Source organism: Brassicibacter mesophilus, assembly GCF_050433385.1.
Lineage (GTDB): Bacteria > Bacillota > Clostridia > Tissierellales > Proteiniboraceae > Brassicibacter > Brassicibacter mesophilus.
Window position 1 is genome coordinate 1 of record NZ_JBNPXI010000030.1, and the last position, 47,363, is coordinate 47,363.

The following is a 47,363-nucleotide window of genomic DNA, read 5'->3' on the forward strand; positions in this document are numbered from 1 at the left end:
TGAACAATGTGAAAGCCAGCGTCTTTAGGCGCTGGCCGGTAACAGCCCCTTATAGGGGCAGAGCAAACCACCCGTTAGACGGGTGGTGCTGATTTAGTCATGATTTTTCACTAATATTCCATTCAAAATATAAGATGGGAGGTCTAAAAATGAATATACATGAATATCAGGCAAAAGAATTACTGAGAGGTTATAAAATACCAGTACCTAGAGGTGAAGTGATCCATAAGGCAGAAGATGCTGAAAGGGCTGCTTGGGAAATTGAAAGTAATGTAGCAGTAGTAAAAGCTCAAATTCATGCAGGAGCCATCATCTCAGGAGGTAAAGGAACAGCTGTGGAAAAGGTAGAAACGATGAAAAACTGCGGAATACACATAGCAGAGAATCCAGCGGTTATTGGTGAAGTTTTAGTTAAAGTATTAAAAAATAACAATCTTTGGAGGAGTGAATATGAGGATTAATATTAAAAGATTCATACTTATTAATCTTGGTATAACAATTATGGCATTAGGATTATATTATTTTTTAATTCCTGCAAAATTAGCTGTAGGGGGAGTAACAGGACTTGCTATGGTCATAAATAAAGTAGTTCCCAGCATTCCAATAGGAGTATTGATGATGATATCAAATATTATTCTTTTTACCTTAGCCTTTCTAATAATAGGAAAAGATTTTGGAGCATATACAATATATTCGAGCTTTTTATTATCAGGGGTAATATATATACTAGAAATCATAAGTCCTATGAATAAACCAATAATAGATGATCTAATGATAAACTTAATCTATGGTATTATCATACAAGGAATTGGTATGGCGATAATTTTCTACCAAAATTCCTCTACTGGTGGTACTGATATTGTAGCAAAGATAATAAATAAGTTTTTTCATTTAGAGATTGGTAAAGCATTACTCATATCTGATTTTATTATAACAGTATTAGCAGGACTAATTTTTGGTGTTAAACTCGGATTATATGCATTATTAGGAGTTGCTATTAATGCTTATGTAGTTGACAATGTGATAGCAGGGTTTAATACTAAAATGAATATTGTAATTATCAGCAACAAAAGTAAAGAGATAAATAATTATATAATTGATGAAATAAAAAGAGGAACTACCTTATATTTTGCTGATGGAGGGTTTTCGAAAAATAAGAAAACTATAATAAGTACTATTGTTGAAAGAAAACAGTATATTAGAATAAAAAATTATGTTCAACACATTGATCCAAATGCGTTTATATCTGTAGGATTTGTTCATGAAGTATTAGGAGAAGGGTTTAGCTTTAATTCTTGAAATCCTAGGTACAAAACTATAGAGGTAAATGAGTTTGTTAAGAAGAACAAGTCTATCTCGTTTTTTTATAAGAAAATTAGAGAATGACAAAAAAATATTAAGAGAAATGATTACAGGAGATGCATTGATGCATAATCCATCAACTAAAAATTCATTTTACAAATTGAAAATTCAGGAGCTAGATACTAGAAATGTAAGTCTGACTGTGTGAAAGTAAAGAAGACAGGACTAATTATCCTGTTTTTTTTGATACTTGATATAAAAGCTTGTTTTATAGTAAGATGGAACTTTATTAAGATTTATACGTCTGAATTAATGATATACTAACAATACCACTATTTTATGATAGGAGATGATTAAAATAACTAACAAAAAAGTGATTCTTGCTACGATTTTAGCATTATCAATTGCCATACAAGTAGGTTGTAGTAACATAAATAATGAAAAGGGTAATGCAAATGGAGGCTTGTCAAACTCAGGGACAGTAGTGACTGAAGAAAACAAACAACAAAACGATGAAAAAACAGTTATAGATGATTTTTATGTTCTAATCAATAATAATGATGCGATGACTAGAGTTATTAAGTTTATAGATAACAATATTTCCCTTGTTTCAGAAGAGAATGCGTCAATTATGGTTGATAAACTAATGGAGTTGCAAAAAAATTATCTTTCTAATCTAGAAGAGAAATTCTATGTAAATGACATTCAGCAAAGGTTTTTAGACGAAAATAAGTCTGTATCTGATCTAAATCAAATCAATAGTATAAACGATACTGAACTTAAAAAGCTATTATCAGAAGTAAGAGAAAATGGATTTAAAGTTGAAGCAGCAGAGGGAGAATATTTTCCTATTATTGACTATGAGTTTTATATGAAATACAGTAGCTTTGTAACATCTGATAACAAGGGATACATAGAGATAATGGCTGATGAATCATCACAAATTCCTGCTAAGGATGCTGGACTAGTAATTGGCTGGGACGAAGTATTAGATAGAGCATTAAACCAGGAAAAATTTATAAATGAATATCCAGATTCAGATAAATTTAATGATATAAAAACACTTCATAAGCGTTATGTTTATTTTTTATTCTATGGTACTGACAATACACCGCTTTTCAGCTATGATACGAAAACATTTGTTACTGATGCTAGAGAGGCATATACAAAGGCTATAAGTAATAATATTGAAAGTGAATTACTGAAATCTTTAAAAGGATTTCTTGAGACTTTAGAAAATAGTGAATACAAATTAACTAAAAATGTAGAGAAATATAGAAATAATGTATTTAAAAATTTGACAAAATAGTATAGTAACAAAATATAAAACGGCAAATTGTCGTTTTATTTATTTATAAACTTTTACCACATTATTATGTAAAAAATAGAACCTTTTAAATTAGCTAGATATGATATCATATAGATACAGAGACAACCAAATTATAAAAAATTGCCACATTATATTATATGCAGAGGTGTAGCATATGGATTATATACCTGACGCACGTTGTTGGGAAATAGTAAATGTTTTATTAAATGCGGGTAGTCCTCTTACAATTGATAAAATATCAAAAGAACTAAATGTATCAAACAAGACAATCCGAAACGATTTAAAGAATATTGAAGAGTATTTTGATACAAAAGCCCTTGGCAGGATTGTAAAAAAGCCGGGTGTTGGAATATGGATTGAGACAGATGTTAAAGGAAAACGTTTAATTGAGAAGATGATTGATAAAAGTGTTATGTATATCCAGCCTTTTTCTACCGAGCAACGAAGATTGTACATTATAAAGAGACTTCTTAGAGCTAACAAACGTATTACAATGCAACAACTGGCTGAAGAACTTTATGTAAGTAGAATAACTATATATAAAGATTTAGAGGAGGCTGAAGATTGGCTACTGAAATATGGACTAAAGCTAAATAGAAAACAGAAAAGTGGGATAGAAGTAACTGGAGATGAAAAGGAATGGAGAAAGGCCTTAGCAGATTTATTAGTAATACTTAAGCATGCTGAAAACACACATTTGTTTAAGACTGATAAAGTAAAAGGATTAAGTAATACAAGATTAAGCTCACAAAACTATATACAGTTAAAAGAATTGATTCCGGATATTGACATACAAAAGATTGAAGATACGCTTGTAGAAGTAGAAAAAAAGTTAGAAATAGTATTTACAGATGAATCATTTAACAGCTTAGTATCACACATAGCAATTAGCTTAAAGAGAATATTTCAAAATAAAGCTATACAATTCAAAGAAGAGCTAACACAGGTAGTTAAACAAAATGAGCAATATAATGCAGCAAAATATATATGCTCTAGGCTAGAAAAAGAATTTAGGATAACAATACCTGAATCTGAAATCTATTATATATCTATTCATATTATGGGAGCTAAGAAACAATATAACTATGATAAGGATATAATGCACGATGTACTGCAAAATATTGATCCAAATATTGTGAGTTTATCTAAAGAGATTATATCTTTAACTGGAAGCATCTTATCTGTAGACTTTAGCAATGATAAAAAGCTATTTACTGGACTTCTATTGCATTTGCAGCCAGCTGTAAACAGACTAAGGTTTGGGCTTAGTTTAAGAAACCCATTACTTGGAGACATAAAAAGTAATTACCCTAGTGTTTTTGGGGCCGCTTGGGCTACGAGTGTTCTGTTTGAAAAATACTTAGGAGTTAAGGTTAATGAAGAGGAAATAGGGTATATAGCTATACACATAGGTGCAGCTTTGGAACGCATAGATGCTAATATTAGAGCAATTATCATATGTGGAAGTGGTATAGGAACCTCTCAGCTAGCTGCTATAAGGCTAAAGAAAGCAATGAATGACCTTGAAATAATTGATATTATATCAGCCAAGGATATAGAAAAGATAAGTGAAAAAAGCTTTGACATTGTTATTACTACAATTCCATTTGAATTCAATAATAAGCCAACAATTCAAGTCAATCCACTTATAATGGACAGAGATATAGATGAGCTTAAAAGGTTCATCAATAATATAAAAAATACACGAAAATTTTATTAAAATTAAGGAGGCAATAAAATGTATAAAACAGATGTTATTTTAAAGAATGAGACAGGATTACATGCGAGACCTGCAAGTCAGTTTGTATCTATTTCATCAAAGTACAGTTCAAATATTGTAGTTTTTAAAGATGGTAAAGAGTACAATGCAAAAAGCATTATGGGTATTTTAAGTATGGGAGCTGGCAAAGGATCAAAATTGACTATACAAGCTGAAGGAAAGGATGAAAAAGAAGCCGTAGAAGCTTTAAAGGAATTAGTTGATAGTAACTTTGGTGAATAGGAGGTTTTTTATGATGAAAGGCATAGGTGTTTCACCAGGAATTGCAATAGGGAAAGTGCTTATTAAAAATGAATCTACAATTGAAGTGGTAAAAAAAAGTATATCTGATGCCAAAAATGAACTTAAAAGATTGACAGATGCAAAAAACAAAGGCAAAGATCAAATAGACGAGCTCTATACACATACATTAGAGAATATCGGCCAAAACGAAGCGCAGATATTTGAAGCACATAAAATGATACTTGATGATCCAGAATTTTTTGGACAGATTGAAGATAAAATTCAGAGTGAACTTGTTAATGCTGAATGGGCATTAAAAGAGATAACTGATATGTTTGTTAATATATTTGAGAATATGGATAATGAATATATGAAGGAACGTGCAGCTGATGTAAGGGACGTGTCGAATCGAATCTTAAGGATACTATTAGGGATCGAATTGACTGACTTTTCAGTACTAGATGAAGATGTTATTATTGTAGCTGAAGACTTAACACCTTCTGATACAGCGCAAATGGATAAAAACAGAGTTATAGGGTTTATCACAGAAATAGGAGGAAAAACAGCCCATTCTGCTATAATGGCTAGAACACTAGAAATACCTGCCATTGTTGGTGTGGAAGGAATAACTGATAAAGTATCTAGCGGAGAATTAGTAGTTTTTGATGGAGAAGCAGGTGAATTAATTCTTAATCCTGACGATAAAACTGTTAGTGAATTTCAGGTAAAGAAGAAGAAATATGAAGATTTTAAAAATAGTTTGAATGAATTAATAGGGTCTAAGAGTATTACAAAAGATGGTCATCTAGTAGAGCTAGTAGCTAATATAGGAACACCAAAGGATGTAGACGGCATTATAAAAAATGATGGTGAAGGTGTAGGGCTGTATAGAACAGAGTTTTTATATATGGACAGAGATAAACTTCCAACTGAAGAAGAGCAGTTTGAAGCTTATAAAGAGGTTGCAGTAAGATTATCTGGCAAACCTATTGTTATAAGAACTTTGGATATTGGCGGAGATAAAGAATTGCCTTATCTTGAGCTTCCTAAAGAGATGAATCCTTTTTTAGGGTATAGAGCTATTAGATTGTGCTTAGATAGAACTGATATATTTAAGACACAGCTAAGAGCATTATTAAAAGCCAGTGCATTTGGGAATATAAAAATAATGTTTCCTATGATATCAAGTATTGAAGAACTAAGACATGCGAAGAAAATGCTTGAAGAAGTAAAGGAAGAATTAAGAAAAGAAGCTGTAAGTTTTAATGAAGCTATTGAAGTAGGAATAATGATAGAGATTCCATCTGCAGCAATAATGTCAGACCTTTTCGCTAAAGAAGTAGACTTTTTCAGCATTGGTACAAATGACTTGATACAATACACTACTGCAGTAGATAGAGGAAATAGAAAGATATCACATTTATACAATCAATTCCATCCAGCATTACTCAGATTGATAAAAACTGTTATTGATAATGGACACAAAGAAGGAATATGGGTAGGAATGTGTGGTGAAGTTGCTGGTGATCCAAAGCTTATCCCAGTACTTTTAGGCATGGGTCTAGATGAATTCAGCATGAGTTCAATATCTATTTTAAAGGCAAGGTGGATAATTAAAAATACATCAAAAGAAGAAATGGCAAGAAAAGTAGAACACATTATAAATTTGCCTACTGCAGAAGATGTGGAGCGATACATCGAAGAAAATATTGTTAACTAACAAAAGAATTATAAAAGATTACCCCCTTAAAAACTATCGAAGACCTAGTTGCCTCGATAGTTTTTTTAGCTTTTTGGAACAATTATGTAAAAAGTACTTGACTTTTTTCGACTACAAATGTAGACTATAAATACAAACTACGAATGTAGTCGAAAAGGAGGTGAAAATGATATGAAGAAGTCAATTCAAATATCAGATGCTGAATGGGAGATTATGGAGGTTTTGTGGAATGAAAGTCCTCAGGCATCAAAAGATATCATTACCAGGATTCAGAAATACAATGATTGGAAGCCTACTACAATTAAAACACTTATTTCTAGACTAGTGGATAAAAACATACTAGACTATGAAAAAAAAGGGAAACTTTATTATTACTACCCAACACTAGAAAAAGAAGAGTGCATGAAGATTAAGAATAAGAATTATTTGAAAAAATTCTATAATGGTGGGCTAAAGGCAATGCTTGCTAGTTTCCTTGATATGGAAGAATTATCAAATGAGGATATCGATGAAATTAAAGCAATCTTAGAACAAAAGAAAGATTAAAGGGGAAGTTTTCATGTTATATGCATGTGTGAGATTATTCTATAGCGTGCTTGATATTTCAATAAAATCAAGCTTTTTAATCTTAGCAATTCTAATAGTAAGAAAAGTATTTGGGGAAAAAATAGGAGCTAAAAATCAGTATTACCTTTGGATTTTGTTGATAATCAGGCTAGTTATGCCTAATGTACCTAATAGCAGCTTTAGTTTTTTTAATATGTTTGCTAAGCCTAAAGTTAGCTCTATTCTAAAAAAGCATTACTATATTTATGACCAAAAAGATATTGTTGATTGGTTGAGTACATCTAGTAATCTAATGAGTTCTAATACTCAGCTTTTCTCGTTAGAATATATTATACCTATTGTATGGGTTTTAGGCATAGTGGCATTAACTACATATATGATATTATCGAATATTCGATTTAAGAATGCTGTTTATAGCTGTAAAATAGAAGCAGGTGAAGAAATTAATATGATGCTTAGGGAATATAAGAAGAAATTTAACATAACTAAAGCATTAGAAATTTACAAAAGTACTATTATCAATTCACCGTGCTTATACGGATTGTTTAGACCTTCTATTTTTATACCAGAAGATATAGAAGAAAGAATCGATAAAGATGAAATGAAATTTATTATTTCTCATGAATTGGCTCATTTTAAAAGAAAAGATATTCTACTTTATCTAGTAATATATATGTTACAGATTATATATTGGTTTAACCCAGTGATTTTATATGGGCTGTCCAGAATGAGAAACGACTGCGAAGCTGCTTGCGATGCTAAGGTACTTTCACTATTTGAAAGAGATGAAAGAAAAGAATATGGTTTAAGTATAATTCATTTTTTAGAAAAAAGTAAAAAAAGTCTAGATGTTGTACTTACAACAGAGTTCGTAAATACTAAACATCACTTAAAAGGGAGGATAAAAATGATAAAATCATTTAAAAAGAATTCATATAAAGTGTCTTTTATAACTGTATTAGTACTTGTGTTGATTGGAGGGCTATTTCTAACCAATGCTAATTCTGAATCTTATAAAAGCGAGGAAGCTCCAGAAGAAAGTATTGAACAAACATCTTTGAATATAAATGATGAGAATGCAGCTGAAGAGAAGATATCTTATGAAAAAATGGTATGGCCAGTTCCAAGCTCAAATAAAATTACTGCTCCTTTTGGAAAAAGAATACACCCTATAAAGAAAATAGAAAAAATGCATACAGGGATTGATATTCCTGCTGAGTTAGGTGAATCTATAATTGCCTCTGCAGATGGAAAAATTATTTTCTCAGGAGAAGAAGGAGGATATGGTAAAACAATAATTATTGACCACGGAAATGGTTTTGCTACAATGTACGCCCACTGCTCTGAGCTGCTTATGCAAAAGGATGAGGAGGTATCTTCAGGTACACAAATCGCAAAGATAGGCAAAACTGGTTTGAGCACAGCAACTCATCTTCACTTTGAAGTAAGAAAAGATGGAGAAGTCGTTAATCCACTAGATTATGTAAACAATAAACAATAGCTTAGCTTATCAAAGAAATACATTTTTTAATTAAGCTCAACATGGCTGTGAAAAGAAAGACCTAATGCCATATGTAAAAAGTTTACTAATAGAAAGCAAGCATTAAGATTATTTTGTAAATATTGATTCTCGAAGTGAAACAATTTATTAAGGGTCCAGAATTATTCTGGACCCTTCTATTCACTTTTTGCCACATTAATAGTGAAACGATTTCCTGTTTCGATTTCTAGATTATCCTTGAATAAATACAGTGTTAATGGTATATATATTACAACAAACGCAAACGATAGATATTCACATTTGATACTATAATGTGGCAAGGAAGTGAATAGCATGTTAGATGAAAGAAAGGTAAGGATTATTCAATATTTATTGGAGCAAGACGATTTTATTACAATTAAAGAAATGGCAATAAAATTTGATGTAAGCTTAAGAACGATAAGGTATGATCTAGACTCATTAGATAATTGGCTTACTGAAAATGGCTTCAAGCAACTGGTTAGGCTTCCAAGAAAAGGAGTATTTATTGAATCAAACTTAGAAAAAAGAGCTTTGATTAAGGATAAGATTGTTAACAATGACTTCTATTCATATGTTCTTTCACCAGAAGAAAGAAGAGAGCTTGTTTTACTAAATATACTTAAAGGAAATGGACCTGTAAATCTTATAGAGCTTGCAGAAAAAACATATGTAAGCAAAACAACAATTGCAAATGATCTAGATGATATTAGTAACTGGTTAAAAAAATACCATATTAAGCTTATACGTAAAAAAGGATATGGAGTATATGTTGAAGGAGCTGAAGAAAACAAAAGAAATGCGATTAGTTCTTTGCTAAAGGAGCTTGCAAGTCCAGATATGGAAAGATACAGTAATCAATCTATTGAAAAATACATTGATTCTTTGAAAGCATGGCTTCCAAACATTGATCTGTATTTTATTAAGAGTGAGATAGAACGTGCTCAGCAAAAACTGAACATAAGATTCAGTTATGAGGGATTCGTAAGCTTATTATCTCATCTTGCATTAGCTATTGAGAGAGTTTCCCTAGGAAAAGATATATTGATAAGCAAGAAACAATTGCATGAGCTTATGTCTAAAGAGGAATTTGCCATAGCTAAGAGCATAAGCGAGAATATTTCGAAATTCTTCAATATAAAAGTTCCTTTAGATGAAACTGGATACATTACTTTACATTTGATTGGAGCGAAGCTAAGTGATGTAGGTGATCAAGATAAATATTTTAGAAAAAACAGTGAACTCTTATTAACAATTGACAAAATGATAGAAAGCGTAGAGAGAGATTTAAGTATAGTCTTGATGAATCATATATCTCTTAAAAAGGATTTATATATTCATCTCATGCCGACTATTCATAGGCTAAAGTATAACAAGCCTCTACAGAATCCGCTCTTACATGAGATAATTTCTAAATACAAAGATATATTTGATGCTTGTAGTAAAGCTAAAGGATATTTAGAAAAGAAATTTGGAATTCAAGTAAATGATCATGAAGTTGCTTATATAGCCATGCATTTTGGCGCAGCTGTTGAAGCACAAAAACCAACAATAAGTAAAAATACAAATATTTTATTAGTATGTGCAAGTGGGATAGGTACATCAAGATTATTAAGAGCAAAGCTATTATCATACTTTAGATCATTCAATATTATAGATACAGTATCATATCAAGATGTGGATAGTTTTACGGATTCTAATGAGATAGATTTAATTGTATCAACTATACCAATAAAGAAAACAAAAGTTCCGGTTGTTACTGTTTCTCCTTTGCTGGATAAAAGAGATATAGATATACTATCAAGTTATTTAATGTTCAATGGAAACTACAATAATATTAAGTATGATAAAGCAAGTTTTATTATGGATGTTATGGACGTAATATCTAAGCATTGCAGAATAGAAAACTTTGATGAGCTTCAGACTGACATAACATCACTTTTTAATAATATTAATAGGTTGTATAGCTCGCAAAGTTCATGGTCGTCAAAAAATATACTACACGAAGAAAATATACAGGTTGGAGTTGAATGTCATACTTGGGAAGATGCTATATTTAAAGCTGCGAAACCACTACTTGAAAATGGTTTTATTGATGAGAAATATATAGACTGTATTTTTGAAAAAATTAAGCTGTATGGACCGTATATGGTTATAGCTCCTGGTATAGCAATGCCTCATGCAGGAGTAGAAGATGGTGTATACAAAACTTCACTATCTATCATGACCTTAAAAAAACCAGTTAAGTTTAATCATAAGAAAAATGATCCAGTGCATATGGTGATTTTTTTAGCAGCTACTGACAATTACACCCATATTGAAACACTTACACATCTTTTGACCATATTGTCTGTAAAAGAAAATATAGAAAAAATAAAAGCTTCATCAGATCCAAATGAGATATATGAAATACTTAAATTACAGGAGGAATAATTATGATAAATGAATTTGTAAGACCTGAGACAATAGCAGTTAATGTTAAAGCTGACTGCTGGAAGGATGCAGTAAGGAAAGCAGGAGATTTATTACTTTCTTCAGATACCATAGAAGAAAGATATATAGATGCAATGATTGAAAAGGTTAAAGATTTAGGACCTTATATAGTAATAGCACCTCAAATTGCTATGCCTCACGCGAGACCAGAGGATGGTGTTAAGCGTACTTCCATAGCAATAATGACACTAGAAAATGGGGTTAATTTTGGGCATGAAAAAAACGATCCTGTAAAACTACTGATAGCATTAGCAGCAGTTGACAATAAAGCACATATTGAAGCACTAGCTAAACTAATGGAAGTTCTAGGAGACCAAAAGAAGCTAGATAATATATTAGACAGTAAGTCCAGTAAAGAGTTATATGGATATTTACTTTAAATGAGAGGAGGGGAAAATATGTTGAAGATATTTACTGTATGTGGAGCAGGAGTAGGAAGCAGTATGATGTTAAAGGTTTTTACTCAGCAAATATTAGCAAAGGAAAATATAGAAGCAAAGGTTGATGCTACTGATATTGGATCGTTAGATCCAAATGGAGCAGATATAATTGTTACAACTTCTGATTTCGCAAATGTTATAAGAAACACAACAGCTGTAATAATAAAAATAGACAATCTTACAGACAGAGAATATTTAAAGGAACAATTATTAAAAGCTGTAAAAAGCATAAACAAATAAAAAGCTAGATAGGAGGTTACCATATGAAAGACATTATAATGTACCTTATATCAAATGTACTAAGTGAAGCAGCATTTTTAATTGGTATTGTTGCTTTATTAGGTCTAGTAGTACAAAAGAAGAAATTCAGTGATGTTGTAGCAGGTACAGTTAAAACTATGGTTGGATTTTTGCTTATATCTACTGGAGCTCAAAGCATGGGTATGACTTTACTTCCTATACAGCCTATGTTACAACATGTATTTGGCATGGAAGCTCAAGTCGCTGATATTGGCGGAGCTATAGGAGCAAGTATGGCCGCTTTTGGTGCATCTGCTACATTAATATTCGCACTAGGCTTTTTAGTCAACGTTTTACTTGCAAGATTTACTAGATTTAAATATATACATCTTTCAGCTCATGTTTCATTCTTTTACGCAGGACTTATAGCTGCACTTCTAACAGTAGGAACAAATTTATCACCTGTATGGATAACTGTGATTGGCTCAATATTATTAGGGGCATATTTAACATTTACATGTGCTTATATTGCACCACTTATGAAGAATGTTCCTGGTGGGGAAGGATTTACTCTAGGACATTCAAGCTCAATAGGATGTTTAATATCTGCAAAGGTTGGTAAAATAGTTGGTAATAAGGATAAAAGCTTAGAAGATGTCAAGCTTCCTAAATATTTAGGTTTCTTAAGAGAAACAACTATTGCATTAAGTGTTATCATGACAATTATATTCTTAATTGTTTCATTAATTGCAGGGCCTAAATTTGTTATGGAAAACGTTAGTGGAGGAAAGGACATAGTAATATTTTCAATACTCAATGGTTTAACGTTTGGTGTATGGATAACAGTAATTATCACTGGAGTTCGTATGATGCTTTCTGAAATTGTACCAGCTTTTCACGGTATTTCAGATAAGATAGTTCCAAATGCAATACCTGGATTAGATATACCATTATTATTTCCAAACCATCCTACTTCCGTTATAGTAGGATTTCTAACAAGTCTTATTGCAAGTTTAATTGGTATGTGGGTATTAGGATTAGTAAAGTATCCTATTATAGTATTCCCAGCTTTAATACCAACTTTCTTTACTGGTGCAGTTACAGCAATATTTGGTAACTCTACAGGTGGGAGAAGAGGAGCTATTGCAGGCTCATTTATCAATGGATTAATTCTGATATTTGGCCAGGCTTTCTTGATTCCTTATATAGGAGGATATGAATCAGTTATGAGGGTACTTTGTGAAACAGACTATGCTTTCTTTGGACCTATAATTGGTTGGATATTGGGGTTAATAGGATAATGACTAATATAGAAAGAGTTTTTAAAAATAATAAAAAATGTATTACCCTCTATTTAACACTTGGCTATCCAAATAAGGAAGAATTTTTTAAGCATGTCGATATTCTTGTTGAAGAAGGAGTGGATATTCTAGAAATAGGGATACCAGTAGAAAATCCCTGTCTAGATGGGAAAACTATTGCTGACACTCATTCTAAGGTTATAGAAAATGGTTTTACTGAAGGAATACTAGTAATGTATTTATTGGAAATACGTAACAAATATCCTGACCTTCCTATTGCTGTAATGTCATATAAAGAAGGCATAGACAAGTATAGTTTACTTGATAAAAACAATCTTTATGATGTCATGCTATGTCCAGATCAGTTTATAACAACTGAAAACGATAATGTAAGCTTAATCCAAATATATAATGAAGAGATGTCTGAACAAACAATCAGAGAAAGATTAGAAAACAATAAAGGATTTGCTTATGTAATGTCAGGGGTTGGTACAACTGGAGGAAAAGGTGAATTGCCAGATGCGTATACTAATACAATTGAAAGAATAAAGAGTATAACTGATATACCTATACAAGTAGGATTTGGAATATACAGTCCTGACCAAGTTAAGACAGTACTTCATAATGGAGCAGATGGAGCAATAATTGGAAGTGAAATTATCAGAATTATAAACAATAATTGTGAAGATGAATTAAGAGAATATGTTGGATCGATAGCAAAAGCTAGAGGGTAACCTCTAGCTTTTGTTGTTTATATGATTTGAATATGACTAAAGTTATATATTAGAACTCTAATCTCCTATTTTTATGACTAAAATAATTACTTTTGAGATATGGAAAATAAATGAAATAAAGATATAATTTAATTAATACTAGTATTAATTTTCAAATATATTTACGGAAGGAGTAAAACATGTCAAATAAGAAAGCTATTTTAAAGGTAGAGAATTTAACTAAATCATATGCTATAAGAAAACAGGAGTCTATTGTAGCGGTAGATAATATATCTTTTAAAGTAGAAAAAGGAGAAATATTAGGCATATTGGGACCAAATGGCGCTGGAAAGACCACAACTATTAAGATGATTTGCAGCCTGGTAAGGCCCGACAAAGGAAATGTTTTGATTGATGGTATAGATAATTTTGCTTATCGCAATAAAGCTTTAAATAAAATTAGTGCTGTTTTAGAAGGAAATCGTAATATCTACTGGAGGTTAACTGTAAGAGAAAATATAGAGTTTTTTGCTGCACTTAAGGGAAGTGATTCTAGAAAATTTAATCGCGAAATAGATTACTATATTAATCTATTTGATTTAAAAGATAAAGAAAATGAAGTCGCTAAAAATTTATCTAGAGGAATGCAGCAAAAGCTAGCAATAGCTGTAGCTATGGTTAGTCAAAGTGAAGTAGTTATTTTAGATGAACCTACATTGGGGTTGGATGTAAATGCTTCTTATGAAATCCGAAAATTGCTTAAGAAACTAGCTAAGGAGGATGGAAGAACAATAATACTGACAACTCATGATATGAATGTAGTACAAGATATATGTGAGAGGGTTATTATAATAAATAGGGGTAAAATCATAGCTAACGACAAGGTTAAAAATTTAATGAAGATATTTGAGGTTAAGGCATATGATTTTCAAATAAATGGATTACTAAAAAACTATCAAAAAGAACAGCTAACTCAAATTCCACACTTACAAATACAAGAGGAAGCTATGGAGACAAGGATTACACTGAAATTAAATGATTGTCATATTTTCTATAAAGTTATTGATATCTTAAAGAGTGAAGATTGTGTTATTAATTCAATTAATAGCAAGGAACTCAATTTTGAAAAGGTATTTATGGAAATTGTTGAAAGGAGTGTAAATATTGAAGAGAAAAATACTGCTATGTAAAGCTTCTTTTAAAAAAGAAATTATATTCTTTAAAAGATATTTATTTAATTCATTAGGCCGATTTCTTACTTTATATTTGTACTTTTTATTGATGTTTGCAGGATATAAAGGGCTAACAGGAAGTTCAGCAAAATACGGCGGAGTACTAGAAGGATTAGTTGTTGGATATACTTTATGGATATTGACTACAAGTGTTTATGAGGAAGTAGCCTATACTATACTTACGGAAGCCAGAGAAGGTACATTAGAACAGTTATACATGTCCATTCATGGTTTTGGATGGGTTATGGGAATGAAAATGTTAGCAAAAATAATCATAGAAATATTTTTTGTATCAGTAGTATTATTTGTTTTAATGCTTACAACAAATAAGTACCTAAACTTAGATGTAACATCTCTTGCCATTATAATATTCTTCACTTTATTAAGTGTTCTTGGCATAGGTTTTATATTTGGGGGGCTTGCATTAATTTTTAAGCAAATAAGCAGTTATTTGCAAATTGTCACCTTTGGTTTTATCGGACTTATTGCTGCTCCAGTTAGTCAAATACCGAATATTGAATATTTACCAACCACTTGGGGCAGCAGCTTGATTTACGATGTTATGGTTAGTGGAAAATCAATTATGGAATTTACTTTTAATGAAGTTGGATTATTAGCGGCTGTAGGTTTTGTGTATTTGTTTTTAGGATATGGAATTTATAAACTTTGTGAAAGGATAGCAATGAATAAAGGACTGTTAGGGCACTATTAAAAAAGCACAAATACCGATGGATTACTTGAAAATGTATTTTATAGGTTTATTTTTTTTGGTACAATAAGGTAAAGGCCACAGAGAGGAAGATAATATGAGTAAACTTGATAGATTTAGCTTTGTTCTAAGAAAAATTGTATTGTTTGTAATATTTACAAATATTATTTTCCGCTATAAAGATGTACCTAAATTCATGGCAGTATACTTGACTATATTCATCTGCCTAATAGTGAATGATAATTTACGGCTCAGAAGTTTTTTAGGTGATACAGAGGAAAGGTATATAATTTCTTTAACTATTTCAACTATTGGTAGTATAGTATTATGTTATTTAGCTCATGGTTATGCTCAGGTGTATATTACTATAATTATGTATGAACTAGTAGTATTTACGGATTATAAAGTAAGTAAACTTTTAATAAAATTACAAATTACTGCCCTATTTTGGTATATAATGAGAGATGTTTTCAATGAAAGTATCTTAGAGATTTTCAATATTTCATTTTGGCAAGAAAATGGTGTGGATTTGTCTATGATTTTAATCTCTTTTTCATTTTATATTCTTCTGTTGTACTTTATTAAATTTCAAACGACGGAAAAACGAAAATTCCAAAGTATTAACAACGAGCTTAATGAATCCTATAAAAAGCTTCAGGAATATTCAGCAGAGATAGAAAAATTAATTGTATCCAAAGAAAGGAATAGGGTTGCTCAAGAAATACATGACTCTATAGGTCATTCATTAACTGCATTAATAATGCATTTAGATTTAGTAGAAAAAATGCTAGATAAAGATATTCAGAAATCTAGAGAGATAATAATTAGGACTCAAGACTTGGCAAGAAACAGTATGAAGGAAGTAAGAAAGGCGGTATATGCATTGAAGGAAGAGCCTATATCCAATGGATTGATGAGTTCTTTAAATGAACTTAAATGTAACTTAATTATAAGCGAAGGCATTGAAATATATTATGATATTGAGGATAATATTGAAACTCTATCTCCTGGGTTAAAAGATGTATTATTCAAGACAATTAAAGAGAGCTTTACTAATGGTATCAAGCATGGTAAGGCGACTGAATTCAAAGTTAAAATATTCTGTCTAGAAAACTCTTTAATACTAGAGATAAAAGATAATGGAAAAGGCTGCAGTAAAATAAATGAAGGCAATGGACTACAAGGAATAAAGAACAGGGTAAATGTTCTTAATGGAGAAGTTGAATATTTAAGCAAGGAAGAAGAAGGATTTATAATAATTGTGACAATCCCAATAAAGGAGCAGGAATATGAAAAAGATAAAGTTAATGCTTGTTGATGATCAATCCTTAATCAGAGAAGGCTTAAGTATGTTATTGAGCTTTTGTGATGATATTGAGATGATAGGAGAAGCATGCAATGGTAAAGAAGCGATTGAGCTTTCAGATAGATTATCACCTGATGTTGTGCTTATGGATATTAGGATGCCTGTAATGAATGGAGTTGAAGCAACTAAGATAATCAAAGAGAAGCATCCTAATATTAAAATAATAATATTAACTACATTCAATGAAGATGAGTACGTTTTTGAGGGACTTAAAAATGGGGCTGATGGGTATATTTTAAAAGATATTAAATCTGAGGAAATGATTAAAGGTATAAAAACAGTATATAGCGGAAATGTTCTTTTGCAGCCAGAAGTTGCAACTAGATTAGTAAAAGTATTTAATAATACAGATTTTCAGCATAGAAATGGAATTGAAAAAGCTATTGAGATAAAGGGTGCGTTTGAAAAACTGACACCAAGAGAAACAGAGATAGCACTGCTGGTGGGCAAAGGCAAAAATAATAAAGAGATCAGTAAAGAGCTGTACATAACTGAGGGAACTGTTAAGAATCATCTATCCAAAATACTCGAAAAACTAGAGCTAGATAATAGAACCCAATTAGCCTTATATGTTAATAAAAGTAATATATGAAAATGGTTGTGAAGAGAACTAAAATGATCGTAAAAATTATATAAAAAATTGGAAAAGTATTATTTGAAACATGTAAAGTATTTGATATACTTTTATATGCATCAGAGCTGTCAGTTTAATTAAGGAGTGTGTTCAATTGCAGAAAAATTGTTTTGTTTCATGGAGCGGAGGAAAGGATTCATGTCTTGCATTATATAAAGCTTTGGAGCAGGGATATAATCCTAAAAAGCTGTTTACCATGTTCAGCATGGAAAATGGAATAAGCTCAGCACATAGATTGAACGAAGTTATTATTAATGCACAGGCTAATGCAATTGGAATCGAGCATGTATTAGGAAGAGCATTATTTGATGACTATGAAGAAGTATTTATTTCAAATCTTAAAGCGTTTAAAGAACAAGGCATAGACTATGGGGTTTTTGGAGATATCGACTTGGAAGAACATAGAGAATGGGAGAATAAAGTATGCCAAAGAGCTTCTATTATTTCAGTTTTACCACTATGGCAGAGTAATAGAAGGGATATTGTAAAAGAGTTTTTAGAGCTAGGCTTTAAGGCAAAAATAGTAGTAGTTAATACTGCTATGCTTGATGCCAAGTTTTTAGGACATGATTTAAGCTATTCATTGATGAGAGAAATTGAAGAATACGGTGCAGATGTGTGTGGTGAGAATGGCGAGTACCATACAGTAGTATATGATGGTCCAATTTTTAAACATTCCATTGATTTGATATGTGGTAGAGACATAATACCCATTGGAGAAAAATGGGCTCAAATTGAGGTGGAAATCAAAATATAAGGATAAAATTGCTAAAGGACACTAACATATTTGTTGCCTTTAATATAATACCTCCAAAGATAATCTTTTGCTTCTTCAGCGTAATCTATTCCTATTCGTTTAGATTCGACTATTTCAAACTTTTCTTCTTTACCATAGCATATATAAAGCTTATCTCCTGTCAAATCTTCGCCATTCATTTCTCGTGTAATCTCAAACGCCTGGCATAGTTTTCCAGGACCATTAGTTAGACCTATAACTTGCTTATTTTTCAACTGGTTAAGTGGTATATCAAATCTATTTAATGCCATTTTTCCAAGACCCTCGACAGGTTCTAGTGCTCTTACAAGAACTGCTTGGGCTATTTCCTTTTCAGCTGCTACTACGTTAAAACAGTTATACATGCCATATATTATATAAACATAAGCATGCCCTTCTTCTCCATACATTACTTCTGTTCTAGGGGTTCTTCTGCCGTTGTAAGTATGAGCTGCTTTATCTTTAAACCCCATATATGCTTCTGTTTCAACTATTTTTGCAACTAATTTTTCTGTATTAGTATCATATACTAAATATTTCCCTAGCAAATCTTTTGCTAAATCTATTGAATTCTTTTTATAAAAACCTCTTTTTAATTTTTCCACATAGAATTTCCTTCCTACTATTATATTTTAACTTGAAATATTTGACTTGCGAAGTACAGTATTAGTTTATATAGCTATTATAACATTTTAGTATTTAAAATATTAATGAACATAAATATGTTAGGTGATATAATGAAAAATAAATACAAATAAAATAGAAAATACGTCTATACATTAATAACAAAAGGAGGTTTTTCATGATCAAGCTTGAAGGAATCGAAAGGATGAATGACAAACAAAAACTTGAGTATTTGCTTCTTACTCTTGAAGGACAATTAAGCTCAGAAAGAGATGTGTTAGCAAATCTTTCAAATGCCTCTGCTTTAATATATGCTATTATAGATAGACTTAACTGGGCAGGCTTTTATTTTATGAGAGGAGAAGAATTAGTGCTCGGTCCTTTCCAAGGACGTCCTGCATGTAACAGAATAAAGATTGGTTCTGGAGTCTGTGGTACTGCTGCAAGTACGAGGAAAACTCAAGTAATTCTAAATGTACATGATTTTCCAGGACATATAGCTTGCGACACAGCATCAAATTCTGAACTTGTAGTACCTATTGTGAAGGATAATAAACTAATAGGGGTACTGGATCTAGATAGTCCAGAGCTAGAGAGATTCACTGAGTTTGAAGCTAAATATTTTGAAAGATTCGTCGAAAAGTTGAACAAATATTTGAATTGGAATGAAGTATAAAATATATCTCAATAAAACTTAAGTTAATCTATGTGATATGATAATATAAATATATAGAAAATATTATAATTGGAGTTGAGATCATGAAGTACATACTAAAAGGGAAAGAAATTTTTTTGGAGAACAAAATAATAAATAATGGACGAGTTGTTATAAATAATGGTGTTATTGAACAAATAATTGAGGAAGATATTAGTATATACGAAGATGAAATAGACTTAAGTATGTATAAAATACTCCCGGGATTTATCGATATTCATGTTCATGGTGGAAATGGCTATGATACAATGGATGGAAAGTATGAATCTATTAATGAAATTTCAAAGTACGTTAGTAAAAATGGAGTAACTGGATTCTTACCTACAACAGTTACAGCGAAATGGGAAAAGATAATAAATGCAATAAAGGCTGTAGACGATGCCATGAAAACTGGTGTTGAAGGTGCTGAAATTCTTGGATCATATATTGAAGGGCCATTTATATCAAAAGACCAAAAAGGGGCTCATCCAGAGGAGTATATTTTACCAATAGATATTTATAAAGCTAAAGAAATAGTGGAAGCTGCTCCTGCAGCAGTGAAGGTTGTTGCTATCGCGCCTGAAAAGGAAAATGCAATAGAGCTGATTAAAATGCTAAAATCACATAATATAAAAGTATCAATTGGACATTCTAATGCATCATATGAGGAGACAATTCTTGCTATAGAAAATGGTGCAGATATTGCAATACACACATTTAATGCTATGAAAGGCTTACATCATAGAGAACCTGGTACAGTAGGAGCTGTGCTTAGCAATGATAAAATATATAGTGAACTTATTTCTGATACAATCCATGTACATCCAGCGGTAATGAAAATACTTGTAAAATGCAAAGGCTTAGATAAGGTATGTTTAATAACTGACTGCATGATGGCTGGTGGACTAGATGATGGACAGTATCAATTAGGTGAGTTAGCGGTTACAGTTAAAGATTCTATAGCTAGAATAGATAGTGGATCGCTAGCAGGAAGTACTTTAAGATTAATAGATGCTATAAAAAACATGATAAATAAAGTGGAAATAAGTCCTGTAGATGCAGTGAACATGGCTTCAATTGTTCCTGCCAGCATTCTTGGTATGGACAATACAGTTGGAAGTATACAAGAAGGTAAGAAAGCAAATTTTGCAATAATTGATGATGAATATAACGTTGTTATGACTATAGTAAATGGCAAAATCGTATATAATAGCTTTGAATAGCAAAGCCCCATATGAGGCTTTAGTCCTTATTTTCAGTATCATTCTTTTTGTTCTCATTGTCACCTTCTAGTAATCCTATTTCTAAATCCATATAATTTATCTTATTAAAGAGTATTTTTGTTTTCTCAATGCGTTTTTTTTATTATCAACAGCCCTGAAAACAATATATGATGTTATAGTAATGCCTAATAAAAAATAAAGAATTAGAGAACCATTTTGTATCAAGGTCAATCCCTCCTTATATTAAGGATTGACAAATTGATTTCACTTAATACATATGAGGAAGGTGATTTTATGTCTAAAGAAATGGAAGTAAAGGTGCTCAATATAGATAAAAATGAAATAGAAAATAAACTGCAGCAGATTGGAGCAAATTTGATAAAAAAAGAATATCAGATAAATACAATTTTTGATAGTAATGATAGGAAGATTAAAAAAAATAAAGAGGGATATCTGCGAATACGAGAAAGTAGAAATCTATTAACTGATGACATAGTATATATTTTTACTTTAAAGAAAAACATGTCTAAAGAATGTGTAAGGGAAAATGTTGAAATTGAAACAGAAATTCAGGATAAAGAAGCTCTTAAATCTATTTTAGAGCATCTTGATTTATATGTAGTTCATCAAGGAGAAAAAGAGAGAACTACGTATATGTATGATAATATACGATTCGACATAGATACATGGGATAAAGATACATATCCATATCCTTATTTAGAAATAGAGGTTGAGAGGAAAGAAGATATAGAGAGAGCAATAGATTTGCTAAATTTGAACAAATCGGATGTTACGACTAAATCCTTAGGGCAGATCAGAATGGAATTAAATCTTGGTGACCTATAGAATATTAAAATTAAAGAGGTGATCTATTAATATGGGCAGATATTCAAAGAACATGAAAATGCTTACACCTGAAGAAAATAGTAAACTGGGAGAATATAAAGTTTGCGTTATAGGCTGTGGAGGATTAGGTGGATATATCGTTGAAATGCTTGCAAGACTAGGAATAGGGTTTATAACTGCTGTAGATGGTGACGTTTTTGAAGAAACTAATCTTAACAGACAATTATTATCTAATATGATCACATTAGGAAAAAACAAGGCTGAAGCAGCAAAACAGCGGGTAGAAGTTGTAAATCCATTAGTTCATATAAGAAGCATTAATGAAAGAATATCTGAGAGCAACGCCCATAGTATTTTAGAAGGACATGATGTTATTGTTGATGCAGTAGATAATATTCATACCCGCTTTCTTATCCAGAGAGAGGCTGAAAAGCTAAATACCCCATTTATTCATGGAGCAATTGCTGGCTGGTATGGACAAGTATCAACAATTCTTCCAGGAGATAATACACTAGAACATATATATCCATCAAAGGATATCAAAGGAATGGAGCAAGAATTGGGAAATCCTTCATTCACTCCTGCACTTGTTGCATCTATACAAGTAAGTGAGGTACTCAAAGTTCTTATAAATAGAGGAGAGCTGCTTAGAGGCAAAGTTTTATTAATCAATACATTTGACCAATCTTATGAGTTAATAGAAATGAATATTTGATTTATTACATGACAATCACCAATAGAGCAGTCCTGCATAAAATATAATAAAAGATTTTGCTGATTAAAACATATAGAGGTGGTTGTTTGTATGGATAATAAAATACTTAATAGCATTCAGGGAATTGCTCCATTTATCATACCTATATTTTTATTATCATTAAGTAAAAAAGGCTTTAAGCTAGATATTAACTTAGACGAAAATTATGAGAATAAGGCTAAGATGATAGAGAACATAAGACCTTACTTCACAGAAGATGATCAAAAAATATTAGGGAAGGTACAGGACATTTTTGATATCCTAAGTAGATTTAATCGAATAATGAAGAGTGATTATGAAAGTGAAGTATCTAGCGTAGGAAGCGCAATGTCATTGATAGATAAGAAGGAAAGAATACTTACTCAGATGGCTGAATGCATGAATGGCAACAATAGACAGTTAGCAGAAAGTGTTGTAAAAACTAAACAAAATATTTTTGAAACTAAAGCAAATATAGAAAATTATTCAAAAAGTGTTTCTTCTCAGAATATAGACGGATTAACTTCAATGATTAAATTAGCAAACTGTATAGAGCCAATCATGAGAGAAAGTGACAAGAAAAAAGTGAGGAAAATAGAAAAAATCGTACAGATAATAAATACACCAGATGAATATATATAGCAATTCGAGTGTCATGATCCATCCTTATAAGGGTGGATTAATTATTTTGTAAAAATATTAATAAAACTTAACATTTTACTTGTAATTGTCAAAGGAATACAAATGAATTTATAGAATATTTATAATTAAATATTAATTTAAGGAGGATACAGGATGAAGGATGCCAGATTACAGAAGTTAGCTCATTTACTCATAAACTATTCTTTAGGTATTAAGAAAGGGGAGTATCTACAATTAGAGGGAAACCTTATTACAGAACCATTACTTAAGGAACTATACAGAGAAGCTATTAAAGTTGGAGCATACCCTGAGATTACTCCATTTATGGATGATGCAACCGAAATACTTCTTAAAGAAGGAAATGATGATCAAATTAAGTTCATATCTCCATTGGTTAGAACAATGGTAGAGAAATATGATGCTTCAATGTATCTATTTGGTGGAACTAATACAAAATCCAGAGCTAATATAGATTCTAAAAAGATTGCTGAAAGAAGAAGAGCGCAGAGGGAAATTATTGATATATCAAACAAACGTGAAGAAGCTGGAGAGTTCAGATGGTGTCTAACACAATTCCCTACGCATTCAGATGCTCAAGAAGGTAATATGTCATTAGACGAATACGAGGACTTTGTTTTTGATGCAGGATTAATAGACAAAGAAGATCCTATTGCAGAATGGAAAAAGATATCTGAAAATCAACAAAAGGTTGTTGATTATTTAGATACAAAAAAAGAACTTCATATTATATCTAAGGATACAGATTTAAAGATGAGTATAGAAGGTAGAAAATGGATTAACTGTGATGGGAAAGTGAACTTCCCTGATGGAGAGGTATTCACTGGGCCTGTAGAGGATTCAGTTGAAGGTCATATTAGATTCAGTTTCCCTGGTATATACTCAGGGAAAGAAATTGAAGATATAAGGCTGACATTTGAAAAAGGAAAAGTTGTTAAAGCAGAAGCTGAAAAAGGTGAAGAGTTGCTTCATGCACTATTAGATACAGATGAAGGTGCAAGAAGACTTGGTGAAATTGCTATCGGAACAAACTATGGAATTCAGAAGTTTACAAAGAATATGTTGTTTGATGAAAAAATTGGAGGTACAGTACATGCGGCAATAGGTATGTCTATACCTGGTACAAATGCAAATAATGCTTCTTCAATTCATTGGGATATGTTATGCGACATGAGAGAATGTGGGAAAATATATGCTGATGGAGAGCTATTCTATGAAAATGGACAATTTTTATTTGATGTGGTTGAAAAAAAATAATATGCTAAACATATGTATATACACAAAAAGGATTTCGTTGAAATCCTTTTTGCTTTAATAAGGTTTTTAAAGGATATTTGACTAAATTATAGAAATAAGAAAGCAGTATAGAACAAGGAGGATTTAAAAATGCTTAGTAAATCAATTATTTCTGATGTAATATTTGCAGCATTATCTACAGGAGGAGACTTTGCAGAGGTTTTTATAGAAGATAGATACAACACAGGATTATTATTAGTTGGTGGAAAAATCGAAAGTGGAATTTCGGGCAGAGATTATGGTGTTGGTATAAGAATTTTTAATGGAACAAACAGTATATATGCATATACAAACGATTCATCAAAGGATAACCTTATTAAAATTGCAAAAGAGGCAGCAATGGCTATTGTAGGAAGTAATAAAGATTTAGTATTGAACTTTGATAAAGTTGATATTAGAAATAATCATAAGATTGAAATAATGCCAAGCAGCGTTGATAAATCAAAAAAAGTATCTCTTATGAAGCAAGCATATTTAGCTGCAAAGAATTATGATGATGTGATAAGTCAAGTTTCAGTAAGATATCTAGATCAGGAGCAGAATGTATTGATTGCAAATTCAGAAGGCTTATTTGTAGAAGATAAAAGAGTAAGAACAAGAATGGCTATTTCCGCAGTAGCATCTAGAAACGGTGAAATGCAGACAGGGTTTTATGGGCCAGGTGCATCTATGGGATTTGAATTCTATGATAAAATCGATATCAAAGAGTATGCAAAGGAAGCTGCAAGAATTGCAAAAACAATGGTGTATGCAGATATGTGCCCAAGTGGGAAAATGCCGGTAGTCATAGATAATAAATTTGGAGGAGTTATTTTTCATGAGGCTTGTGGACATGGGTTAGAAGCTACTTCTGTAGCAAAAAGCACTTCGGTTTTTGCAGGCAAACTAGGTGAGCAGGTTGCTTCAGATGTAGTTACAGCTATTGATGATGGAACTATTCCAAATGCATGGGGTTCTCAAAATATTGATGATGAAGGCACTAAAACAAAGAAAAATGTATTAATAGAAAATGGTATTCTAAAAGGATATATGGTTGACAAGTTAAACGGAATTAAGATGGGGGTTGAAGCTTCTGGCTCTGGTAGAAGGCAGTCATACAAATATGCTCCAACATCGAGAATGACTAATACCTATATTGCAAATGGCTCTTCTACAAGAGAAGAGATTATTTCAAATACTGAATATGGACTTTATGCAAAATATATGGGTGGTGGCTCAGTAAATCCAGCAACAGGTGATTTTAACTTTGCTGTGATGGAAGGGTATATTATCAAAAACGGTAAGTTAGTTAAACCAGTAAGAGGTGCTACACTAATTGGTAATGGATTAGATATTCTTAAAAGAATTGATATGGTAGGAAATAATCTTGATTTTGGACAAGGTATGTGCGGTTCAATAAGTGGCTCAATACCGACTGATGTTGGACAGCCAACTATCAGAGTTCAGTCTATTACAGTTGGTGGAAGAAAGGATGATGAATAATGAATAAAAGAGAACTAATAGCTATATTGTTTGAAAAAGGGAAAATAGCTGGATTAAGCGATATGGAGGTTTATATTCAAGGAGGCAAAGAATTTGACATCAAGATTTTTAAAGGTGAAATAGACAAGTATAGTATTTCTAGTGAAGAAGGACTTTCTTTTAGAGGTGTATATAACGGAAAAATGGGATATTCATATACTGAAAAAATAGATGAAACTTCAGTTGATATGCTTATACAAGATGCTATAGATAATGCAAGAGCAATAGACAGTGAAGATGAAGAAGAAATTCTCGAAGGCTCTAAAGAATACAAACATATTGAAGTCTTTAATCAGAGCTTAGAAAGCATATCGCCTAGTGAAAAAATAGAATTCACAAAACTATTAGAGCAGGAAGCATTAAAATTGGATAAAAGGGTTGTTGCTGTATATGACTGTTTGTATGGTGAACAGAGCAGCTATAGAATGCTAGTTAATACAAAAGGACTAGACCTCAAAAGCAAGTCAAATATGGCACATGCATATATTTCAGTCATGCTAAAGGATGGAGAGGACGTAAAGACAGCTGATAAATACATTATAGGCAATGACTTTTCAATGTTTGATGCTAAGGTTTTGGCACAAGAAGCTGTTAAAGAAGCTATATCAATGCTAGGAGCAGATTCAATAGAGTCAGAAGAATATCCAGTGATACTGAGAAATAATGTTGCTGCAGATATCATGGAAGCTTTTATACCAGTTTTTATAGCAGAAAATGTTCAGAAAGATATTTCACTTCTCAAAGGAAAATTAGGTGAAAAGATTGCGAACAGCTTAATAACTATAGTGGATGACCCATTTATGGAGAATGGAGTAGCTTCATGTGGTTTTGATGGAGAAGGAGTTTCAACTATATATAAGAAAATAGTAGATAAAGGCGTTTTAAAAACCTTCCTTCATAATTCTAAGACTGCAAAAAAAGATGGAATTGAATCTACAGGGAATGCTCATAAGGGTTCGTATAAGTCCCCAATATCTATATCTCCAAGTAATATGTATATAGAAAATGGAACTACAAGCTATGAAGAGATTGTAAAAAGTACTGAAAAAGGCCTGTTAATAATAGATGTTCAAGGGCTTCATTCGGGGTTAAATACTATATCAGGTGACTTCTCACTTTCTGCTTATGGTTATTTAATAGAAAACGGGGAGATAGAAAGGCCAGTTAATCAAATAACTATAGCAGGGAATTTTTATGAAATGATAAATGATATTGAAGCAGTTGGAAATGATCTTAAATTTACTCTTCCAGGCTTCGGATATATCGGTTCTCCGACGCTAAAGATAAAAAAACTATCAATATCAGGAAAATAATAATAAAATGAGGGCTATCATAATTATGATAGCCCTCATTTTATAGCTTTTTACTCAACTTTTTCTCTTTCTCTGAACAGTAATGTAATAGAGTATAACCCTGCTAATCCAACTAAGCCATACACTATTTTACTAAGTAGAGCTGACTGCCCACCAAACAGTGATGCAACAAGGTCAAATTGGAATAATGCAATAAGCCCCCAGTTTAGCGCACCGATAATAACTAGTACCAATGCTAATCTATCCATTAAATCACTCCTTAAGTATATAATAATATCTACAATTGTATTATTGCTATATTTTTTACATTCTATACCTTTTCACACTTAAAAATAAGTAAAAATTTCCTTAATATACAATTTTCTCAGATTACACTCCAATTGGTATTTATATACTTAAAAATGTAACACATTTTCTTATTATGAATAAGATATATTATCAAGCTTACATAAAGTATAAGCTATTCAAATTACTTAGAAAGGGAGGATATTATGTCACAAGAAATTGACAATAACATTCCAGTACAATCTGACGTATGTGATTATGGCATTAATGAAAGCTTACTATTTTTCTTTTTATTACTCGTAATCTTATTCTGCAATTGTGGATGGTTTGATGAAGGAAATGAAAGCTTATTATTTTTCTTCTTATTGTTAGTGATTTTGTTTAATAAATGCTATTATTAGAGTTTTCGGACATAAGTTTTCTCAAAAAAAGTAGGATTATTTTTATCCTACTTTTTTGCTGCATATATTATTTCTAACATTCCAATAATACTATTATCAAAAACAAAGGAGTAGATTTAAATGGAATACATACCTAAAAGGGTATTTTTTGAAAAAAAAGCTTTGGATTATCAACTTGGTGAAGATATGTATAAACTGTTTCAGGACATGAATGTTGAAATAGGTATTCTTAAAAACAACCGAGTATCAAATATCCCTTCTAGAACACCATTACAAGCTTACGTAGAAGGTAAAAATACATTAGTTGTAAGAGTGAGAAAAAAACAAGAGTTTCAAACCTGTAAGCCATCTGCTCATTATCAATTGCCTATATTTTCAGGCTGCGCGGGAAAATGTCAATATTGTTATCTAAATACTAGGTTTGGCAAAAAACCTTACATAACTGCATATGCAAATATAGATGAAATATTAAATCAAGCACAGGAGTATATAAACGAAAGAAAACCCGAAACAACCATTTTTGAAGCTGCAGCAACATCTGATCCTATACCAGTAGAAAAATATACTGGCAGCTTAGCTAGAACTATAGAATTTATCGGTAAACAAGATTATGCAAAGCTGCGATTTGTAACTAAATTTTCACAAATAGATAGTTTATTAAATCTAAAGCATAATAATAATACTGCAATAAGATTTAGTATCAATTCGCAAAGTATAATAAAAGAATATGAGCATGGAGTTTCAAGTTTATCAGATAGGATAAAGGCATCGAAGAAGATAATTAAGGCTGGATATAAGTTGGGATTTATTATTGGACCTGTAATACTATACGATAACTGGCAAAATGAATATAAAGATTTGTTGAAAGAGCTTAAAAGAGAATTAGCACAGGAAAGTGATAAGAATATTTCTTTTGAAATAATTTCTCACAGATTTACAAGTACAGCAAAAAATAAGATTCTTGAGCTATTTCCGGACACAACTCTGCCAATGAGTGAAAAAGATAGAGTATTTAAATATGGACAATTTGGTTATGGGAAGTATGTATATAACAAAAATGCATTAAATAGCATCAAAGAGCTTTTTAAACAAGAAATAGTGAAAATGTTTAAAAACAGTGATATTAACTATATTATTTGAGAATTTTATGTATACTTAATCACAAAAATAAAAAAATATTCAAAAAAACATTGACACTTCATTTGCAACAAGCTATAATCATACATATAAATTAATAAATATGAATGAAAAATAAATCTAAATATTAATCTTATGATTGGGAGAGTAATTATGGCAATTGTTTAAGCGAGCTGGAGAATGGTGAGAGTCCAGTATCATAGCCATAGTGAAGAGAGCCCATGAAGAGGTTTCCTGAAAGTATCTGAAAGAGTATGCACAATGTTAGTAGGGAAACACGGTTTCTACCGTTATAGAATTGAGTGAAAATGAAATATTATACATTTCGTTTTAACTAGAGTGGTAACGCGGATAATAAATTCGTCTCTTAATTATTTTGTAAGAGACGTTTTTTTATGCAGTAATTTTAACTAATTATTAAGAGGTGATGGAAATAAACAATGCTCACAGATTACTAAAAAACAAAAAATAAAAAGGGGATGAGTGTTTTGAAAAAAGTATTCGTATATTTAATGGTTTTAATTATGGCATTTACATTAGTGGCTTGTGGACAAGTTAATTTGAGCTCAGGCAATTCTGAGGCTAAGTCTTCAGCTTCATCGGGGATGCAAAAGATAAAAGATTCAGGAAAGCTTGTAATAGGAACAAGTGCTGCATATCCACCATATGAATTTCACAAAGAAGTAAATGGTAAAGATACTATAGTAGGATTTGACATTGACATAGCTAAGGAAATAGCAAAAGATTTAGGCGTTGAACTTGAAATCAAAGATATGGAATTCAAAGGATTATTAGCCGCATTAGAGGCAGGTAAAATAGATATAGTTATAGCAGGTATGACTCCAACAGAAGAGAGAAAGCAGAGTGTTGATTTCTCAAAGGTATATTATGTTGCTACTCAAGGGGTAGTTGTTCAGACTGATAAAGCTGATTTATTTAAAACTGCAGATGATTTAAAAGATAAAGTTGTTGGTGTGCAAAAAGGAACGACTCAAGAAGAAATAGCTAAGCAGATAGTTAGTGAAAGTCAGATTAAAGGGCTAGGTAAAGTTTCTGATGTTATGCTACAAGCTATAAACGGGAAAATCGATGCAGTAATAGTTGAAACACCTGTTGCTAAATCGTATGTACAACAGAATCCTGCACTTGCGGTATCAGAAATTAAGCTTGAAACTGGTGACAGTGGTTCAGCTATAGCCATTAAAAAAGGAAATGAAGATTTGGTACAAGCTATAGATGCTACTCTTGATAGATTGATGAAAGACAATATGATAGAAGATTTTGTTTTGAAGGCAACTGAACTAGTAGAGAACTAAAATCTAATAGCAAATAGTTTTCTTAACAAAATCTCATAAGCATTCTCTTATCTTTTTATTCATATTCAAATAATATTTTTTATATTGAACTTGGTTATCCATAGTAAACAAATGTAGAGAGGAGAAGTAATAATGAAAGAAAAAGTTATATTAGCATACTCTGGAGGATTAGACACTTCAATTATAATTCCATGGATTAAAGAAAACTATGATTTTGATATAATAGCTGCTTGTATAAATGTTGGGCAAGATGATGAGATGGCCGAAGTTGAAGAAAAGGCTATAAAATCAGGCGCATCTAAAATATATTTGGAAAACGTCAAAGAGGAATTTGTTAGAGATTATGTATTTAAAGCGATAAAAGCAAACTGCGTATATGAAGATAAATATATGCTAGGTACTGCACTAGCTAGACCACTTATTGGTAAAAAACTTGTGGAAATTGCCCATAAAGAAGGAGCAAAGTATATTGCACATGGATGTACTGGAAAAGGAAATGATCAAGTGCGATTTGAAGCAGCTATAGCCGCATTAGATCCAAGTATTAAGGTAATTGCTCCTTGGAGAATGTGGGGTATTAAGTCGAGAGAGGATGCCATAGATTATGCTAATGAAAAAGGAATATCAATTCCAGTGACAAAAGAGAAGATTTACTCAAGAGATAAAAACATATTGCATATTAGTCATGAGGGAGGACATCTTGAGGATCCTAAAAATGAACATAAGGCAGATGAACTGTACTTAATGACTAAAACTCTTGAAGAAGCTAAAGATGAGCCAACTTATTTAGAAATATATTTTGAAAAGGGGATACCAACAAAGCTTAATAATGTTAAACTTTCTCCTGTAGAAATGTTAAATGAGTTAAATAAAATAGGTGGAGAAAATGGAGTTGGAGTAGCGGATATTCTTGAAAATAGATTAGTTGGCATGAAGTCTAGAGGAGTATATGAAACTCCTGGAGGAACTATATTGATGACTGCTCATAAAGAGCTCGAACGACTAACACTTGACAAGATTACTTATCAATATAAGCAATCAATAGCTTTGAAATACGCTGAGCTTGTATACAATGGAATTTGGTACTGTACGCTTAAGAATGCTCTTGATGCCTTTATAGATACTACTCAGCAAAATGTAACAGGATGGATAAAATTGAAGCTATATAAAGGAAATATAATGATAGCAGGAATGGATTCACCTTATGCACTTTATAATCATGGAATATCATCCTTTGGTGCAAGTGAGTTTTATAACCAAAAGGATGCAGAAGGGTTTATTAATCTATTTAATTTACCATTTAAAATTCATGCTATGATGGAAGGTAATAATAACTAGGTATGATGAATGTTGATTCCAAAGAAACTCTGCAAAATTGCAGAGTTTCTTGTGACACAGGAGATTGTTTAAGCAGTAGATATCCTATCTACACATCATTTAATAATGATACTTAAAGAATAGAACGAATTATATAAGTTATTTGCAAAACATTGTAAATAAGATTTATCTAGTATTAAGGTTTAATTTGTAAAAAATAAGTAAAGGACAGGTAAAATCAAAAAGAGCACAGTATGTACTGTATATAGGATCATGACATAATATTTTTATTAACAGTTTGAGACTAGTAATATATTACTAGTCTCAAACTGTCGAATGTATCGAATTAGTCTTCATGTTGTCTACGATTTGAATGAATAAGTATACTATTGTTACAGAAATATTGATGAGCTTCTTAAGGTACTTGTCTACCACCTGGACCAATAGTACATCCTAAACGTGGGCAATCAGAGTGTGAAGAATCGCCATTAATTGCTTCAGGATTAATTAAATATTCCATTCATAACCCCCCTTTCTTTTATTTAAGATAGTTAATTGTAGAATTCTATAATTAACTATCAAATATTATGCATTGATTTGTTTTGCTTTTATATTATGAGCTATATCTTGCAGGTATGTTTTTAACATATATTTAGGAGAACTACATCTATCTTCATACTTGTTAATTCTCTTATTCGGGCATCCCCCCATACAAACGGGTAGTATATTGCATTTAGAACATTCCTCATCCTCAGTAGGATCATATATTAAATACTCAAATAAAATACCTTTATGTTGTACTTTGTCTAGTTGATTAACATTTCCAATCATTAATTCTTCTATACCTATATCATTCCAACATAAATATAAATCACCATTAGCATTTACGACAAAGGAGTTATTTAAATCAGCTGAGCAATAATTATATATCCTAGAAGGGTAATGTCCACTACAAGATACACCAAACCCTTTTGATTTCAGATAATCATTAAATTTAAACTCTTCTTTACAATACTCCTTAAAGTCTAAGCAAAAATCTTCAGAATAGCAGTTATTACAATTATCAACGTGTCCTAAGTATGGTGTTATAGTTTTATTTAAGCCATGGCTAACTAAATTATCTATTAGCTCGTATACTCCATTAATATTTTTATTATCAACGTTTATACGTAATGCTATTTTATCAATTTGTCCATTTAACTTTGTGAGATTGCTTATAATAGTTTTAAAGGTAGGTTGTCCGCCCATAAGAGGCCTTCTTTTATCATGGGTTTTTTCATTTCCATCTATTGTGATTTGTACGGAGGATACTTTACATTTCTTTAATTTATTCACTATATCTTCGGTTAAATGATAACCATTGGTTATAATTTCTGCACTATAATCAACTGAATTGTTATTGCATATTTTAATAAATTCACGACTAAGTTTTTCTATTACATCCATTGCCAATAAAGGTTCGCCACCATACCAGGTGACATGAAAACTTTCTATGGAATTAATTTTATTTTCTAGCCATTCTATAAGGCTGTTTTGTGTTTCTTTATCCATCAATTCATTTTTTAAACTATTTTTCTCATAGCAATATATGCACCTGAAATTACAATCTGATGTGGGTGCAATTGTTAAGCTGAAGAATTTGCTCGAAAACCTACTTTTATACATAGAAAACTTTAGCTGTTTAAATTCATCAACATCATCTTCAATCAAAAAAGCTCCTTTTTTAAAATCTTTAATTAATTCTTCATCATCTATTTCGTTTCCATTTTCTTCAAAATCAACGTACTTTTTGTAGTTAGAACTTTTTATTAAGGCCAATGAATTTGACATTGCATTATATGCTATATACTTGTCCTGCTGATTATCATACAAAAAAAACGTGTTAAACTTTGAAACTTTAATGACAATCGCCCCCCACACAATAACTTTTTGTTTTCTATAATTAGTCTGTTTATTTTAGAACTCTCCTACAGAATTATGTAATATTAATACAATATATGAAAACTATGATTTATATTATATATTGTAACTTAAAAGTAAAAAAAGTAAAAAAATGGCATAAATAATCAATGGAACAAATAATGTATGTTTTTATTGAGATGAATTAGTTGATATTATAGCACTTGCAAAGTAAACATTCATTTGGACTAGGAGAACAGTTTGTTTTTACTTCGTATTTATAGATACGATGATGGCTGAAGAGGTATTTAGACAAATAATAAAGAGATTGATAGATAAGCAGAATATTTAGCAAACATTCTTATATCAGCGTAAGAATAAGTAAAGCTTAGCTAGCTGAGTAAAGAAGAGATTGCAAACTGCTAATAAACAACAGGCAATACAAAAAAATGTTTCTGCGGTCAACTCGGGTGAGTCAATGAGCGCTATAGAGATCGAAGGAATAGATAGTATCACTAATAACTATGTGTTGATAATCACATTTTCTGAGGGAGATTATAATAATGTAGATAATTTATTAAATGATATAGGATTTATCATTATATAGCTGATATTCAATGGGTGTTCAATAATAAACCTATTTATTTTTTAAGTGACGAAGAATAACCTTTTGTTGATAACAGAGCAAAGGTAATAGGAAAATGGGATATCGCTTAAGTAACCAGAAAGCTAATATTCAGATTGATAAACTGATTGAAATAACGGCTGAAGAAGCAGATGCATTTTTCTTTTTCTATTACCAACTATGAATCTATATAAAAGAGGAGAGCTTCAGCGATTTAGAATTTGACATATGCTTCTCCTTTAATATACATCCCTTTATCTTGCTGCTATACTTAAGTTACAAATATGTAAGAATAAGAAAAATATTAATTAAGCAGAAGATGATAAATATACAAGAGGAATCCGAATATACATGCAACTGCTAAAGCAAAAGGAATGATTTTTTTTAGAACTTTACCCTCTGAGCCTAATATTTCTGCTGTGGTTGTTCCTAAAACTATGTTTCCTGGCGCTATAGAGGTTCCTATTCCGCCACCAGCAGTCTGAGCACCTAAAATTGCAGAAGTATTTAGTCCTACTATTTGAGCTGTTTTCATTTGGAAATCTCCAAATAGAATGTTAGAAGACATATTACTTCCAGTCATAAATGATCCTAGAAGTCCAATAAACGGAGAAATAACAACATAATAGTTACCCAATACGATAGAAACTCCTTGTGCTAAAACCTCAGTTTGTCCTGTACCTGCCATAACCTTTGACATAGATATCAATGAAACTACGGCAAAGCTTGATGGGAGAGCTTTTTTAATTGTTCTTTTTAATACATTATTAAACGATGATTTCTTAACAAGACTTTTATTTAAATAGTAGATATAACCTAAAAGTGCTGATGCTAAAAGAAACATACTTGCATGAGTAAATGGTTTAATAGGAGAAAACTGTGTAACCATTTTATTTACAACACCAAAGCCCGTTTCAGTCTGTATGAAGCTTGGGCCATAACTAAACTTACTTAATAGTTTATTAATAGGAGAAACGAGAAGTACTATTAATGTTATAGAAGTCATTAAATAATATGGCATGAATGCGTCATGAATTGTCATATTATCTTCGTCAGCAGCTTCACTTGTTTTTTCTCTTTTCAACATAATTTTACTATCGGTGACTTGCCAACTATCTCTATAAAGTGGACTTTTAGATAGTAAAATTAATATAACTAGTGAAATAGAACTTGGTATAAAAACAGCAAGATCAGCATTGATTTGTGAGAAAATAATCTGACCAACACCTTGAGAAATCGATATCAATACAATAGCTACTAACCCTTTTTTTAGCCCTTTAAGACCACCATAAAAATACGCAATAGCACCACTAGCAAGGAAATTTAAAATAAAGAGCAATACACTAGCATAAAGAGCGATGGAATTTATCATGCTGATATCCTTTATACCTGTTTGCATAATCATTGAATTCCAAGCTATTGCTAAGGTGCCAAATGTTCCTGCCCAACTATGTCCAATAAGTGGTATAATGACAGCCCATATCGGAGAAACTCCTATTCCTATAAGTAAAGGAGCTGTTACTAAAACAGGTACTCCAAAACCGGTTACACCTTGTAAAAAGCTAGCGAATGCTATTCCAATTCCCATGATTCTTAGTAGTTCATTTGGAGCAAGTTTTTCAAAAGTCTTATTCAATACTTTGAAAGATTTAGCTTCATTACTAACTTCATAAAGCAAGATTGCAGTCAAAATAACAAGAATAATACTAAATGAATTCCATAATGCCTTTAAAATTTCTATCCCAATAACAGTAAGATTTGCTTTATAAAACAACATACTAATTAAAATAGTCAAAACAAGAGTTACAGGTGCTGCTTTAGATGCACCCCATTGAAATTTAACCATTAATATAAGAAGAAGCAAGATGGGGAGCATAGCCAAGCACCAATAAAATATGTTTATTGGTAAATTCATTGTAATACCACCTTTCGTCAAATAAATATTTATATTATTATTGTAAAATTAGAATAGTTTTCTAACAATATTAATTATGGATAAATAATACTTAAGTTATTATCTTATCTGGATAAAACAATAGAAAATATCAATACGGAAACAAAACATTTTCACACTTATTTGAATTTTACTACATCGTTATCTAAAAAAGCATAAATTTTATGTAAAAGTTATCCCTATTGGATAATGACTATGAAAAGTACTATTGCTATTATATGAGTAAATGATTTCATTTACTTAAGAATCCACTTAAGAGATGGGGTTGATATTATGAAATTAACTGTAGAAAAGCTTCTGTTACTAGACGCTTACAGAGGAGCTAAGCTTGTTGGAGGAAGTAAAGGAATAAACAAAGAGGTTACTGGTATTACAATTATTGAGGATATTACCATTGGTGAGTGGCTAAAGGGAGGTGAAATATTAATCACAAGTTTGTTACCATTTAAGGATTACTCTGAAAACGAAATAGTAAGTTTTTTCACTAATTTACTTATTAGTAAGAATCTAAGTGCAATTATCATTAAAGTAGGGAAAATAGTTAGTGAGATTCCTGCCAGATTAATTGAATGGGGAAATGAAAAATCAGTACCCATTATTGAAATTCCAAGAGATATACTTTATACAGATATTATGTATCCTGCTATGGCTGAGGTGATGAAAAGTCAAGTCAATAAATTGACTTATTTTAAATCAGTACATGAAAAATTTAGAGATATGGCTATCAGGAACTATCCAATAATAGCAGTAATAAAAGCATTGTCAGATATTATTAATAATCCTGTTGAGATTTATGATAAGAATTACAACTTGATGCATAGCACTTTGGAAGAGCCGATAGGAATTACAATTAATAGTAATTTTACCAGAAGTCAATTAGGTAGAGGAATTATATATCTTCAAAAAAATAATGATGACGGCAGTGAAAACGCTAACAAGGTAATTGTTGAAATATCTGCACTAGAAAATACAAAAGCGTATCTTTCTATTGTAGAGATCAATAAAAAAGTAGATGATATGGACCTCATTGCAATAGAGAATGCTTGTACTAATATATCGTTAATAATGGCAAAGGACATAGCTGTTAAAGAAGTTGAAGAACGTTTTATGAATGACATAGTAAATGATTTAATATTTGGATCTCCTAATCTAAATAATTCTCTAATAGAGAGAGCAAATATAGCTGGTATTGATTTATATGGTTCTTATTCTATAGTAGTTTTAAACTTTAAATATAATCTAAATAATATCAAGAACAGTCTAAAGAACTTTCTCGGATTATTAGTTAAACAGTATAACGGAGTTTATTCCTTAAAGAATGATCACGTGATTATTTTTGTTAAATTAAGTGAAAATGGAAAATTTAGCGAAGTCATACAAGATATTAAGCAAAGAACTATAAAATTAATGAATTTATTAGAAAAAAAATATCCTCAAATCTGCTTTAGTGGAGGTATAGGAAATAAAGTTAATGGATTTGAAAGTATTAGAAAAAGCTATAATGAAGCAGTTGAAGCAGCAAATGTAGGATTAGAACTTTATGGTGAAAACATAATAATTAGCTATGATGAGTTAGGAATTTTCAAACTCATAAGGGATATCTCACTTAATAGGGATATAAGTGAATATATACCTAAGACAATAATACAACTAAGAGATATAGATAGTAGCAAGAACAAGGAATTGTTAAAAACTTTAGAAGTCTATATTAAAAACAATAGGAATTTAAGGATTACAGCAAATGAGCTTTTCATTCATCCTAAGACTGTCTCATACAGGATAGGACAGATTAAAGATATTACTGAGATCGATTTTGATGATTATGATAAGTTATTAGAAATTCAATTTGCAATTAAAATACTTAAATTTTTAAAAAGAAATAATTAAGACGAAAGAGGGATGAAATCATGGATAAACAAAACAGTCAAAATCATAATGGATTTAAAGCTTTCCTCGAAAGAAAAAACATTGAAATTAGTTTCCAAAGATACTTAATTGATGCGCTATCGTATATGGCTTTAGGATTATTTGCAACTTTAATAACTGGTGTAATATTTAGAACGATTGGTGAAAGATTACACATACCTTATTTTGTAGATGTTATTGGCGCAAATGCAGTTGCTGTGTCAGGACCTGGTATTGCAGTTGCTGTAGCTCTAGGATTAAAATCACCGCCACTTGTTACTTTTGCATCTGTTATTAATGGAATCGTTGGATACTCTCTAGGTGGACCCGTTGGGGCTTTTCTAGCTGCAGTAGTTGGTGCTGAGTTTGGTAAAGCCGTCTCAAAAGAAACACCTGTTGATATAGTTGTGACCCCTGCTGTAACAGCTATATTTGGTACAATAGTTGGAACCTTAGTTGGACCAGGAATAAATGAGTTTATGATTGGGCTTGGTGCAATAATTATGAGAGCCACGGAGCTGCAACCAATACCTATGGGTATGCTTGTTGCCGCTATAATGGGCATTACTCTAACCTTACCTATAAGCAGTACTGCTATTGGTATAATGATAGGTATTTCTGGACTCGCATCTGGTGCTTCTGTTGTAGGCTGTTGTGCTCATACTGTTGGATTTGGGATCCAAAGCTATAGAGAAAATGGATTCTCGGGATTAATTTCTCAATCATTAGGTTCTCCTATGATTCAAATAGGAAATATAGTTAAAAAACCTATACTCATGGTTCCACCTACAATTACAGCTATAATACTTGGACCATTAGTAACAACAATATTTAAGATGGAAAGTGCTACAGTTGCTGCTGCTACAGGTACTTCAGGATTAGTTTCTCCACTAGGAGTATTAGCAGGAATGACACAAGCAGGTTATCCAGCGGGAGAAATCTGGTTAAAGATAATAATATTCTGTTTTGTAGCTCCTGCAGCATTAACTTGGATTATCTCAGAAATATTTAGAAAAGTTGGCTGGATAAAAGAAGGAGATTTAAAATTAGATATTTAACCAGCATAATAATCAAAAAAGGAGTGAATAAAATGATTTATGGATTAATAAAGAAAAACACTTATCAAGACTCAGTAAATTTGATGGTTTTAAGTAGTAAACTTTCAAATTTAGAGGGAATTAATAAGGTATCTATAATGATGGGAACACCTGCAAATAAAGAAATTTTTCAAAATACTGGTATGTATGCTTCAGAGTTTGAAGATGCAAGCCCTAACGACATTTGTATAGCAGTAGATACTGAGAATTCAGACTTAGTTAAATTAGTATCTGATGAATTAGGTAACTTTATTAAAGAACAATCTTCAAAATCTAGTGCCTCTAAGCTATCAGTATCTAGAACATTAGAAGGAGCATTAAATAGCCTGCCTGATGCCAATTTAGCTTTAATCTCTCTTCCAGGAGAATATGTATATAAAGAGGTTGATCGCTTATTAGATAAAGATATGAATGCATTCATTTTCAGCGATAATGTATCTATAGAAGATGAGAAAAAGCTAAAGCAAAAAGCTCACGATAAAGGTTTATTAGTAATGGGACCAGATTGCGGTACTGGAATAATATCTAATTTACCCCTGGCTTTTGCTAATGTTATACCAAAAGGAAATATTGGTATTGTAGGAGCATCAGGTACTGGAATTCAGGAAGTTACATCAATAATTGGTAGAAATGGTGGAGGGATATCTCATGCTATAGGAATTGGTGGTAGAGATTTATCAGAAGAAGTAGGCGCTATTTCAGCTATTGATGCACTTAATATGCTAAACAAAGATGAAAATACTGATGTAATAGTATTTATTTCTAAACCACCAGCACCATCAGTAAAAAGCAAGGTAATTGAAGTTATTAGAACTTTAGATAAAAAAGTAGTAGCTTTGTTTTTAGGTGAAAAGTCTGAAGTTAAAGAAGATAATATTAGTTATGCTTGGACTCTTGAAGAAGCAGCTTACCAAGCTTTGATGGTTTCTAAATCATTTAAGAGATATGGTAAAAACATAGAAGGTTTAACTGAAAAACTAAATGTAATAAAAAATAATCCAAGACAAAGAAAAATCCACGGATTTTTCGGTGGAGGTACTTTAGCTGGAGAAGCAGCTATGTTATTAAAGGATTTCTTTAATATTAAAGATGATAAGCATACTGAAGGATTTATGCTTATCTTTGAAGATCATTTAATTATAGACTTTGGTGACGATATGTATACTAAGGGAAGACCTCATCCTATGATAGATCCTAGGACAAGGATCGAGGCAATAAACAAGCTTGATGAACAAGATGAAGTTGCTGTTGTTCTATTCGATAATGTACTAGGATATGGATCAAATGATGATATGGCTGGAGCTTTAGTTCCTGCAATTAAAAAAGTTTCTAAATTAAAAAAATCAAAAGGACAAGAAATAATATTTATTGCTTCCATATGTGGTACTGAAGAAGATTTCCAGGTTTATAGCTCTCAAGTTGAAAAATTAAAGGATGCAGGAGTAATCGTTTTAGATACTAATGCTGAAGCAACATTTACAGCTATTGAAATACTAAAATATCTTAATTCAAAAGATGAATGTAAAGTATCAAAAGAAAGCAATGATACACTTTTAAATAGTGAGCTTAAAATTATCAATATCGGACTTGAAAGTTTTGCAAATACGATATTAAAGCATAATGGACAAGTAGTTCAATATAATTGGGCACCTATTGCAGGTGGAGATAAAAAAACACAAAGCTTATTAGACAAACTAAATTCTTTATAGGAGGTATTTTATCATGCAATATAAAAATTTAAATGAAGCAAACCAAGCGGTAATTAACAAAATCTTATCTGCACAACCATATTTAATAGATGTAGTACCAGCTAAAAGTGTAATCAAAGAATTAAATGGTAAAGTATTGCTTCATGCAGGTCCACCAATTAAGTGGGAGCAAATGACTGAACCAATGCAAGGTTCATGCTACGGTGCAACGATATTTGAAGGGTGGGCTAATAACGAAGAAGAAGCACATAAACTTCTTTCTAGTGGAGAAGTAGAGTTTATACCTTGCCACCACGTTAGTGCTGTTGGGCCAATGGGAGGCATAACATCAGGAAATATGCCGGTTTTAGTTGTTGAAAATAGAGATGGCGGGAATAGAGCATACTGTACAATGAATGAAGGTATTGGTAAAGTTTTGAGATTCGGTGCATATAATGAAGAAGTTGTTAATAGACTTCACTGGATGAGAAATATTTTAGGGCCAACATTATCAAAAGCCCTTACATTTACAGAAAATGGAATGAACTTAAATGTTATTGTTTCTAAAGCAATCACAATGGGTGACGAATTTCATCAAAGAAATATAGCTGCTTCAGCATTATTTATGAAAGACATTATGCCATTTGTATTAAAAACAGACATCGAAGAAAAAGACTTAGAAGATGTAACAAAATTCTTAGCAGATACAGATCAATTTTTCTTAAATATCATGATGGCTTATTCAAAATCAGTAATGGATTCAGCTAGAACTATTCAAGAAGGAACTATTGTAACTGCTATGACTAGAAATGGTCATGAATTTGGTATAAGAGTATCAGGAATGGGTGACCAATGGTTTACAGCACCTGTTAATACACCTGAAGGACTTTTCTTTACTGGATATAGCCAAGATGATGCTAATCCAGATATAGGAGATAGTGCAATTACTGAAGCATTTGGTGTAGGGGGTATGGCAATGATAGCTGCTCCTGGTGTAACTAGATTCGTAGGAGCTGACGGATTTGAAGCAGCTCAGAGCATCAGTAATGAGATGAAAGAAATATGTGTAGATCACAACCCCAATTTATCTATTCCAACATGGGACTTCAAAGGTGCTTGCCTTGGAATTGATGTAAGAAAAGTTGTAGAAACTGGTATAACACCCCTAATAAATACAGGAATTGCACATAAGAAAGCTGGAGTTGGTCAAATAGGAGCAGGTACAGTTAGGGCACCTCTTGCATGCTTCACTAAAGCATTAGAAGCATTAGTTGAAAAATACACAAGCTAATGACAATGATTATTAGTCCGTTATTTATAAGTGAAGAAATCTTTGAGGTCATTACTTTGACCTCAAAGATTTCCATTCACAGCGTCTTCAATAATAGCTTTAATTTTAAATTAGGCAAAGCCATTGTTAATGTAAGTCATAATAAAAATATTTTACCGCCATACGGGATTGTTCTTGACAACAGAGATTTTGAGATTTTAAAGAAACAAATAAACAGCGAATCATTACAATTTAATGTATCTGATAAGAGCATTATTGTCAATCATATTGAATTGTTATTTGGAAATGAAACTAAAAAATATGATTCAACTATGAGAAAAGCAAAAAATAAAATATATAGTTCAAAAATACGAAAATTAACACAGAAAGTTCTAGGCTATGGAAAACAGAATGGGTTTAGCATAGAGAATGATATAATGTTTGATATTATTCAGAATATAGATAATAATTCATATAATTATCTATATGATAAAAATGCTTCAGAATTTTTCTTAAAGTTAGAACTACTAGCTAATTTTATTTTATATGGTGAAAATCAAGAAACTTTAGAATATTTCTTGGGAAGGGGCATGGGCTTGACACCATCAGGAGATGATTTTTTAGTAGGTATACTCAGTGTTTTTTCATCATACGGCGTGTTCCAACAAAGCATATGGGAAATAAGGGATTTAATATTAAAAAATAAAGGAATATACACAAATGATATTAGCGAACAGTTTTTAATCCTATCCACAGAAGGTAAATTTAGTATGAGTGTAATTTCATTGCTTAATACTCTTAGTGATGAAGAATTTGATGATGAAATTGTAGACAATGTATTGAATTATGGGCAAAGCTCAGGAGTAGATATTATATTGGGAATTGTTTTTGCTTATAAAGTTATGAATGGGAGGAACCAATATGAGTAAAATAATGATTGCACTTGGAGGAAATGCATTAGGTAACAGTCCTCAAGAACAATTACAGTTAGTTAAAAATACTGCTAAGCCTATTGTAGATTTGATTGAAGATGGACATACTGTGGTATTAGCACATGGTAATGGACCACAAGTTGGAATGATAAATTCTGCACTAGAAACTGCATCAAGTATTGACGGAAGAACTCCTGAAATGCCTTTTCCAGAATGTGTTGCCATGAGTCAAGGTTATATAGGATATCATCTTCAAAATGCTATTGCACTTGAACTAGCAAATAGAAATATATATAAATCTGTAGTTTCTTTAATTACACAAGTAATAGTAGATAAAAATGATGAAGCTTTTAGTAATCCTTCTAAGCCTATCGGAGGATTTTTCAGTAAAGAAGAAGCAAATGAATTGGAAGCAGAAAAAGAATACACAATGATTGAAGATTCAGGAAGAGGATATAGAAGGGTAGTTGCTTCACCAAAACCTATAGATGTAGTTGAAAAAGATATTATCAGTGATATCGTAGACAATGGACATATTGCAATTGCTGTAGGAGGCGGAGGAATTCCTGTTGTAAAAAAAGGCAATGCTTTAGTTGGAGTTCCTGCAGTTATTGATAAAGATTTGGCAGGACAAAAGCTAGCAGAGCTTCTTGATTGCGATACGTTATTTATCTTAACTGCCGTAGAAAAAGTAGCAATCAATTTTGGAAAGCCTGATCAAATAAGCTTAGATCAAATTACAGTAAGTAAAGCATTAAAATATATTGATGAAGGTCATTTTGCTCCTGGAAGCATGAAACCAAAGGTAGAGGCTGCAATCGAATTTGCTCAATCAAAAGAAGGAAGAACAGCGATTATTTCTTCTTTAGAATGTGCAAAAAAAGCTATCCTAGGAGAAACAGGAACTAAGATTTATTAATAATAAATGAGCTGGTTGAGGTATAATTTTATCTTGACCAGCTTAAATTTTTGCATAATTTATGATTATGTTTTGTATTAGTATTCAATAAAAATATAAATGAATGTATCGATTTAATGTAGATAGCTTGTTCTAAGGATTTTCGCTATAATTAACTGAGTATAGAGGTTGGCAAGGAGGAGCTCTGAAAAAAGTGTTCCTTATTTTTTTGTTTAAAAAATATTATGAAAATTAATACTATAATCTAGGATAGATTATTTATAATCGAAGCATATATGATATTATATTTATAGTTATTTTTTTTCAAATGATAAGGAAGTGAGATTATGATACATATTAGCATACCATCATATAAGGACATAAAAATTAAAAATGTAGTGTTTGATTATAATGGTACTCTTGCAACAGATGGAATAGTAGATACAGATATAAAAAATAAGCTCAAAGTACTTCAGAAGAAAGTAGATATTTATGTACTTACTGCAGATACATATGGAAATGTGGCAAAAAACTTAGCAGATACTAAACTAAAAGTACATATCATATCTAAGGAAAATGGAACTGATGACAAGGCTAACTTCGTTAGAAAACTAGGAAGTAGTACTTGTATAGCTGTAGGAAATGGTAATAATGACAGTCTCATGATAAAAGAAGCTGAAATAGGGATATGTATTATAGGGAATGAAGGATGCTCAACCAAGGCATTATTTAATAGTCAAATAGTTTTTAAAAGCATAAATGACTGTTTGGAGCTATTACTTAATACAAATAGATTAATTGCAACACTAAGGGGATAGGGGGAATTTTTTTGAGAGTACCTAGAGTATTTAAAGTATATTCAGGATTACCTAGAAGTATTTATGTATTGTTTTTTGCAAGAATCATTAACAGCTTAGGGGCATTTGTATATCCATTTTTGACATTGTTTCTAACTGACAAGCTTGGAGTGGGAGAAAGAGAGACTGGATTATATTTCATGATAGCCGCAATAGTTTCCGTGCCAGGTTCATTTATTGGTGGCTTTTTATCAGATAGAATTGGAAGAAAAAAGATAATCGTACTTTTTCAAGGATTAGCAGCACTAATGTTTATTCCTTGTGCATTTTTAGAGTATTCTTTATTAATACCTAAGTTGATCATATTAGGAAATTTTTTTGGAGGAGCTGCTCAGCCAGCATATAGTGCAATGATAGCAGATATAACTACTGAAGAAAATAGAAAGTCTGCTTTTTCACTTCTTTACCTTGGAATTAATGTGGGTTTTGCAGTAGGGCCTTTGATTGCAGGTTTCTTATATAACAATTATATTAAATGGATATTCATAGGTGACGCTGCAACCACAATTTTATCTCTTATCTTAATAACTGTATTAGTTGAAGAATCAATTCCATCTTCAGATAAGGTAAAGCAAAGCTACGATATTGATAGTCATGAGAAGGCAGAGGATGGTTCATTTATAGCAGTATTGTTTAGGAGACCTGCGTTATTAGCTTTCGCAGTAGTATCAACAATATACTCCTTTGTTTTTGCACAACATGGATATAGTATTCCTCTTCAGATAAAAGAAATCTTTGGAGTAGAAATTGGATCTAAAATGTTTGGAACTCTTATGACTACTAATGCAGTTGTAGTACTTGTGATGACTTTATTTGTTACAGATCTGACTAAAAAAATTAAGCCCATATTAAATATTGCAATGTCTGGAATAATGTGTGCTATAGGTTTTGGTATGCTGTATTTTGCAAATAAATATATAGTTTTTTTTATCTCTACGGTTATTTGGACTATAGGTGAAATATTACAAGCAACTAATTCTGGTGTATATATTGCAAATCATACTCCTATGTCACATAGAGGAAGATTTAATTCTATTCTTCCTATAATATCAGGCTCAGGTTGGGCAGTAGCACCTTTCGTTATGGGGGGAGTAATAGAAAATTATAGTGTAAGAACTGTGTGGCCTATAACATTTATATTAGCAATTAGTGCAGCGTCACTAATGTACATTTTGTATATAGCTGAAAAAAGATCAGAGAAAAGAAAAGCTGTCTAAATAAAAAGTTATATCAAATATACTTTTATTAGGAGCGATGAAAATGATTGATAGAAATAAAAAAAGATCATATATTATAGTTTTGCTGCCTTTACTACTGGTACTGATATTATTTAGTACTATAAGTAGCTACAAAATCATTAATAATCGAAATACTAGAATAGCAAATGTAAATAATAACTTACATAATGGCGGAATAGTAGCAAAACAAGGTGGATTTATTTACTATATTACTAATTCAAGAATCTTTGTTATGAAAGAAGACGGTACTGATAAAAGAGAAATATTTAAAGATCGACCTAGAGCTAACAGATGCTTAAATGTAAAAGACAATTATCTTTATTACTTGTCTGATAATTTCATAATTAAATTTGATATTATTAATAAAGTAAAAGCACAAATTGAACCAAATATAAAGTATATTTCTCATTTAAAACTAAGAAATAATTGGCTTTATTATACTGGATGGACTGAAGAATCGGGAGCGGGTGTTTTTAGAACTTCTATTGATGGAAGTGAAACTGAATTAGTATTAGAAGAAGATGAATTTTATAATTTATTTTGGACTAATGATTGGATTTATTATCGTAAAGAAGACAAAGTATTCAGAACTAAGTATAATAAAAACAGTAAAGAAATTCAGTTAAACAATATTAACCCTAAAGAATTTGTTGTAGTAGATAAGTATATTTATTACTCAAACCATGAAGATGGAGGGAAAATATACAGAGCAGATGTTAATGGAAATAACAAAACAAAGATTAACGATGATAATTCTTGTGGACTTAATGTATATGGTGATTGGATATATTATTCAAATATTGATGATGGAATGACTATATATAAAATAAAAACTAACGGTTTAGAGAGAATAAAGCTTAATGATAGTATGGTTATTCGTAAACATATAGTTGGCGATTGGATTTATTATCAAAGTGAAGATGACTTTAAAACATACAGAATGAAGACAGACGGAACATCAAATGAACTATTTGAATGAGTTAAATAGTTCATTTTTTATGCAAGTTATGCCTGATATTATACCACTTATGTCAAATGGCTTGTACTATAAGTAAAATTGTGGTATTTTTGACTTAAATAAACTCTAACTTATTATTATAACTTTCTTTTCTATATTGTATGTTAGTTCTTTATTAATGGTTTTTATGCTAGGACATAGCTTTACCACCTTTGGTGATAAAGAAAAAATAGATGATTTAGTCCAGCTAAGAAATGTCAATAGTTAAATCTAAAAATATTTGATATTTCTTCAAGTTAAAAAAGGGTAACATCAATAAGCCTTTTGAGAGTA

45 protein-coding genes and 1 other annotated feature are annotated in these 47,363 nt (G+C 31.2%); of the genes, 41 read left to right on the forward strand and 4 right to left on the reverse strand.

Annotation, left to right across the window (positions count from 1 at the left end):
* Nucleotides 1-149: 149 nt before the first annotated feature.
* The 19 genes from HNR33_RS20310 to HNR33_RS20400 all read left to right on the forward strand — a co-directional run bounded on the left by HNR33_RS20310 (nucleotide 150) and on the right by HNR33_RS20400 (nucleotide 18,325).
* Nucleotides 150-461 (forward strand): ATP-grasp domain-containing protein, encoded by a 312-nt coding sequence (locus HNR33_RS20310; RefSeq protein WP_429087221.1) that lies wholly within the window; start codon nucleotides 150-152, stop codon nucleotides 459-461.
* Complete coding sequence (locus tag HNR33_RS20315; RefSeq protein ID WP_429087224.1) at nucleotides 451-1,299, forward strand: YitT family protein; 849 nt, start codon at nucleotides 451-453, stop codon at nucleotides 1,297-1,299. The genes HNR33_RS20310 and HNR33_RS20315 overlap by 11 nt, the downstream gene beginning before the upstream one ends.
* Nucleotides 1,300-1,333: 34 nt before the next feature.
* Complete coding sequence (locus HNR33_RS20320) at nucleotides 1,334-1,510, forward strand: hypothetical protein (protein ID WP_429087227.1); 177 nt, start codon at nucleotides 1,334-1,336, stop codon at nucleotides 1,508-1,510.
* 141 nt (nucleotides 1,511-1,651) lie between these two features.
* On the forward strand, nucleotides 1,652-2,611 hold the full coding sequence (locus HNR33_RS20325) for a hypothetical protein (protein ID WP_429087230.1): 960 nt from the start codon (nucleotides 1,652-1,654) through the stop codon (nucleotides 2,609-2,611).
* A gap of 175 nt (nucleotides 2,612-2,786) precedes the next feature.
* Nucleotides 2,787-4,352 (forward strand): BglG family transcription antiterminator, encoded by a 1,566-nt coding sequence (locus HNR33_RS20330; RefSeq protein WP_429087232.1) that lies wholly within the window; start codon nucleotides 2,787-2,789, stop codon nucleotides 4,350-4,352.
* An 18-nt stretch (nucleotides 4,353-4,370) separates the two neighbouring features.
* Nucleotides 4,371-4,634 (forward strand): HPr family phosphocarrier protein, encoded by a 264-nt coding sequence (locus HNR33_RS20335; RefSeq protein WP_429087234.1) that lies wholly within the window; start codon nucleotides 4,371-4,373, stop codon nucleotides 4,632-4,634.
* A gap of 10 nt (nucleotides 4,635-4,644) precedes the next feature.
* Nucleotides 4,645-6,354, forward strand: a complete 1,710-nt coding sequence (ptsP, locus tag HNR33_RS20340; protein WP_429087237.1) for a phosphoenolpyruvate--protein phosphotransferase — start codon at nucleotides 4,645-4,647, stop codon at nucleotides 6,352-6,354.
* Between the two features lie 171 nt (nucleotides 6,355-6,525).
* Complete coding sequence (locus tag HNR33_RS20345; protein ID WP_429087240.1) at nucleotides 6,526-6,900, forward strand: BlaI/MecI/CopY family transcriptional regulator; 375 nt, start codon at nucleotides 6,526-6,528, stop codon at nucleotides 6,898-6,900.
* 13 nt (nucleotides 6,901-6,913) lie between these two features.
* Nucleotides 6,914-8,422 carry a M56 family metallopeptidase gene (locus HNR33_RS20350; protein WP_429087243.1) on the forward strand — a complete coding sequence of 503 codons (1,509 nt, stop codon included), beginning with the start codon at nucleotides 6,914-6,916 and terminating at the stop codon, nucleotides 8,420-8,422.
* A gap of 333 nt (nucleotides 8,423-8,755) precedes the next feature.
* Nucleotides 8,756-10,873 carry a BglG family transcription antiterminator gene (locus HNR33_RS20355; protein WP_429087246.1) on the forward strand — a complete coding sequence of 706 codons (2,118 nt, stop codon included), beginning with the start codon at nucleotides 8,756-8,758 and terminating at the stop codon, nucleotides 10,871-10,873.
* A 2-nt stretch (nucleotides 10,874-10,875) separates the two neighbouring features.
* Nucleotides 10,876-11,313 (forward strand): PTS sugar transporter subunit IIA, encoded by a 438-nt coding sequence (locus HNR33_RS20360; RefSeq protein WP_429087249.1) that lies wholly within the window; start codon nucleotides 10,876-10,878, stop codon nucleotides 11,311-11,313.
* An 18-nt stretch (nucleotides 11,314-11,331) separates the two neighbouring features.
* Complete coding sequence (locus HNR33_RS20365; RefSeq protein WP_429087252.1) at nucleotides 11,332-11,613, forward strand: PTS sugar transporter subunit IIB; 282 nt, start codon at nucleotides 11,332-11,334, stop codon at nucleotides 11,611-11,613.
* A gap of 23 nt (nucleotides 11,614-11,636) precedes the next feature.
* Nucleotides 11,637-12,914, forward strand: coding sequence for a PTS ascorbate transporter subunit IIC (ulaA, locus tag HNR33_RS20370; protein WP_429087254.1), 1,278 nt, complete (start codon nucleotides 11,637-11,639; stop codon nucleotides 12,912-12,914).
* Nucleotides 12,914-13,648 carry a tryptophan synthase subunit alpha gene (gene trpA, locus HNR33_RS20375; protein WP_429087257.1) on the forward strand — a complete coding sequence of 245 codons (735 nt, stop codon included), beginning with the start codon at nucleotides 12,914-12,916 and terminating at the stop codon, nucleotides 13,646-13,648. Before ulaA ends, trpA begins: the two co-directional genes overlap by 1 nt.
* 179 nt (nucleotides 13,649-13,827) lie before the next feature.
* Nucleotides 13,828-14,817 carry an ABC transporter ATP-binding protein gene (locus HNR33_RS20380; RefSeq protein ID WP_429087259.1) on the forward strand — a complete coding sequence of 330 codons (990 nt, stop codon included), beginning with the start codon at nucleotides 13,828-13,830 and terminating at the stop codon, nucleotides 14,815-14,817.
* The gene (locus HNR33_RS20385; RefSeq protein WP_429087262.1) at nucleotides 14,792-15,571 is read left to right on the forward strand and encodes a hypothetical protein; all 780 of its coding nucleotides are present in this window, start codon (nucleotides 14,792-14,794) and stop codon (nucleotides 15,569-15,571) included. Before HNR33_RS20380 ends, HNR33_RS20385 begins: the two co-directional genes overlap by 26 nt.
* 94 nt (nucleotides 15,572-15,665) lie before the next feature.
* Nucleotides 15,666-16,886 carry a sensor histidine kinase gene (locus HNR33_RS20390; protein ID WP_429087265.1) on the forward strand — a complete coding sequence of 407 codons (1,221 nt, stop codon included), beginning with the start codon at nucleotides 15,666-15,668 and terminating at the stop codon, nucleotides 16,884-16,886.
* Nucleotides 16,858-17,526, forward strand: a complete 669-nt coding sequence (locus HNR33_RS20395; protein WP_429087268.1) for a response regulator transcription factor — start codon at nucleotides 16,858-16,860, stop codon at nucleotides 17,524-17,526. The genes HNR33_RS20390 and HNR33_RS20395 overlap by 29 nt, the downstream gene beginning before the upstream one ends.
* A 136-nt stretch (nucleotides 17,527-17,662) precedes the next feature.
* The gene (locus HNR33_RS20400) at nucleotides 17,663-18,325 is read left to right on the forward strand and encodes a Dph6-related ATP pyrophosphatase (RefSeq protein ID WP_429087270.1); all 663 of its coding nucleotides are present in this window, start codon (nucleotides 17,663-17,665) and stop codon (nucleotides 18,323-18,325) included.
* Between the two features lie 11 nt (nucleotides 18,326-18,336).
* Here the strand turns inward: HNR33_RS20400 and HNR33_RS20405 are convergent, their stop codons facing one another.
* Entirely contained in the window at nucleotides 18,337-18,948 is a 612-nt protein-coding gene (locus tag HNR33_RS20405) for a DNA-3-methyladenine glycosylase (RefSeq protein ID WP_429087273.1), read from the reverse strand.
* A 197-nt stretch (nucleotides 18,949-19,145) separates the two neighbouring features.
* On the opposite strand from HNR33_RS20405, the gene HNR33_RS20410 reads away from it, so the two are divergent.
* The 8 genes from HNR33_RS20410 to HNR33_RS20445 all read left to right on the forward strand — a co-directional run bounded on the left by HNR33_RS20410 (nucleotide 19,146) and on the right by HNR33_RS20445 (nucleotide 27,253).
* The gene (locus tag HNR33_RS20410) at nucleotides 19,146-19,643 is read left to right on the forward strand and encodes a GAF domain-containing protein (RefSeq protein WP_429087276.1); all 498 of its coding nucleotides are present in this window, start codon (nucleotides 19,146-19,148) and stop codon (nucleotides 19,641-19,643) included.
* Nucleotides 19,644-19,726: 83 nt separating this feature from the next.
* The gene (gene nagA / locus HNR33_RS20415) at nucleotides 19,727-20,884 is read left to right on the forward strand and encodes an N-acetylglucosamine-6-phosphate deacetylase (protein WP_429087279.1); all 1,158 of its coding nucleotides are present in this window, start codon (nucleotides 19,727-19,729) and stop codon (nucleotides 20,882-20,884) included.
* A 294-nt stretch (nucleotides 20,885-21,178) separates the two neighbouring features.
* The gene (locus HNR33_RS20420; protein ID WP_429087281.1) at nucleotides 21,179-21,730 is read left to right on the forward strand and encodes a class IV adenylate cyclase; all 552 of its coding nucleotides are present in this window, start codon (nucleotides 21,179-21,181) and stop codon (nucleotides 21,728-21,730) included.
* A 31-nt stretch (nucleotides 21,731-21,761) separates the two neighbouring features.
* Entirely contained in the window at nucleotides 21,762-22,445 is a 684-nt protein-coding gene (locus tag HNR33_RS20425) for a HesA/MoeB/ThiF family protein (RefSeq protein WP_429087284.1), read from the forward strand.
* Between the two features lie 90 nt (nucleotides 22,446-22,535).
* Nucleotides 22,536-23,105: a hypothetical protein gene (locus HNR33_RS20430; RefSeq protein ID WP_429087286.1), complete on the forward strand. Its 570-nt coding sequence runs from the start codon at nucleotides 22,536-22,538 to the stop codon at nucleotides 23,103-23,105.
* 153 nt (nucleotides 23,106-23,258) lie between these two features.
* Nucleotides 23,259-24,380 (forward strand): aminopeptidase, encoded by a 1,122-nt coding sequence (locus tag HNR33_RS20435; protein ID WP_429087288.1) that lies wholly within the window; start codon nucleotides 23,259-23,261, stop codon nucleotides 24,378-24,380.
* Between the two features lie 129 nt (nucleotides 24,381-24,509).
* Complete coding sequence (locus tag HNR33_RS20440) at nucleotides 24,510-25,901, forward strand: TldD/PmbA family protein (RefSeq protein WP_429087291.1); 1,392 nt, start codon at nucleotides 24,510-24,512, stop codon at nucleotides 25,899-25,901.
* The gene (locus HNR33_RS20445; RefSeq protein WP_429087294.1) at nucleotides 25,901-27,253 is read left to right on the forward strand and encodes a TldD/PmbA family protein; all 1,353 of its coding nucleotides are present in this window, start codon (nucleotides 25,901-25,903) and stop codon (nucleotides 27,251-27,253) included. Before HNR33_RS20440 ends, HNR33_RS20445 begins: the two co-directional genes overlap by 1 nt.
* Before the next feature lie 50 nt (nucleotides 27,254-27,303).
* On the opposite strand, the gene HNR33_RS20450 is transcribed toward HNR33_RS20445, so the two are convergent.
* Complete coding sequence (locus HNR33_RS20450; RefSeq protein WP_429087295.1) at nucleotides 27,304-27,501, reverse strand: DUF378 domain-containing protein; 198 nt, start codon at nucleotides 27,499-27,501, stop codon at nucleotides 27,304-27,306.
* A gap of 243 nt (nucleotides 27,502-27,744) precedes the next feature.
* Here HNR33_RS20450 and HNR33_RS20455 point away from each other — a divergent pair, with 243 nt between their 5' ends.
* The 4 genes from HNR33_RS20455 to HNR33_RS20470 all read left to right on the forward strand — a co-directional run bounded on the left by HNR33_RS20455 (nucleotide 27,745) and on the right by HNR33_RS20470 (nucleotide 31,730).
* Nucleotides 27,745-27,939, forward strand: coding sequence for a hypothetical protein (locus tag HNR33_RS20455; protein ID WP_429087297.1), 195 nt, complete (start codon nucleotides 27,745-27,747; stop codon nucleotides 27,937-27,939).
* 120 nt (nucleotides 27,940-28,059) lie between these two features.
* Nucleotides 28,060-29,079 (forward strand): spore photoproduct lyase, encoded by a 1,020-nt coding sequence (splB, locus tag HNR33_RS20460; protein ID WP_429087300.1) that lies wholly within the window; start codon nucleotides 28,060-28,062, stop codon nucleotides 29,077-29,079.
* 123 nt (nucleotides 29,080-29,202) lie between these two features.
* Nucleotides 29,203-29,447, forward strand: a binding site (T-box leader).
* Nucleotides 29,448-29,564: 117 nt separating this feature from the next.
* Nucleotides 29,565-30,392 carry a transporter substrate-binding domain-containing protein gene (locus HNR33_RS20465; protein WP_429087302.1) on the forward strand — a complete coding sequence of 276 codons (828 nt, stop codon included), beginning with the start codon at nucleotides 29,565-29,567 and terminating at the stop codon, nucleotides 30,390-30,392.
* A gap of 132 nt (nucleotides 30,393-30,524) precedes the next feature.
* Nucleotides 30,525-31,730 carry an argininosuccinate synthase gene (locus HNR33_RS20470; protein ID WP_429087305.1) on the forward strand — a complete coding sequence of 402 codons (1,206 nt, stop codon included), beginning with the start codon at nucleotides 30,525-30,527 and terminating at the stop codon, nucleotides 31,728-31,730.
* Between the two features lie 564 nt (nucleotides 31,731-32,294).
* Here the strand turns inward: HNR33_RS20470 and HNR33_RS20475 are convergent.
* Entirely contained in the window at nucleotides 32,295-33,581 is a 1,287-nt protein-coding gene (locus HNR33_RS20475; RefSeq protein WP_429087308.1) for a radical SAM protein, read from the reverse strand.
* Between the two features lie 439 nt (nucleotides 33,582-34,020).
* On the opposite strand from HNR33_RS20475, the gene HNR33_RS20480 reads away from it, so the two are divergent.
* The gene (locus HNR33_RS20480) at nucleotides 34,021-34,215 is read left to right on the forward strand and encodes a hypothetical protein (RefSeq protein WP_429087311.1); all 195 of its coding nucleotides are present in this window, start codon (nucleotides 34,021-34,023) and stop codon (nucleotides 34,213-34,215) included.
* 322 nt (nucleotides 34,216-34,537) lie between these two features.
* Here HNR33_RS20480 and HNR33_RS20485 read toward each other — a convergent pair whose 3' ends face one another.
* Complete coding sequence (locus HNR33_RS20485) at nucleotides 34,538-36,148, reverse strand: L-lactate permease (RefSeq protein WP_429087313.1); 1,611 nt, start codon at nucleotides 36,146-36,148, stop codon at nucleotides 34,538-34,540.
* A 312-nt stretch (nucleotides 36,149-36,460) separates the two neighbouring features.
* Here HNR33_RS20485 and HNR33_RS20490 point away from each other — a divergent pair, with 312 nt between their 5' ends.
* The 9 genes from HNR33_RS20490 to HNR33_RS20530 all read left to right on the forward strand — a co-directional run bounded on the left by HNR33_RS20490 (nucleotide 36,461) and on the right by HNR33_RS20530 (nucleotide 47,051).
* Nucleotides 36,461-38,074: a PucR family transcriptional regulator gene (locus tag HNR33_RS20490; RefSeq protein ID WP_429087315.1), complete on the forward strand. Its 1,614-nt coding sequence runs from the start codon at nucleotides 36,461-36,463 to the stop codon at nucleotides 38,072-38,074.
* A gap of 20 nt (nucleotides 38,075-38,094) precedes the next feature.
* Nucleotides 38,095-39,150 carry a PTS sugar transporter subunit IIC gene (locus tag HNR33_RS20495; RefSeq protein ID WP_429087317.1) on the forward strand — a complete coding sequence of 352 codons (1,056 nt, stop codon included), beginning with the start codon at nucleotides 38,095-38,097 and terminating at the stop codon, nucleotides 39,148-39,150.
* A gap of 32 nt (nucleotides 39,151-39,182) precedes the next feature.
* The gene (gene fdrA / locus HNR33_RS20500) at nucleotides 39,183-40,898 is read left to right on the forward strand and encodes an acyl-CoA synthetase FdrA (protein WP_429087319.1); all 1,716 of its coding nucleotides are present in this window, start codon (nucleotides 39,183-39,185) and stop codon (nucleotides 40,896-40,898) included.
* Between the two features lie 13 nt (nucleotides 40,899-40,911).
* Nucleotides 40,912-42,168 (forward strand): YlbE family protein, encoded by a 1,257-nt coding sequence (locus HNR33_RS20505; RefSeq protein WP_429087321.1) that lies wholly within the window; start codon nucleotides 40,912-40,914, stop codon nucleotides 42,166-42,168.
* Between the two features lie 5 nt (nucleotides 42,169-42,173).
* Nucleotides 42,174-43,076: an oxamate carbamoyltransferase subunit AllH family protein gene (locus tag HNR33_RS20510; RefSeq protein ID WP_429087323.1), complete on the forward strand. Its 903-nt coding sequence runs from the start codon at nucleotides 42,174-42,176 to the stop codon at nucleotides 43,074-43,076.
* The gene (arcC, locus tag HNR33_RS20515) at nucleotides 43,069-43,998 is read left to right on the forward strand and encodes a carbamate kinase (protein ID WP_429087325.1); all 930 of its coding nucleotides are present in this window, start codon (nucleotides 43,069-43,071) and stop codon (nucleotides 43,996-43,998) included. Before HNR33_RS20510 ends, arcC begins: the two co-directional genes overlap by 8 nt.
* 326 nt (nucleotides 43,999-44,324) lie before the next feature.
* Nucleotides 44,325-44,795, forward strand: a complete 471-nt coding sequence (locus HNR33_RS20520; RefSeq protein ID WP_429087326.1) for an HAD family hydrolase — start codon at nucleotides 44,325-44,327, stop codon at nucleotides 44,793-44,795.
* 11 nt (nucleotides 44,796-44,806) lie between these two features.
* A complete protein-coding gene (locus HNR33_RS20525; protein WP_429087329.1) occupies nucleotides 44,807-46,051 on the forward strand; it encodes an MDR family MFS transporter in 1,245 nt (414 codons plus the stop codon).
* A gap of 43 nt (nucleotides 46,052-46,094) precedes the next feature.
* Nucleotides 46,095-47,051 carry a DUF5050 domain-containing protein gene (locus HNR33_RS20530; protein WP_429087330.1) on the forward strand — a complete coding sequence of 319 codons (957 nt, stop codon included), beginning with the start codon at nucleotides 46,095-46,097 and terminating at the stop codon, nucleotides 47,049-47,051.
* Nucleotides 47,052-47,363 lie beyond the last annotated feature (312 nt).

Coding starts and splice junctions, on each gene's coding strand:
- HNR33_RS20310 (WP_429087221.1), top strand. CDS start 150: ATGAATATACATGAATATCAGGCAAAAGAATTACTGAGAGGTTATAAA.
- HNR33_RS20315 (WP_429087224.1), top strand. CDS start 451: ATGAGGATTAATATTAAAAGATTCATACTTATTAATCTTGGTATAACA.
- HNR33_RS20325 (WP_429087230.1), top strand. CDS start 1,652: ATGATTAAAATAACTAACAAAAAAGTGATTCTTGCTACGATTTTAGCA.
- HNR33_RS20330 (WP_429087232.1), top strand. CDS start 2,787: ATGGATTATATACCTGACGCACGTTGTTGGGAAATAGTAAATGTTTTA.
- HNR33_RS20335 (WP_429087234.1), top strand. CDS start 4,371: ATGTATAAAACAGATGTTATTTTAAAGAATGAGACAGGATTACATGCG.
- ptsP (WP_429087237.1), top strand. CDS start 4,645: ATGATGAAAGGCATAGGTGTTTCACCAGGAATTGCAATAGGGAAAGTG.
- HNR33_RS20345 (WP_429087240.1), top strand. CDS start 6,526: ATGAAGAAGTCAATTCAAATATCAGATGCTGAATGGGAGATTATGGAG.
- HNR33_RS20350 (WP_429087243.1), top strand. CDS start 6,914: ATGTTATATGCATGTGTGAGATTATTCTATAGCGTGCTTGATATTTCA.
- HNR33_RS20355 (WP_429087246.1), top strand. CDS start 8,756: ATGTTAGATGAAAGAAAGGTAAGGATTATTCAATATTTATTGGAGCAA.
- HNR33_RS20360 (WP_429087249.1), top strand. CDS start 10,876: ATGATAAATGAATTTGTAAGACCTGAGACAATAGCAGTTAATGTTAAA.
- HNR33_RS20365 (WP_429087252.1), top strand. CDS start 11,332: ATGTTGAAGATATTTACTGTATGTGGAGCAGGAGTAGGAAGCAGTATG.
- ulaA (WP_429087254.1), top strand. CDS start 11,637: ATGAAAGACATTATAATGTACCTTATATCAAATGTACTAAGTGAAGCA.
- trpA (WP_429087257.1), top strand. CDS start 12,914: ATGACTAATATAGAAAGAGTTTTTAAAAATAATAAAAAATGTATTACC.
- HNR33_RS20380 (WP_429087259.1), top strand. CDS start 13,828: ATGTCAAATAAGAAAGCTATTTTAAAGGTAGAGAATTTAACTAAATCA.
- HNR33_RS20390 (WP_429087265.1), top strand. CDS start 15,666: ATGAGTAAACTTGATAGATTTAGCTTTGTTCTAAGAAAAATTGTATTG.
- HNR33_RS20395 (WP_429087268.1), top strand. CDS start 16,858: ATGAAAAAGATAAAGTTAATGCTTGTTGATGATCAATCCTTAATCAGA.
- HNR33_RS20410 (WP_429087276.1), top strand. CDS start 19,146: ATGATCAAGCTTGAAGGAATCGAAAGGATGAATGACAAACAAAAACTT.
- nagA (WP_429087279.1), top strand. CDS start 19,727: ATGAAGTACATACTAAAAGGGAAAGAAATTTTTTTGGAGAACAAAATA.
- HNR33_RS20420 (WP_429087281.1), top strand. CDS start 21,179: ATGTCTAAAGAAATGGAAGTAAAGGTGCTCAATATAGATAAAAATGAA.
- HNR33_RS20425 (WP_429087284.1), top strand. CDS start 21,762: ATGGGCAGATATTCAAAGAACATGAAAATGCTTACACCTGAAGAAAAT.
- HNR33_RS20430 (WP_429087286.1), top strand. CDS start 22,536: ATGGATAATAAAATACTTAATAGCATTCAGGGAATTGCTCCATTTATC.
- HNR33_RS20435 (WP_429087288.1), top strand. CDS start 23,259: ATGAAGGATGCCAGATTACAGAAGTTAGCTCATTTACTCATAAACTAT.
- HNR33_RS20440 (WP_429087291.1), top strand. CDS start 24,510: ATGCTTAGTAAATCAATTATTTCTGATGTAATATTTGCAGCATTATCT.
- HNR33_RS20445 (WP_429087294.1), top strand. CDS start 25,901: ATGAATAAAAGAGAACTAATAGCTATATTGTTTGAAAAAGGGAAAATA.
- HNR33_RS20450 (WP_429087295.1), bottom strand. CDS start 27,501: ATGGATAGATTAGCATTGGTACTAGTTATTATCGGTGCGCTAAACTGG.
- HNR33_RS20455 (WP_429087297.1), top strand. CDS start 27,745: ATGTCACAAGAAATTGACAATAACATTCCAGTACAATCTGACGTATGT.
- splB (WP_429087300.1), top strand. CDS start 28,060: ATGGAATACATACCTAAAAGGGTATTTTTTGAAAAAAAAGCTTTGGAT.
- HNR33_RS20470 (WP_429087305.1), top strand. CDS start 30,525: ATGAAAGAAAAAGTTATATTAGCATACTCTGGAGGATTAGACACTTCA.
- HNR33_RS20485 (WP_429087313.1), bottom strand. CDS start 36,148: ATGAATTTACCAATAAACATATTTTATTGGTGCTTGGCTATGCTCCCC.
- HNR33_RS20490 (WP_429087315.1), top strand. CDS start 36,461: ATGAAATTAACTGTAGAAAAGCTTCTGTTACTAGACGCTTACAGAGGA.
- HNR33_RS20495 (WP_429087317.1), top strand. CDS start 38,095: ATGGATAAACAAAACAGTCAAAATCATAATGGATTTAAAGCTTTCCTC.
- fdrA (WP_429087319.1), top strand. CDS start 39,183: ATGATTTATGGATTAATAAAGAAAAACACTTATCAAGACTCAGTAAAT.
- HNR33_RS20505 (WP_429087321.1), top strand. CDS start 40,912: ATGCAATATAAAAATTTAAATGAAGCAAACCAAGCGGTAATTAACAAA.
- HNR33_RS20510 (WP_429087323.1), top strand. CDS start 42,174: ATGATTATTAGTCCGTTATTTATAAGTGAAGAAATCTTTGAGGTCATT.
- arcC (WP_429087325.1), top strand. CDS start 43,069: ATGAGTAAAATAATGATTGCACTTGGAGGAAATGCATTAGGTAACAGT.
- HNR33_RS20520 (WP_429087326.1), top strand. CDS start 44,325: ATGATACATATTAGCATACCATCATATAAGGACATAAAAATTAAAAAT.
- HNR33_RS20530 (WP_429087330.1), top strand. CDS start 46,095: ATGATTGATAGAAATAAAAAAAGATCATATATTATAGTTTTGCTGCCT.